Consider the following 55035-nt stretch of genomic DNA (forward strand, 5'->3'; position numbering starts at 1 on the left):
GATCTGGAAGAAGTGGGGCGACGACTACGAGGGCCACACCATCGAGCCCTACCTGGGCCACCACGAGGTCGAGGCCGGCAAGGTCCTGCGCGTGCCGGAGCCGCTGCTCGAGGAGCTCAAGCCGTGAGCAAGATCTGCCCCATCTTCGCTGCCGCGCGCCTGCTTCGACCTGCCACCCCGCCGGGGGTCTGCCTCGGCTCCCACTGCGCCTGGTGGGACGCCTACCCCACGCCCCCGATCGTTCCAGCGCCCCCTCCAACCGGACGCTGCGGCATCACCAAGGGCAACAACTTCCCCGACCCCGCCGCGAGCGGCGACCCCGCACCCGAGGACCCGAGACGATGACCCGCCCCAGCCGCCGAGGCTTCTTCGGCTTCATCGCCGCCCTGTTCGCCACGCCAGCCGTGCGCCAACTCGAAGACCGCCTGCCGCCGGCTCCGGAGCCCACCTCCGCCATCCTCGACCCCAACGCCGAGGTCCTCTACACCAACACGGTGGGAGGGCTCAGCACCGGGACCGAACCCCTCAACATGACCCGGAGCGCGCGCGCCGCGGAGAAGATCTGGGCTGGCGACTTCGTCTCCATGAGCCCCGAGGGGGCCCGTCGGGGCCGGGATGGCACGCCGATGGGTGTCGCCAGAGAGACCGTCGAGAAGGACGAGAAGGTCGTGTGCTTCCCTTGGTGGAACTGATGGGCGCCAACCTGAAGCACGACGCCTACGGTGGCCACATCTGCTCTGGCTGCCGGGAGCCCATCCCCGAGCCCCTCGTGGACGCCCTGTGCCCAGGCAAGGTGCGAGCAGCGCTCGAGGCTGACCGCTACCAGCTCTTCGTCTTCGACACCTACTACCCAAGCGGTGGCGCTGATGACCACGTCGGCAACTTCGCGACCATCCAGGCGGCGAAGGACGCGGCGCACCTCATCTCCGAGAACCACGGGGTCGAGAACGCCCACATCTACGACCGCATCAAGGACCGCGTCGTGGCCTGCGCGGAGGGCAAGCGCAAGGGCTTCGGCGACCGCTACCGGATCGACCAGGACTCCTGGGAAGTGCCCTGTGACGACTGAGCAGCTCCCCTTCACCGAGCCCACCGACGACGAGACCTACTGGGAACCCCCAGCTGAGATCCTCTTCGTCCGCCGTGAGTGGCACCTCAGGCTCCACGAGCTGGTGCCAGGCGCGCGGCTCTACCGCCGGCCCTACCAGGCGTCCGCGACGGAGTCCTGCGGCATCTACAAGGCCGAGCTCCTCGTCGCCGTCTTCCGGCCTCCCGCCCAGCCGCTGGAGGGCTGCTGGCGCGGCGTGGCGGTGCCGGTCCTCTACTCGCTCCTCGGGCTCTTCAGGCCGGTGGCGACACCACTACTTACGGGGACGGAAACTGCCAACTTCACGGTGACGGACTTCTTCGGCACCGCCCCAGACGAGGCCGCCCAGCGCGCCGAGGCCTTCCGGGTCCTGCTCGCGTGGGTCGAGGCGCGCGCTCCCAACACACCGACCGAGGACCCGTGATGCGCGAGTACCACAAGATCCAGAGCGTCTTCAAGCGCGACCAGAAGGGCCGCTTCCTGCTCGGCGAGTTCGCCCGCCCGGAGCTGGAGTACCTGCTCGACTGCGAGTGGGAGTGGACCGAGAAGGTCGATGGCACCAACATCCGCATCGGGTTGGCCTTCGACCCTCCCGACGACTCAGGCAACCTGCCCGCCCTGAGCTACGCCGTCGGCGGTCGTACCGACCGAGCCCAGATCCCCGCCACCCTGCTCGACGCCATCGAGGCGCTCGGTCTGCGGGAGAAGTTGCCCGCGCTCTTCGACGGCCCGGTCACGCTCTACGGCGAGGGCTACGGCGCCAAGATCCAGAAGGGCGGCGGCAACTACCGCCCGGACCAGGGCTTCATCCTCTTCGACGTGAAGGTCGGCGAGTGGTGGCTGGACCGCGAGAACGTCGAGGACGTCGCCGACAAGCTGGGCCTGGAGGTCGTGCCGCTGTGGGTGACATCCAAGTTCAAGACCTGGGGCAACCGGGTGGTGGGCACCCTGCGCGCCGCCATCGCTGACGTAGCGGGTGGCCACCTCCAATCCGTCTGGACTGACGTTGCCCCCGAGGGGCTCGTCGGCAAGCCTGTCGTGCCCCTGTTCAACCGCAAGGGCGAGCGCACCGTGGTCAAGGTCGAGGTCAAGGACTTCGAGCGCCTGCGCCGCGATGGCATCGACCTGGGCGAGTGGGCTCAGACCGCCTCGAGCACCTCGTCCGGCGGCTCTTCCTGAGGAGGCGGGGCCTCGTTCTCCTCGAGGTCCGGGTTCGGAGGGCCACCGCCCTCCATGCCCTTCGCCGCCTCGATGAGCTTCTTGTCCTTCGCCATCTTCTTGATCAGCCCCACGCACTCGGCGAGGCCTCCCGGCGTCTCGAGCTTCTGCAGGTCGTAGGGGTACTTGTCCCCGAACCCGCTGTCCGCGGCGAGCTTGAAGATCGCGAACATCGGCAGGAACACCTCGGGCGGCAGCGGCTGCGCCCAGGTCTTCACGTCGCTCGGCGGAGCCCACTCCAGCGGAGGGAGGCCCACCTCGAGCGCGTCGATGAAGTCGTTCACCGCGTCCACCAGCGCCTTGATCCGGTTGAGCGGGTACGGCTCCTTCGGGTGGGGCGCGGCCTTCGCCACCGCCTCCATCTCAGCCTGGCCGGCGTCCGCTTCCGCGGCAGCCACGTCCTGCGGGGCAGGTGCACCCGGCGGAGGAGCCCCCGGTCCGGGGGGGAGGTTGCCGGCATTCATCGGGGGAGGCGGGCCGCCGCCACCCATGGGGACAGCTTCGGCGGGTACGGGCATCGGGCGAGCCATGGTCAGATTCCTTGTCCATCGAGGGGGTCCGCGAGGAGCTCATCATACGCGCCCTTGTCCCGCATCTCGCGGTACTTGCGGAACTTGGGGTGGTTCTCCAGCTCGTCCTCGTAGTTGGAGATGATGGCCTCGTCGTCGAGGTGGCGCTGCCGCTCGGCTCGAGCGAAGGCCCGCGTGTCGATGTCACCGTCGACCGGGATGAGGCCCTTCGCCTTGCAGACCGCGGCGCGGTGCTTCTTGTCCGTGATCCACTGACCCAGACCGTTGTCGTAGTAGCCGCCGTCCTCGACCTCGCGCCGGAGGAGCTCGTCGCGCGGCACCTTGGGGAACTGCACCAGCGCCTCGCCACCACACTGCGTGCAGGGGCGCGGGTCCGTGGTCTCGCCGGCATCGAAGTCGATGTCGATGATCTCCTCGTGCTCACACGCCTGGCAGCGGAAGGGCTTCAGCGCCATCGAGGGCGGCTTCCCACGCCAGAGCACCTTCCCCTCCTGCTTGGTCTCCGGCTCGGGCGCGGTCCAGGTGGTCGGGCGGTAGTAGGCGTCGCCCTTGCACGTCGGGCAGGGCACCGCCTTGGGACGCAGCGCGGGTCGCTGGAAGAAGCGGTCGACGTCGTGGCCGCCGATGCACGTGAAGGTGTAACTGGGCACGGGGGACCTCCTACATCATCCCGTTGGGGGCCGGCGGCATGCCGCCACCAGCCATCTCAGACTCCGCGGCACCCTGCAGCATCTCGGCGATGGCGCCTACGATGGCCTGGAGCCCCTCCATCTGGGCTTCCGGCGGCATCGCACCCACCTGCTGCAGCATCTGGGCGATCTGCGGGTCGCTCCCGAACGCCTGCATGAGCAGGTTGATCGCGTCCGCCGGCGGAAGCTCGAGCGCCATCTGCAGCACCTGGGCGTGCTGGCCAACGCCGCTCTCCCCCTCGACAGGGGGAGCCTCGGCCGCCTCGAGCGCCTCCGGAGCTGGCTCCTGGGGCTCCTCCTCCTGCATCTCCTCCCACCGCTGGAAGAGGAAGTCGGGGTGCAGCCTGCGCGGCATGTCGTGCAGCTCCGCCACGGTGCGGAGCCACTCCCGCCCGAACACCCGGAGGGGACCAGCCGCCTCGTCGGTGGCCAACTTCCACATCTCGAGCATCTGGGGCTGCAGCGCCACGATGGCGCCCTTGACCTCGGCCTCCTTGGTCGGCGTCCGGCCGCCCTCGGTGATCTCGATGCGGAAGGCTGCGTCCAGGTCGAGGGGGAAGACCTCGACGAGCCGGCGGTCCTCGGTGATGAGGATCAGCGCCTGCTCGGGGAGCACGACCTCCTCGTCCACCATCGGGAGCGGGTCGCCCTCCTTCTCGACCTCGACCCCGGTGCTCGAGGCCTCGAGAAGCAGGACCTCCTCCTCTTCGACCTGTCCCTCGGGCGACATGTCCGCTTCGCCCTCGTCGAGGGGGCGGAGGTCCTGCTCGTCCTCGTCGACGAGCTCGTCTTCCTCGAGCTCCTCTTCGGCGAAGGGGTCCTCCCCGTCGTCCTCGAGAACCATGGCGACCTCAGCCTCGAGGTCCACCTCGGGCTGGTCACCGCTGTCGTCGCTCGCGCCCACCGGGGCGAGGTCTGCCTCGACGTCGTCGAACTGACCGGCCTCCGCCTCGCCTGGGTCCTGCATCGCTGCGATGACCGCCCGCAGGACGAGGTGGTAGGTCTCCTCGAGCCAGGCGTCACGCGCCGCGGCGTACCGACCGAACTCCGTCTCGGAGTAGCGCTCGACGTTCTGCACCTCGTAGGCGGTCGCCTTGCTCACCTCCATCCGACCGCCAGGCGAGAGCACCATCTGGCCCTGCAGCTCCTGCTCCACCTTCTGGGCGTGGTCGATGATGCTCCGGCTCACCTCGCCGTTCCTGATGGGGACGATGGCCTTGTCCATCAACGCCGGCGGGAAGTCGTCGTGCACCACGTGCACCACGCCCTCCTTCCCCTCCTCGAGGTCGGTGAGCGTGTTCTTCTTGAACGCCTTCGGGTGGGCGGCGTACTGGCGGGCGTCCCGCCGCGCGTCGCTCGCGTTCTTCGACCGGAAGACGTTGAGCTCGGTCTGCTGGGGCGCGATCTGGCGAACGTAGGGCAGCCCGCGCAGCGGGTAGGACGCCTTGTGGTCGAACACCAGCGCGTTGATGTGCGGGCGCGGGCTCCCGTCGGCCTTCGCGTAGGGCAGCGGACCCAGCCAGACCGGCTTCCGGTAGACGTCCCCGTTCTGGCCGAAGACGTAGATCTCGAGCCGACCCTTGAAGGTCTGCCCGCTCTCGCTGTCCACGTAGTCGTCGACGAGGTTGATCAGCTCGAGCACCCGGACGAACTTGGTGGCGTCCGACGGAGCCTCCTCGTCCATGCGCTCGTTCTGCTTGTGCGAGGTCTTCGCCCCCGCCGGGTCGTTGCTGCTCAGGAAGTCGCGCTGCTCCTGACCCTTGAGCCCCTTGAGGTCGTACTCCTCCTCGACCTCGTGCACCGGCTTGTCGTAGATGTGCCCGATGAAGCGCTGGTCCTTCCGGTGGTGGACCTTGTCGTCGACCACCAACTCCCACCGCGGGAAGATGCGGAGCTCCACGCGGTCGAGCGCGCTCGCTGTCCCCGGACGGTGGAAGACCTTCGACCCGCACATCCCCCACATGAGGGTCTGCCTCGAGCCATCGCTGATGTCGGCCTTCGACCCGGACGTGTTGATCCACCGCTCGATGACGAGCTGGGCCTTCGACGGGTCGCCGTGGCCAGCTGGGTCAGCGAAGAAGGTCGCCTGCAGGGCGCGCGGGAAGAGCGACGCCAGGTAGGCTGACACCGCCGGCTTCACGCGGTTCACTTCGATGCGGTCGGTGAAGGTCGACGAGAGGGACAACCCACCTTCGGTCGCCCGAGCCGTCTCCGCGCCCTGGATGTGCTCCCAGAACTCGGTGTTGTACATCGCGTCGAAGAGCGCCCAGTTCGCGTGGTGCTCGCGGATGCGGGCATCGTGCGCCACCACCTGCTCGAGCACGTCCTTCGGCGGGAGCTTGTCGTTCTCGAAGTCGTAGGTCGATGGGTCCATCGCGCCCATCGTAACAGCGTCGCGAAGCGCATGATAGGCTGCGCCCATGGCACTGACCCGCTCGAACCCCGATGGCTTCACCACTCGCATCGCGGATCAGACCGCCGCGAGCACCACAGCAGACTCCGACCTCTACGGCGGGGCCGCGAAGCTCTACTCGCTCGACATCAACAACGCTGCCTCCCAGGCCAACTACGCCAAGGTCTACGACGTGACCGAGGCCTCCGCCTCCGACGACCCGGTCCTCATCCTGAAGGTCCCCAACGGGGAGAGGCACGTCGTGACCTGCACCCAGGGCTTCCAGTTCTCCACCGGGGTCACCTGGCGAGCGGTGCAGGAGGCCGGCACCGCCGGCACCACCAGCCCCTCGGGCGGCAACTTCGGCATCACCGGAGTGATGAAGTAGATGGCTTCGACCTCGCGCACCCTGCCCACCCTCATCGGTGACACCGACGTCGCCGACACCGCGCTCGCCGACACCGTCGTCTACGAGACCGGCACCACGTTCTACCTCGTGAAGATCGTCAACGAGGACTCCGCCCAGGTCTACGTCAGGGTCTGGGACGCCACCGCCGCCGTCACCAACGGCACCACCGCCCCCGAGTGGCTCTTCCCCTGCCCGGCCAACTCCACCATCGAGTGGGGCAACAAGGTGGGATGGACCCTGGCCAACGGTCTCGCCATGGCCTGCGTCACCGACAAGGGGACCTCCGGCACCACCGCCCCCACCGGTGCCGTCAGCGTCCTCGTACACCTGACCGCGTAGTCGGGTCGAGCGCAGTGAACGGGCTCGGCCGAGCCCGCCGCTTCCGACGGAACGCCTGCGACCGCTCCTTCCTGGTCGGCAGCATCTGACGCGCCTGCTCCGCCAGCATCAGCGCCATCGGGTGGTCGTCGTGGTAGCCGTCCTGCCCCTCGAGCTTCCCGTCCTCCTCGCGGATGTGCATCATCTGCTCGATGGTCTGCGGGTCCACGAGGGTGAGACCGTCGCCGTTCACCACCTGCCGGAGGTGGGCGTAGCCGTCGTTCTTGTTCCCCTTCCCGGTCGTCCAGTCGCCGGCCGCCCGACCTGTCGCCGGGTCCCAGGTCGAGGCCAGCCGCACGCCCTCCTTCCGGAAGATCTTCAGCACGGTCTTCCCCGCACCACCGGGGTTCCCCTCCGTCAGCGTCAGCGCCTTGTAGCGACGGATCACGGCGGCAGCGACGTAGGCGAAGCGGTCCTCCCCGCCGAAGTTGGTGCTCACCACCGCCACCTGCTCGCCCCACTCGTCCAGGATCTGGCAGACGGCGTCGTCGCCCCCGTTGCACCACGCCGGGTCGACCCCCGCGGCGTAGGCCATGCCCGGCTGTGGCTTCTTGTAGATGCGGACCTCGCCCGTCATCCCAGGGCTCACCTCGGCGAGCACCTCGTTGAGGTAGCTCACGTCGAACCAGGCGCCCTCGTAGACGCTGAACCCGTCCTCCACGGTGAGCGGGAACTCCCGCCGGAAGTTGCTCTCCCCGATGCCCTTCACCCCGTAGATCTTCTCGTGCCTCCACGCGAGCTGGCGAAGGGCTCGAGCACGGATGACCTTCTCGCTGTCCTCGCCAGGGAAGAGCGGCACATGCAGGTGCGTCTCCGCCAGCTTGAGCTCGTCGTCGTCGGGCTCCCACCCCTCCGGCAAGGCGGACTGGTACTTCCGGTGGTCCGCCCAGCGGAAGAAGCGGAACCGCACGCTCGGGTCGCCCGACTGCCACGCCTTCCGGATGGCCATGATCTTCGTCGCGTACAGGTTGCCTGGCCCGTTCGGCGTCGAGATGTACCAAGTCCGGCGGTAGGGGCCGTCGTGCTGGGTCGACTGCAGCGAGGCGTGCACCGCCTCCGGATGCCGCCAGTAGGCGAACTCGTCGAGCATCAGGATCTGGAAGGTGAACGACCGCCCGTGACCCTTGCCGCCCGCGGTCAGGACCCGAATGCCAGCGCCGGTGTCGGCGAAGATGAGCTCGCGACGGTTCGACCGCTCGAGCCTCCGCTGCAGCTGGGGCGGCAGGCCATCGTTGAAGAGCTTGATGCGGCGGAAGATGCTGTCGGTGGCGTCGTCGTCGTTGGCGGCGATGAGCGCCTTCAGCGGGTCCGATGCCGTGTACACCAGCCAGAAGAGCGCCGCCGTGGCCACCGTGGTGTCCCCGATCTGGCGCGGCTTCAGGTGCCCGACCGTCTCCACACCCGGCGAGGTGAAGTCGTCGAGCGCCAGGATCTGCTCGTCGAAGGGCGTGTTGAACGCCCGGAGCCTCCCCTGCTCGTCGGCGATGGGGAGCCTGCAGATGAACTGCCCCGGCACGGCGAGGATGTTGCCGAGCGAGGCAGCGACCACTACAGCCGCTCCTCTCCGATGACCTGGACCTGGAAGTGGTCGAGGCTCGTCAGGTCGTCCTGCACCGTCACCGTGATGCGGTCCGCAGTCGTCTGGGCCCGCTGGTTCCAGGTGAGCACCAACGGCCGGGTCGGCACCCAGCGGAAGACGGCGAGGTCCACGTTGGACGGGTAGCCGTCGACCATGTTGACCACGTCCTCCTCGCAGTAGCGCCAGAGGTCCGACATCCGGGTGACCACCTCGGAGAAGAGGTTGATGTTGTTGTCGCCGATGTCCGCCTGGAAGAGGAGACCGGTGGTCAGGGCAGCGCCCACCGCACCGAAGTTCTGTACCTCCGTGGTCGACAGGTCCATGCCCGTCGACCGGAAGACGAACCGCACCTCGTCGATGGTCACCACCTGCCCGCGGTTCGAGGCCTGTTGGTGGAAGACCACGTCGGTGCTCGAGCCGTCGACGTTCATGTCGACCGACCCGCCCGACACGTTCGCGAGCAGTTTCCGGTAGGTACGAACCTGCGCCACGGTCAGCCCTCGTCGGCGATGAGCACCCCGAGCTCACGCGAGACCGCCGACGCCATGCGGAAGCGGATGGTGTCCTCGCCCGTGGCGACCTTGACGAGGTAGCCCTTCCGGATGAGCGCATCGAGGGTCCGGCCATCGACCTTCACGCCGGCGAGCTTCACGCTCCGAGCCGACAGGTCCTTCGACTGCAGGTAGAAGTCGTAGGCCTGCTTCCGGGCGAGCGCCACGATGGCGCTGCCCTGCGCCTTGCTCAACTCCTCGAGCCCGCCGAAGCCGTTGCTGTAGTCGATGGCCATCCTGCTACTCCTCGGCCCCCGCGGGGCCCTTCAGTTCCTGCACCTTCCGGTGAAGCCTCGCGCCAGCCTGCTGGACGGCGGCGATGACAGCCGCAGGGTCCTCCGCTGCCTGCATCACCACGGTCTCACCGCACGCCGTCGCCTCCACCAGGAGGTAGTCGGGACCGGCGACACCGTAGACGGCGACCGCCTTGTGCACCTTGACCATCAGGCCAGGGTCGATGCTGCGCTGCAACGCCTGCTCCTGCAGGCTGATGCTCTTCAGCGTCTTGCGGCGGAAGACAGGCATCAGCCCTCGTCCTCCGGGGTCGACGGCGCCTTCGTGGTCAGGCTCTTCCGCTTGCTGGGCGGGAGCGCGGCGATGATGTCGTTCATCTTGGCAGCGAGGTCGGCGACCTGGGAGCGCAGCTCCGCGTTCTCCTCGGCGAGCTGGCTGGCCCCGGCGACCGCGTGGTCTGCCGTGGCGGCACGGGTGAGCAGGTCGATGACCTCCTTGGGGAGGGCGGCGCGGTTGGGCTGCGTGCCCACCGGGCGACCGTTCTCGTAGAGCAGGTCCTCGTTGCCCAAGGTGTCGATGATCTCGAAGTGCACCACGAGGAACCGCTCGCGCAGCCGCTTCCGGCGCTTGGGGTGCGAGCGGGCGGTCATCTTCCGGCCGCCGCCGACCCGGACCTCCCACTCGCCTTCGATGCCCGTGGTCTTGTACCGCTCCCGGTCGTTGTAGACCGCGGCGTAGCGGTGGAGCACCCAGTTGCCGTTGGTCTGGACCTTGGAGTGGGCGTCGATGCCGTGCTTCAGGGCGTTGTGCAGCATGAAGTGCACGCCCATCGGGAGCACCTTGCCGAGCAGGTTGGAGAGAGCGGCATCCCAGGAGAAGCGGTAGATGCGGTGCCCGGTCCAGTTGTCGGCCTCGCTGGGGTCGGGCAGTCGACCTGTCATGAACTCGTTGGCGAGCTCGATCAGGTAGTGCTGATCGATGACGAAGTCCTGCTCCTCGGGGTCGATGTCCTGGACAGGGCGCTGTGCCCGGAGCCTCGCCTGAGCCTCCCCCAGGATCTCGTTGGCCAGGTCGCTCGAGCCACCCAGGATGTCGACGTTCTCCATGCTGTTCCTCGCTGTTGGCCCGGAGGGTAGCACCCCGTCGCTACGCTGTCACGACGCTACTCCTTCGCCGTCCATGGGTTCACCCTCTGGGTGAGCCAGTCCTGCAGGGCCCCCGTGGCGCTGTCGAGTTTGCCCATCATCGCCTCGTCGCTCTTCATCTTGGCGTAGGTGCTGAAGGCGTAGCTCTCCCCCATCGCCATGCCTCGGCCGAGCCCGGACCAGAAGAGGTGGTCGAGGCCGGCGACGGCGACCCGGTCGAGCTCCTGCGTCCATGGCGCCTGGGTCTGCCACCAGCCCCAGAAGTCGTCGTCCTCGAGCCAGGCGTTCCACTCCGACATCGTCAGCGGGTCCTCCATCTGCGGGAGGGGATCCTTGTCCTCGAGGTCGGGCTCGTTCCCTGCGCGCAGCACCCAGTCGGCGGGCATCACCCAGCCGCGGCGGTAGCACCATTGCGCCACCAGGGCGAAGTCCATCTGCCTGTCGGAAGGGTCGAACATCAGAGGCCATGGTAGCGCAGCGCAGGACGGCTGGCCCACGGGCGAGTACCATCGCCGGATGGACGACCTCCTCGAGCAGCACCTCGACAGCATCAACCAGGCCCTCGAACAAGGCGACCGCAGCCAGCTGGCGAAGCTCGCCGGCCTGCCCGGCGCCAGCTACGCGCGGAACGTCTCGCTCGAGCGGCTGGCGGCACGTGCACGACGCCGGCCGCCCCGCCGGCCTGCGCCGGCCTACGTCCCGGTCAACGCCCCTCCCCAGCCCAGCCCGAAGTCGGCGACGCACGCGAACCGCGGCATGGAGCTCGAGGAGATGCTTCGGCTGCTCCACCGCCGCTACCGGGAGCAGGGCGCCTGCTACGTGCAGAAGACCAACCCGCGCGTGGTCCGCGGGAAGGACGGCAGGGTCATCTTCGCCGACGAGGCCGAGCCCGACTACCACGGGCTGCTGCGCTCCACGTCCCAGCAGGTGGCGGTGCTCTTCGAGGCCAAGCAGACCTCGGAGGCTCGCTGGCACATCCTCTCCCAGCTCCACGAGCACCAGGCGCGCGCCTTCGACCTGTGGGAGGACATGGGCGGCTACGCCTTCGTCCTGCTCATGCTCGGCGACCGCATCCACCTCGTGACCTGGGGGGACTGGGGCATGGGCAACGGGATGGCGAGGCTCTACCACGAGCTCGCCGCCATCAAGGCGGCCGGCGGGCGGCCGACTCGAGGGACGGCATCGCTCTCGGCGGAGTGGCTCGAGGAGAACGCGGTCGTCGTCGGGCACCGAGCCGTCAGCGTGGACTGGCTCCAGGCGCTGGAGTTCTGACCCCCACCGGGCTGCTGAAGTGCAGGTCGAGTCCCGGCGGAGGTCAGGGGGTGGCGAACAAGGGGCGCCGAGGGAAGGTTCAGGGGAGAGTCCCCTGCGCGAATCAGGCGATAACCCTCAGCTTCGGCTCGCCGTGGGGAGCATAGCCTACTGCTCCCTCGGGGGCGGGCCCTTCCTCTCCCTGACCTCGGCCATCCAGGCCCGCTTGGCCTCGAGGTTCTCGCCCTCGCAGTCGATGGTCCACAGGGACCAGCAGCGGAAGCATAGGCGGAGGCTACCGAAGGGCGACGACTGGCACGCGCCGCACCCCCAGCACCTGAGCGGGTGGGAGCCGAGGGTGCTGTTCAGGTCGATGGCGACGCGCACTACTCCTCCCCCTGCCGCCCCCAGAGCTGGCGGAGCCGCTCGGGCTTGACGTAGCTGTTCCGGTACTGCTCGGGCAGCGCCTCCTCCCCCAGGTGGTCGTGGAGCTTCGGGCTCTTGGTCAGCGGGCGGACGGTGAAGCGCACCTCGAGGTCGCGCTCCTTCTTCAGCGAGGGCATGGTCCGCCGCGGGAGCATCCCCTCGTCCTCGAGGGCGGCTCGAGCTCCACGGTGCCCGGACATCGCCGCGGTCACCACGCGCCCCAGCTCGCCGGCCTGGAGTTGGCTCCTGGGCTTCGCTACCCCCAGCCGGCGCGACACGACTCCCCGTCCATAGGTCGCCTTGGTGCAGTCGAGGCAGCCGAGCTCGCCGGTCCGCTGCAGGTATACGGTCCCCGCAAAGCGTCCGCATGGGCACTGCACCTGGAAGGCGGCCACGGTTCCGCCATGGGGTAGGTGGCACTCAACGAGGTGTCGCCTGTAGCCGAGGGTGGTCCATCCCAGTCCGGGTAGGTCGAGGGACAGCAGGTTCCGCTCGAGGTCCATCCGCACTCTCATCTTCAGGCCGAGCTCCACGACGTCGATGGTGGCCGTGACCTTGGCGCGGTTGGTTCCCGCCGCGAGCCTCCCAAGCTGGGCCACCTGCAGGGGCAGCATCTCTTCCACGAGCGGTCGCACGATCACCCCTCTCCGAACCCTGTCCGTTGGAGCCATGTCTACAGGTTCTGGTGGCTCTACGGTAGTCCCTGCCTATCGATCGGGCGAGGAAGCACCCCCTCAGCCTATGGGGACAGGCCCTGATCCAGGTGGATCACTAGTGGATCAGGGTGTGGATCACCTCTCCTTTCCCTCGTAGAGCCTATCTAAGTAGGGGGTGATCCACTGATCCACTAGAAGAGGGTTCTATACGCGACCCAACAACTTGCATATAGCCACGTCTACACTGTGGATAAGTCCTCTCGAGCTGCAGCTGGAGGGGATTCGCGGGTGGTTCTGGGCTGTGGATAACCACCCAGTAGCCACGGCTATATGCAACTTCTTCCGAGCCCCTCTGGGGAGGTGGGTCGGCTGGATCAGTGGATCAGGCCCCCCGGAAACGCCCTGCTGGTGGGGCATAGAGGGGTGATCCAGTGGTGATCCAGGGGTGATCCATGTGGATCAGAGGGGAAACCCCGTCACGGCTGAGAACTGCTTCCGGAGGGATTTCGTACCCTTAGGGTAACACGCGGGGTGGATCAGGCGACGTGCTTCCAGGTCCTGCCTCGCAGGATGGCGCGGATGGCAGCGCCGGAGACTGGGTAGTCCTGGGCGATGGCGTTCGGTGTCTCCCCTTCCCTGACCCGCTGTCGGATGGTGCGGACGTCGTCGGGGTTGAGCCTGGCCATGCGTGTGGCGCCGTGCTTGGGTCCTGGGGTCTTGCCGCAGCCGGCCTCTCGAGCGGAGAAGTTGTAGTGCTTGTAGAGGAGCATGTAGAGCTGCCTCCAGGTCTTGTCGTAGCTGCTGGCGACGGTGTCCTGGTCTTCGCCAGCTCGCAGTCGCCGCATGGCTTCTCGCATCTGGGCGTAGGTCACGTCCCTAGCTTCCGGCTCGGGCCCCAGACGATGGTTGCCACGAGGGCGAGGGGCTCCCCGGCGTGGTTCCTGACGGGGACCTCGCAGGAGTGCTTGCCGTCGTGACCGGCGGGTCGGGTGCAGATGGTGGGCGCCTTGATGTAGTCGCGGAGGATGTAGCCCCCGCCGTCGTGGCCGCAGGTCCTCACGGTGCTGCCTCCAGCGCCGCAGCCAGGCGGCAGTCGTCGGCGTGGTGTGGGGGCGGCTCTTCACAGAATGGGCACCACCCACCGCCCAGCCCATCGGAGCACCACTCCGTCTCGCGCAGCAGCCCCTCAAGCGTGGCGATGCGCTCGGCCTGCTCCAGCACGAGACGAGCGAGGTTGGCGATCGTGGAGTCACGCTCGGCCACGAGGCGGCCAGGGTTCGTGTTCAGGGCGTATGGGCAGCGCCCATCGTGGTTGAGCCCACAGACGGAGCACTCCACATCACCGGCATGGGTAAGCTCGCGCACCCGCTCGATCGTCAGCTTCTCACTCATGGCTGAGTCCTTCATCGACCTCGTCGTCGATGTCTTCGGGGCAGTCGGGCTCGGGCCAGCCGACCCGGTCGTAGTGGGCGATGAGCGCCCATGCGAGGAGGAGGCTCATGTGGTCGCCATCCAGTGCAGGAGGTCGGCCGCGCGAAGCATCATCAGCCCGCGCTCCCACCGGCAGGCGACCTTGCCGCCGTCCATCGCGCGGCAGCGCAGCACGCGCCCGCTGTTGTGGATGAAGTCCCTGCGGTCAGGGCTGGCGGCCGGTGCCTCGCTCCAGCCTTCCGGGGGGTTGATGTCGTGTAGGTTCATGGCTTCTCCTTGTCGAGGGCGGCGAGCTCCCGGCGCAGCCGCTCGACCTCGGCGCGGGCTTCGTCGCGCTCCTTCGTGCGAAGTCCGGCTTCGGTGAGGTAGGTGTCGGAGATCCCCTTGTAGGCGTTCCGCTCCCGCTCGACGGCGGCGAGGCGCTCGAGGAGCCACAGTCCGTCCTGGTTGTCCCAGATGATGCAGTGGTCGCGGATCTGCTCGATGCGTTCGGCGTCGGTCACGGGGTCACCTCGACGGCAGGCATCCACAGGTCGCAGCCCTGCACCACGTCCACCACCTCGGAGACGGTGTCGAGCCATGCGCGGATCTTGTGCTGGCTCCGCAGCATCGGACGCCACCAGCCGCTAGGGCCGGCAGAATCGAAGCGGAGCCACGTCGAGCAGCTCGCCGGGGCCATGCCCTGGCGGTCGGGAGGTAAGCCCGTCCCGCACTGGTGGATGCTGATCGAGACGCCGTGAAGCGGTCCCGGTCGATCGATGGTGATGGTTCTCACGGGGTCACCTCGATGCCGGCCTTACGCGCGGCGGCTTCGCACGCCTGGCACAGCGGCAGGGTGCTCGGGGTTGGGCTGGCGATGGAGAGCCAGCAGTAGGTTGTCTTCCCGCGAGGGCGCAGGAGGTGCGCGCGGGACTGCTCGTGCTTGAGCTGGGAGGCGGGGACGTAGCGGTCAGCCATCGGTGTCGCCCTTCAGCCACGACTCCACGTCCTTCGCGGCCACCTCCGGCGGGTCCAGCAGGAGGCCGATCCACATCGCCGCCGACTCCAGCCCGTGGATGAAGCCCTCGGACTCAGCGAGGTCCTCTCCCACCTGCCCGTCGAGCCCGTGCTTGTAGCGCTTGGCTGCGTCGGTGCAGACCTTCTTCGACTCCTCCAGCCCCGCGCGCCGCCCTTCCTCGCGGGCAGCGTCGAGCGCCTGCTGGACGCGGGCGGGGCACACGGGGGCGGAGAGCAGCGACCAGTGGTTGCAGTGGATGCAGAAGCGGTCGCCGTCGATGATCGAGTCGAAGACGTGGACGAGCACGTCGAGGTCAGCCATCGGCCACCACCTCGGCCACCACCTGGAACCGCCACCATGCGCGTGGCAGCCCCGCCAAGAAGACCCACCGGGGGTGCCCGGCCATGTAGGCGGCGCTTGCCCGGAAGAAGCCAGGCCAGGGGGCCAAGGGCCTCGGCGGGAGCGGCTCGCGCAACCACACCACGGCAGCGGGGATCGTGAAGAAGAGAAAGCAGAACAGCCCGAAGAGGCAGAAGAGGTCATGGTCGTGCATCAGTCCATCCTGTCGGTGGGGAGGAGGGCGACGAGCGTCGCGATCAAGTCGTACTCGACCTCGACTACGGTCCCATCCCCTGCTCGGGTGGCGTTGATGACTGCACGCTTCGCGGCGAAGCGGAGGTCTTGCAGCTTGTCGAAGGTCTGCACCCGGCGCTTCGTCTCGCGGGCCACCTGGGCCTGGAGCCGCAGGTTCCGCTCCTCCAGCTGCTCGTAGCGACGGCGGCTCGGGCGGGTGATGTGGTCGAGGGTTCCCCAGATGAGTCGGCGCATCATCGCTGGTTGCTCCGGCAGGAGTTGCAGGTTCCGCAGGGCTTGCCGTCGACGGGCGCGTAGCACCACCAGCAGGCCTCGAGGTCAACGTCGAGCTGGTCAGCGCGCTCGAGGATCTGGGTCTTCGTCATGGTGATGAGCGGCGCCCGGATGACGATGCCGATCTGCTGGCTGACGACGAGGCCGAACTCCTGGACGAAGTACGGGCGACAGTCGAGGTAGTCCTTGTGGTCGTCGAGGTTGGCCCCGAACCAGACCTCCTTGGCTCCGATGCCTGCGGCGTAGTTGGCGGCGAGCGCGAGCATGCAGAGGTTGCGGAGGGGGACGACCCGCGGCCCGACCGCGCCTGGCTCGGCGTGCATGTCCTCGAGCCCCCAGAGGGTGATGCTCCGGGTCATCAACTTGACGCCGTGCTTGTGGCACCAGCGGATGGCCGCTTCCGCTTCCTGCCCGCCTGCTGGCTGGAGGTAGCGGAAGTGGAGGCAGACGAGCTCCAGGTCTCGCTCGAGGGCGAGGTGTGCGAGGACGGTGGAGTCGACGCCACCGGAGAAGAGGAGGACGACCTTGTGGCTCATGCGGGGATGCCTCGGAAGAGGGGTTGCTGCTGAAGCTCACGGGAGAGCCGTTCAGCTTCGACAGCGAAGCGGGACGGGCCGGACCCGTCGAAGGAGTCGGCACCAGCGTCGTGGCACCTGCGGATGAAGCGCGCGGAGTTGATCCGTCCGACGTGGAAGTAGGCACCGCAGGCTCGAGCGGTGTCGCCCCATGCGCGCATGGTGTTGTGCTTCCAGTCGGTGGAGCCGCCGAGGAAGACGCCGACCCGCGGTCCCAGGTAGGGCATGACCTGGCCAGCGGTGAGCCCGTCCTGCACAGCGATGAGCACGAGCTCGGTGCGCTCGAGGCACCAGGCCAGCCAACTCACGGACTTGGCGAGAGAGGCGACCCCGCCGGCGACGATGTCGGGTGCGACGACGAAGTCGGCGTTGGCTCCGAGGAGGTCGACCGCCTTGACGAAGGCCTTCTCGTCGAAGGGTTCTCCCTTCTGGAAGGCGGTCCAGGCTCCGTTGTCGAGGGAGTAGGGGAAGCCCTCGTTCCTGAGCACGCCTCGAGCGGAGACCATCAGCCGCCACCCGTTGTCCCTGAGGACCTTGAGGTTGCGTCGGGTGCCAGTCCTCGAGGCGTAGGGGATCATCGGTCGTCCCCTGAGAGAAGGCAGGCGAGAATGAGCATCGCCACGACGCATCCGAGGATGATGCCGGGGGTGGTCTCCATCAGCGCCGACCGAAGGCGCGGAGGAGGGAGCGAGCTCGTGCGTTCTCGGCGGCGGCGGCGTAGGCCTTCGCCCGCCAGGGTTCACCCCGGCTCGTCGCCATCTCCGCTGCGGAGTCGAACAGGTGCGCGGCGTCCTGGTGCTTCTCCGCCCGGACGGCGAGAACCGCCTGTTCCCCGAGGTGCTGGGGCTCGAGCCCCACCTTCTTCTGCTGCTGTGCCATCACTACCTCCTTGAAGGATGGACTGTTCAGTAGGTGCCCACGTCCGCTCCCTCCGCGCGATGTTGGCGCGGATGACGCTGAACGGGGCGTATGGGCAGGTGCCGACGAGACGCTCGCAGCGTCCCTTCTCGACACAGCCGTGGGGCAGGTTGCACTTCATGCGACCGCCACGTTGTCGCAGGCAGCGAGCCATCCCCACCAGATGCACAGGACGATGTCCTGCTCGACAAGCCAGTCGCGGAGATCGGTGCGTGGGTCGTACATCAGCGGGATCATAGGGCCTCGTCCCCACAGGTGTGCGGTGCAAGGCCCTGATCGCCGGCCGCCGGGTCGTCGGTCTTCTCGAGGAGCAGCAGCGCGCCGCCCTCGCCGATGTCGTAGAGCACCTGCGAGCCGCAGCGCAGGCAACGTCCGAACACCGGCTCAGGTTCGGGCCAGTGCGGAAGCTCGAGCTTCGACGCCTCGTGCCAGGGGCAGTCTGGTCGAGCCCGGCGCCGGGCCGCGCCCTTCTTGAGCAGGTACGCGCAGAACTGCGCCTCGTCCTTCACGGCGGCTTCCTGCTGCCACTTGAGGTAGGGCTCGAGCGAGCCCCAGAGCTGGCTTGGGCTCGGCACTTCGGTGAGGTGCTTGGCGGTCTCGCGCATCACGGGCTCGAGGAGCAGGGCGGTGCCCATCGCATCGCCGACCGCACCGTGCGGCGGGAAGGTGATGCCGCGCCGCTGGCAGGCGGAGACCAGGCTGTGGCTCTCGTAGCGACCGACGACCTTGACCATCACCAGCGGGTCGACCCAGTCTGCGAAGTCCGGCACCGAGTCGGGGTCGCCCGACTGCCTCTTGAGCAGGGCGTGGTCGAAGGGGGCGTTGTAGGCGACGAGGTTCCTCTCCCCGACGGCCTCCCAGAAGCCCGTCTCCACCTCGTCCCAGGTTGGCGCCTCGGCGAGGTGTGAGTCGGTGATGCCGGTGATCTTGCTCGCCCCCTCCGACATCGGGACGCTGGGCTTGACGCGGGAGTAGAAGGCCACGCGCGGGAAGGCCTTGTAGCCGAGCTCCACGTGGATGACTGCCACCTCGATGATCTGGTCGTGGTCCTCGAGACCGGTCGCCTCGAAGTCGATCACGGCTAGCTCGAGCCCTGCAAGGGACATGCGCGCTACCTCCTGATGCGAACGTACTGCGGGAGAGTGGACGTGTCCACTACACCCAGGTGGCGAAGGCGATGATGCAGGCGCCGAAGATGGCGCCGAAGATGGTGATGGCTCGGCGGGTCTGCAGGGTCACGGCGTCTCCGTGTTGGTGAGAGGTTCGACGCCAGTGTCGCAGAGGCCCCATCGGAGGCAGCCGCGTTCGTTCTCGCCGGCGGCGAAGAGCTCGAACTGCCGGCCTCCCCAGGCGGTGATGCTCCACTGGATGACCCGGTCGATGGGCCAGCAGCTACCGTCGTGCTTCGTCACCTTCTGCACGGGGGAGCGGGTGACACCGCACGGGTCGAGGGGGTCGTCGACGATGTCAGGGCAGGTGTGCGTGCCGATGCCGGCGCTGCTCTGCGGTCCCCAGGTCTCGCCGCAGGTGATGCATTCCCAGCCGAGGTCGCGGCGAGCTGGCGTGGGGTTCTGGAACCAGGTGGGTCGAGTCCACGTGTCGCGCCTCTCTCCCTTCTTCGCCCATCTGGCCTCAGCGAGGTCACCGACGACCTCCTCGAGGTCTCGCAGGATGGCGACCCTGTCGGGGTCGAACTCGGAGAGCCACTTGAGCTCCGCCTTCCGGGCGAACACGCAGGGCCAGCAGCCGACCCTCGAGGCCTTCTCGAGGTAGAGCGGGTTGGGGCGCACGCCGTGGGCGGTGTGGATGTCGATGACGTCCTTCTCGCTGAACCGTAGGAGCGGTCGCCAGATCTCGCACTCGAGGTCGGACTCTTCCCACTCCGGGTACTTGGCTCTCGAGGCGGACTCCGCGGCGCGGATGCCCACGACAGAGATGGGTTCATCCTCGAGCGTGGCGAAGTAGTCCCGGCTCGGGAAGACCTTGAGCTGCTGCGTGCAGAAGCGTCGCCGTCGCGAGGCGAACATGCCCTTCTTGAGCAGGAGCCTGACCATGGCGGAGTGGAACCCCAGGCGCTCCTCGAAGCCCTGGGCGATGCGCTCGAGGTCGTTGGGTAGGTCGAACTCCGCGCGGAGCACCTTGAGCTCGCCGACCAGCGGGACGACGGTGGTGCGGAGGTACTCGACGGTGGCCTTGTGCTCCCACCCCGTGTCCATGTGGATGCAGGCGTGCACGTCGAGCCCCAGCTCTCGGAGGAAGAGCCACGTCGCCGTGGAGTCCTTGCCGCCAGAGATGGAGACGATGAGGGGTCGACCGTCGATGTGCTCGCGAAGCTCAGCTACGAGCCCATCGCAGTGGTGCTGGTAGGTGAGCTCGGCGGTTTCGCTGTCGCAGTGGGTGCAGGACATCAATCCCTCCGCAGGGTGAGGTCTCTTGTTCACGGGACCTCCTCGTCAACGTGTACCAGTTCCATGCGGCTGCCGCCTACGGGGAGCAGGCAGCCAGCCTCGTGCATCCGACGCCGCAGGTGGAGGACGGAGAGGCCCATCCCCCACGCGACGGACTCCCACGACTCGCCGTTGAGCAGGCGCTGTTCTGCCCGCTCGAGCCGGTCGACAGCGACGGGAGGAGCGACTACCCTCGTAGGCGTTGGGCGTCGCCGGTCCTCCCAGCTACCTCCTACCCAGATCGGCAGCGCCGCCCTTCTCCCGAGGGGCGGCGCTTCACGTTGGCGGCTCATGGCAGCTCAACGAGGGTGATGTCCTCGCCGACCAGCTCCCGCTGGATGATGTTGGCGATGATGGGCCAGTCGCCGCCAGCGAGGCCGGCGCCGATGCGGGGGACGCCGATGCGCTCGCCCGCGAACTGCTGAGCGACCCACTCGAAGCAGGACTCGATGGCGTCGTAGTCCACGACGGTACGCCCATAGGCGAATCCGAACTGGGTGTAGGCGTTGACGACGACGACGGAGCCGGAGCTGGTCGGACAGACCGCGTAACTGCAGGTGCCGAGTTTGCCGGCGTCGCCCTTCTCGGTGGCGAGGTCAGCGTCGTAGGCGGCAGGGAAGCGCTCGCGGATCTGCTTGGCGATGCCTGCGCCGAAGATGCAGAAGCAGTTGCAGCCATGGACGATCACGTCGAACTCGCCGTTGTCGGCGAGCTCGAGCAGGTCCCCTTGGATGGTGTCGAGGTAGATCAGGACGGCTCCCCGAAGTGGATGGGGACGAAGGGGAAGAGCGTTGCCTTCCCGTGGTGGACGATGAGTTCGGGGTGCTGGGCCCGGATGTGGTCGTAGACCTCCACCTGCGAGAAGGACTCCGCGTCCTTCAAGTCGTGGAGGTCGATGCGCGTCTCGCACGATGGGCAGACGGAGTGCGGGACGGTGGCGCCGGTGAAGCGGATCAGGGCCTCGCTCAGGTAGGGGCGGAGTTCGCCGACGGTGAAGGGTTCGGTGCGCCCCTTCGCCAGGTCAGCGCACCCGACGCGCAGGGCGAGGTCGTTCGCCTTCGCCTTCGTGGGCGAGGATGCGGCGCGCAGCGCGTAGGAGCGCTCCACCGGGTGGTCGTCGCACTCGAGGATCACCTGGAAGAACTCCGCGTCGAGGAAGCCCGACTCAGGGATGCTGTCGGCGTCGCCGACGAGCAGTGCGTAGGTGATGTTGCCGATGGCCGCCTCGTGGGCGTAGTCGTCGTCCACGCCAGCGTCGTGGGCGTTCTCGTAGGCGTGCGACAGGGCAGCGAGCAGGAAGTCGATGGGGGTCAGAGCACACCTCCGGTGTGGAGCCCGAGCCAGAAGCCGAGGGCGATGCAGAGCAGGGCGTCGCCCGCCGCGGCCAGCAGGAGCGGCCAGACGGGGAGGACGAGGTGGGTGGGCAGGCGGTAGATGGTCAGGACGCACCTCCGATGGCGCGCTCGATGAGCGCAGTGACAGTGTCGAGCTCGTGCTCGATGAGGTTCCGGAGCAGGTTGCCGAGCCGCGTGATCTGGTCACGGGCCAGGCCGCGGGCGGAGCAGAGGGCCCATCCCGCGCGCCCGCCGTTGCAGACGAGGGCGAGGCGAGTCCCAGCGTCGTCGAGCACCCAGTAGTACTCGATGCCGCCGAGGTAGTGGTCGTAGGTGAGAGTCAGGACGCACCTCCCAGGGTGACGCTCAGGTCGTCGTGGACGGTGCCGACAGCCTTCGACCACGGGTTGGGGTCGAGGGCGAAGGTCCACTCGCCGCAGTCCGTGTCCCAGACGTGCACATCGTCGGGGCCGACGTCGACACCAGCGTGGGCGAGCGCGGCGCACGCGGCACCCACCACGGTGCGCGGGAGCGGGTCTTCGATCGGCTCGCCGACCTCGACCTCGGTGTGCAGCCGGAGGCGGTTCCGGAGCCACCGGAGGCGCTCGTTGAAGCGCTCCACGGACTCAGGGGAGCACGCGCAGGGTCGGTCCGACCCGGCGTTCCCGCACGGGCAGCAGTTCGCCGCAGCGATGACGAAGGCGGGCTTCGCGGGCAGCGAGACGAAGGGGACGTTCGCCCGGATGATGTTGACCTCCGCGTTGTCGAGGGCAGCGCCCAGCACGTCGATGGCCGACCGGGAGAACTCCGGTGCCTCGTCGAGGAAGAGCACGCCGTGGTGCGCGAGGGTGACCTCGCCGGGACGGAGGGTGGAGGCGTTGCCGGTCAGACCAGCGACGCTCACGGTGTGGTGCGGCGCCCGGAAGGGGCGCGAGACGGTGAGCTCGCCGCTGACCACTCCGGTCTGGACGAGGAGCCCTGCGGCGTCACGGATGACCGCGACCTCGCGGGCCTGCTCTTCGTCGAGGGTGCCGAGGAGCGCCTTCACGCGGCTGGCGATGCGGGTCTTGCCCGACGCCGCCGCACCGGTGAGCAGCACGCCGCGCGCACCGCGGTCGATGGCCGCCTTGATCTGGGCGATGGCCGCCCAGTCGTTGGGCTGCAGGGTCTCCGGGCCGAAGAGGGGCTCGTCGGCCACGAGGGTGCGGCTCAGGGGCTTCTGGCCACCGATGCTCTCGCCACCGAACAGGTCCACCGCCTCGCCGAGGCTGATGGCCCCGCAGACGGTAGCCTTCCCCCAGTGTGCGACGAGGCGCTCGCAGGCATCGGGGAGGGCGAGGACGCGCCCGTCGGCCGCGGCCGCCTCGGCGAAGGCGAGCAGCCCGGACACCGAGCGGAGCTGCCCGGTGAGGCTCAACTCGCCAACCCACGCCCACTCGCGGGTGGTGTCGGCGGGCTCGACCTGCCCGCTCGCCCACAGGATGGCGAGGGCGATGGCGAGGTCGAGCCCGGTGCTCGCCTTGGGGAGGGCGGGCTCGACGGTCACGTGGATGCGCTGCTTCGGGAAGTCGAAGCCGCTCGCGCGGATGGCGAAGCGGGCACGCTCAGCGGTCTCACGCTGCGCGACGGCGGGGAGGCCAGCCACGATGGTGGCCGGGAGTCGCCGGACGAGCTCCGCGGTGACGGTGACGGGGATGGCGGTGGTGCCAACGAGGACGAAGGAGTGGATGGTGGCGGTCAGGACGCACCTCGCGAGGCCGCACGGCGGCGACCGTTGGGGTCGAAGTTGAGGGAACAGCTGGAGCAGACGTGGAGTTCGCTGCTGCCGTCGAAGTCGAAGCAGACCTCTGCGGTGTACTGGTCGATGCGGCCCGACGGGTCGATGTGCCGGTCGCAGCCGGGGTAGTCGCAGGGCTTGGTCTCGCCCGCAGCCTGGAGGGCCTTGAAGGCCTGCTCGTTCACGGCTTCGGCGTGGTAGTCGACGATGCAGGCGGCGGTGCCGATGACATCGTCCCGGCTCGGGAGACTCACCGCCTCCACCGCCTCGAGGACGAGGTCGGCGCTACCGTTGGTAGGGGTGGCGGTGAAGTGGTCGAGGGCCTGCAGGGCCGCCGCGGCGTCTTCCAGAAGGGTCTGGAGGGTGCTGCGGAGGTCTTCGACCTTGCGGACGGTGTGGTTGTCGATGGGGGTCAGGACGCACCTCCTTCGCGGGCGATGTTGTGGTCGATGGTGGGGACGACCGGGAAGGTCAGTTCGGCTGCGCCCTTCTGGCCGAAGAGCACGCCGGCGCTGTTCCCTTCGTCGTCGGACGACGGGAAGAGGATGGTGTTGTCGTCGAGGACGATGACGAGGCTGGCGCGATGCCAGCCGAGGTCTTCGGCCTCAGCCTTGGTCAGGTAGCGGACACCGACGATGGTTCGCCCGAGCAGGTGCTTCGCGGCGTAGTCGGTCCAGTTGGTGACGATGTTGACGTTGTAGTTGGCTGCGTTGGGGAAGTCGCACCTCCTGTAGACATGTCTACTGCACGCGAGTAGCCATGTCCACAAGAAAGTTCAGACCCTGATCACCCCTCCGGAGTCACCGTGCTGATGTCCAGCGCGCTGTCGATGGCCTCGCGGGTGAGCCGGTAGCAGTCCATCCGGCTCTTCCCGACCATGGCCAGGCCCTTCTTCCTCGAGCCCCGTCCCGACAGCCACCCGCGCTCGTGCCAGACGGTGATGACCGCCGTGGGCGAGTACCCGGCGCGCACCAGCTCGTGCTCGAGCACCTTCGGGATGAAGGCGAGGTGCTTCCAGGTGGAGCCGAGGTCGTCCTCCCTCCATGCGCCGAGGAGCCCCCCGTTCATCGAGGTCTTCTCAGCGGGGGTCCGTCCCCAGAACCGGGCCTGGTGCTGCGTCGCCCAGCCGTAGGCGAAGAGCAGCGCTTCGGTGGCGGCGTCGATGTGCGAGCCCTTGGAGATGTTCAGCGCGAGCCCCAGCGCTTCGATGGTCGCCCACTGGCAGCCAAGCTCGTCCCGCAGGATCTCCTGCGCGAGGCCGAGGCAGGCCAGCCACGTTGCCTGCCGGGCCTCCATGTCGTTCGACGCCTTCGCCACGATCTGGCGCTCCAACTCCTTGTGCCGCGCGCGGAGCCCCTCGTGCCGCTCCGGGTTGTCGACGAGGAAGCGCACCAGCCGGGGACCGGCGTGACCGTGGTTCTCGCGGAGGCCGGCGCTCAGGCTGTCGACCAGCACCTTCGACCCAGCAGGGAAGGGCGGTCCGTTCACGGTGATGACCCGGACCTTCACGCCCTCGTCGTTGGTGAACTGCGTGATGGGGGCCTCGCCCGTGGAGATCAGGACGGTCCGCCACCGGGCAGTGGGGCGGAGCCCGATGCCCCTCGAGTTCCCCACCGACCCGCGCGAGATGCCCACGCCGTTGGTGATGGCGTAGAGCAGGGAGGAGACATCCTCGCGCTGGGAGGGGGAGATCCGGGTGCTCTCGTCGAGGATGAGCGGGAGGTCGCAGAGCATCGTAGCTGAGGCCTCGATGCCAGCTACCCGCCCACCCCACGACTGCCGCATCTCCTTGGGGTGTCCCCAGACCGACGCGGCGAGCTCAGCGGTGGTGGTCTTCCCCGTTCCGCTCCTCGCCGCCCAGTCGAGGCCGAAGGGCGGGATGTCGAGGAGACGGAGCAGGGGGGCAGCGAGCGCGGCGTAGACCGCGAGCAGGGCTCGAGGGTGGGTGGCTGCCTTGGCGACCGTCTCGTTCCAGGCCTCCCAGGTCCCGCTCGAGCGGACCGCGCCGGCGAGCTGGCGCTGCCCGTCGTCGATGCCGTCCAACTTCACGATGTGCTCGCCGGTCTGAACAACGTTCTCGCCGGCGACGAAGACCCTGCAGCCCCGCCCCGCCCAGCCGAGGCGGGAGGCGATGTACCCGCTTGGGGCGACGTGGTCCCAGAAGGACTCAGCCGCGGCGAGCCACTCGACGAGCTCGCGAGCGTTCCCGCTGCTCACCGGGGCACCCAGCCGGGCGAGGTCGATGACGATGCGCGAGTTCATGGCGTGGTCGCGCAGGACGATGCTGCTCACCCATCGCTGCTGGAAGCGCCACGTGAGTTCGATGTAGACGATGCGCGAGTCGTCGGTGTCGATGTAGCGGCGGATGGGGACGATGGGCTGGTGGGAGATCTTGAGCGCGAAGGGCTCGCCGTTCTTCTCCACGTAGCGGTACATCCCGTCGTGTTGGAAGGTGTAGGGAGGCGGGCACCGCCGGCCGCGGATGGACGCGAGCCCGAGGGTGACCCCCAGGTCGATGGCCTCCTCCTCGGAGGCGACCCTGATGGCACGGCGTCGGAGGTTCACCGACGCCTTCTTCACCCCGCCCAACCAGTTCTTCGTCCGTCCGCCGAGCCCGTGGTGAACGCCGACGCCCTCGAGGGCTGCGGTGACCTCGTCGGGGGCGTGCCCGTAGGCGGCAGGCGCCGCCCGGACTGCGCTGTCCTCGCTGAGCCACGCCACCCAGGCGACGAGCCGCTCCTGGTTCGACATGCCCTCCATGCGTGCGGCAAGCGCGCGAAGGCTCGCCACCACCACCTGGACCGCCTTGTTGCCGTCGTGCTGCAGCTCAGCACCTACAAGAGCTTCCGCTCCTTCCTGCACGAGGACATCGTCCCCCTGCCAGCCACCGTCGTTGGCCATCTACTTCCCCAGCATCTGCGTGGGCTGCGCCCACCTGTCAACGTTCACGTCTCGCCCCTCGAGCGTCGCCCGCACCAGCGCCGCGTAGCCCTCGCCCGCCTTGTCGAGGTCGGTGGCGATGAGCACCTGGCATCCGTCGGGGACGCGGTCGGCGAAGTCCTGGGTCCACGACCCGGAGGTGATCCCGACGACGGCGACGGAGCCGGTGGAGGCCACCGACCACGCGAGCCACTGCGGCTCTCCCTCGGTGACCACGATGCGCTGCGGGGTCCCGCGCGCCCTCAGCCACGCGAGGGCGGCAGGGTTCGCGAGCACGGTGCCGCCGGCCTTGTGGTCGCGTGGCGGGATGCACTTCACCTTCGCGGCTGCGCGGACCACCTGCCGGGCCCGGATGGACCGGAGTTGGCCTTGGTGGTTCCACACCGGGAAGAGCGCACGGAAGCCGCCCTGCGCCCACGACCGTTCGTTGTGGTCGCGCCCCACCCGCGCCCAGTCCGGGCACCGGGCGTTCTTGGGGAGCGAGAGCACCAGCCAGCCGGTCCGCTCCGCCAGGTCGCCCAGACGGTAGTGCAGCCATCGCCCCACGTCGGGCTCGTAGAGCCCTGGCCCGCACTGGCCCAAGAGGCAGCGCAGGTCATCCTCGGGGACGTAGCCGGGCTCAGGAGGAGGGGGAGGCAACTCGACGAGCTCAGACCGCCCGCCGCCGGCGCGGCGCTCGCACCAGCCTCGTTCTGCGTACCAGTTGCGGAGGTCGCCGCTGATGACGTAGCGGGCGAGGTCGATGCCGTCCCCGCGGCCATCGCAGGAGGCGTGCCAGCACTTCCACTTCGGCGTGCCGTCCTTGGCTCGGTAGATCCGGCAGGCGCTGTCGCGACCCCGGCGGCCACAGGCTGGGCACGGTGAGATGGTGCGACGGGAGACGCTGAGGCCGAGGGCTACGGCGAGTTGCTCGAGGGGGACGCGGCGAGCGTCAGCGAACCACGAGTACCCGGTCATCCTCGCGTCCTCGCCTTCAAGAAGGCCTTCACCTCGGTGTGGTCTGGGATGCCGACGTCGACACCGACGTAGGGCCACTGGACGAACCAGGGCTCGAGCCCCTGTCGCTTCGCCTCTGAGCGACACCAGTTGGCACCCCCGATGAGGATGTCGATCAGGTCGGAGCACTGACCGCTGGTCAGGGCGTGCGGATGCTTCACGAGCACCTTGAGCGTCTCGCGGTGCTGGCGGGGGACGTGGCGGGTCAAGCGCGAGAGTTTCGTCAGGGTGGCCACCTGCCTCTCCGAGGCCTGGCGGAGGCGCCAAGCGTAGCCGGTGACCAGCGCGGGCTCGAGGATGCCGTGCGTCTCGAGCTCCACCCGGAGGATGCGGATGTACTTCACGAGGTGGTTGAGCGCGACCGCGTGCATCTCGCGCTCCTCCTCCTCGGAGAGCTGGGGCTCGTTGGCCTCGCGCGTCTCCTTGTCGGCGGCCTCCTCGAGGGCATCGCCGATGGCCTCAGCGTGGGTGAGCCCGTGCAGCCCCAGCAGGTCGTGCGGGTCGAGCACCACGCCTTCGGTCTTGCCGGGGGTGACGCGGAGCACCCGTCCGAGTTCCTGCAGGAAGCGAACGCGGGCCTGGACGGGACGGCGGAGCGCGAGCCACCGGAGCCACGGCATGTCGACCCCCTCCGCGAGGAGGCTGACGTGCACGAGGCAGCGAAGTTCGCCGGCCTGCAGCATCTCGAGGAGACGCACGCGCTCCTGCCGGCGGAGCCGCGAGTGGATGGCGGCTGCGGGGACGCCACCCGCAGACAGGAAGTCGGCGTAGGCGACGGCGTCAGAGATGTCGCGGGCGGAGACGATGCCGGGACCGTGCCCGTGCTGCTTCACCATCTCGAGCACCACGTCGTCAACAAGGCTCGACCCCTCTCCGTCCCAGGTCACGCGCCGCATCGGGACGAGGACACCGTCCTTCAACGCATCCGCGAGAGTGTAGCGGTAGACGACCTCGTCCCACATGGAGAGGGACTCGGATGGGATGGAGCGGTAGGGCGTGGCGGTGAGCCCCGCCATGGAGGTCGGGGCGATGGCGGGGATGATGGCCTTGATCGTGTCCGCCTCCGACTTGTGGAGCTCGTCCACGAGAAGGAAGGAGACGCGCTTGCCCAGCTCTACGAGGTCCGCATGGAGCGGGAGGAGCGAGGGGTAGCAGCAGATCACGATGGGGCGCTTGGGCTCCTTCGCGTTCGCGTAGTAGCGACCGACCCTGTGCTCACCGAGCACCTCGCGGAAGGTGGAGGCTGTCTGCTCCACGAGCGCCTGGGTGGGGACCGCCACGATGATGGTGCGGTCGCCGCTCTTCTGGGCGGCCATCCCGACGAGGGCTGCGGAGAAGCGTGTCTTCCCAGCCCCCATGATGGCGCTGACGACAGCGCGCTTCCGTTCACGGAGCGCCTGGATGACCAGCGGGAGGGCTTCCCCCTGCCAGCGTCGCGGTTCGAGTCCACCCCAAAGCTCAGGGGCATGCGGGTCCAGGGTCTGCACCTGGGTGGCGCCGACAGCCATACTCACCTCTCTCTATGTCCGATCTTCCTCTCCCTGTCCGACCCAGCGGGGAGCTACCGCCGCTGGGGGCCCAAAGGCCACTCGGACTGAGAGGTGCCAGGTTGCCCCGACCTCCTCTAGATACGAGAGGATCGTAGCCGTGTCAACTCGACTTCCCGCATGACGCTGAGTCGCCAGCTGCTGCTCCCGACCCCTCAGTAGACGTGTCCACACGTTCTTGTTGACACGGCTACAGCAGGGACCTATTGTGGGGACCGTAAATAGGAGGTGCGTCCTGACTACCCAGACCCGAACCTGCCCCGTATGCGGCAGCGAGTTCCAGAACGAGTACAAGCGCCGCGGTCGCCCGCGGGACTACTGCGGTGACGAGTGCCGCGAGTTGAACAAACTCCTCTCCCGCGTGGAGAGCTACATCGAGAAGGTCATCGACGACCGCCTCGAGCGCGATGACGACGGCGTCGTGACCGAGGGCAGCCTCGCCGCGGCGTCCCGCTTGAAGTCCCGGCTGTGGGCTGCGGGCAACCAGTTCAACCGCGCTGGCCGGACCACCCGAGCCTACCGGCGCCGGCGTTGACGATCGGCTTTATGGACTTTCTTGAGAAAGATGTGGACATGGCTACTCTCAGCCAGTAGACATGTCTACAGGAGGTGCGACTTCCCCACCAACGACAACGAGTTCAGCAACTACGCAGCCCACGCCCGCCTCGTCGACAGCGACGAGGAAGCCGAACTTCGGCGCCTCGCCCACGAGGAGAGCCTCGAGTTCTGGGGCGACGAGGACACCGACGAGGACGTTCGCGCTCTCATCGAGGACCTCGACAAGGCCAACAAGGCGTTCTTCGACGCCATCGCCGACGGCGCCAAGCCCCTGCCCGTGCTCGACGGCGAGCTCGCATTCAACGAAACCGACGTTCCCTTCTAGGAGGTGCATCCTGACCCCCACCGACAACAACACCGCCACCTTCCCCAACGGCTCCAAGGTCGTCTGGGTTGGCCCGGTGGTCCCTACCTTCCCCGGACTCCCCCCCACCCGACGCCCCGGCGACCGGGGCACCGTGCTGCACACCCTGCGGCACGGCGAGTTCGACGGCTGGGTCGCAGTCTCCTTCTGCGAGGGTGGCGCCCGCCGCTACGCCTGCGACCCGAAGAACCTCGCCCTCGCGGGTGACGGAGGTGCATCCTGACTACCCACTCGATCTTCATCACCGAAGACGGCTACCTCTTCCACCAGCTCCTGGTGGACGGGGTCGTCGTCTGGCGCGACACCATCGACGACGACTACGACCAGACCTACGACGCGCAGCCGTCGACCGGTCACCCCATCGGGACCGACGAACCGCTCGTCGGCACCCTCTGGGAGGCGTCCCTCAACCTCGACGACGGCGTCGTCATCACCCGCGCCCGGCGGGTGGAGACCTACGCCAGCGGCGTCCTCGGCAACGGCGCCATCTGGAAGCCGGCTGTCGTCGTCGTCGACGAAGGCCACTTCTGCGGCGTCCTCATCCATGACTGCGAGAAGACCCCGGAGCGCGTCCTGAAAGCGCTGGAGCAGGGTCTCGGAGGTGCATCGTGACCGATCCCCGTACCCAGTTCGACCGCGACGTCGTGAAGGCCGCGGACCAGCAGGCCCATGTGGTCCGCACCCGCCGGGTCGTCGAGGCTCTCCAAGAGTTGGGCGACTTCCTCTCGCTCGACGTCGGCGGCGTCGAGGTCGTCCTGCCCGACTGGGCATGGAAGGGCCTCCGCGACCGCCTCGTGCTGCCCGACGGCACCGAGCCCCACGTCTTCACCGACGACATCGGCGACGAGTACATCTCGCTGGCCGTCGACGGCCCCCGCTTCACCCCCAAGTCCGAGTAGGAGGACACCATCACCACCATCACCACCTTCGACCGCAAGACCGTCCGTTCCATCGCAGAGGAGGCCGAGGCCGCCCTTCGCGAAGTCGCTGAGCGACACGGGCTCACCCTCACCAAGGGGGGCGGGCGCTTCGACTCCATCGCTGGCACCTTCACCCCGAAGTTCACCTTCGGCATCGTGCAGGCGAACGGCGTCCCGGCCGACTTCGCGCGCCACGCCGTGGTCTTCGGTCTGACCGAGAGCGACTACGGCGCGGAGTTCGTCGGGCAGAACGGGGACTTCTACACGGTGGCGGGCTTCGCGCCTCGCAGCCGAAAGTACCCGGTGCTCGCCACCCGCTGCCGCGACGGCAAGACCTTCAAGTTCCCCGCTCGGTTCGTCGTGAACGCCCTCGCCATCGCTGCCGCGTAGATGGCCATCACCCTGACCCTCGCCCCCGAGCGCGGCATGTCCTTCCGGCACGCCGTCTTCGGGGGCGTTCGCGTTGTGAAGGTCACCAAGCGGGTCGTCTGGCTCAAGACGGAGAACGGCGCCCTCGTGGGGCTTGCCCTTGCCGACTGGCACGTTCTCGACCAAGGTCGCGTCGATGACCGCTGACGACCTCTGGGTAGGGCGAGAGTCCTACACCGACGCTGCGAAGCGGTGGCTCCAAGCCACCGACCACTACCTCGGCAAGGCCCCTCCGGGCGCGCTCTACACGATCGTGGTGCGCCCGCAGGGGCTCCAACTGCTTCCAGGCGTGGAGCGCCCCGACGGGCCGCGGCTCGGCATGTGCGTCATCGGCCGCCCCGTGGCCCCGAAACTGCCCCAGGACGGCTCGTGGGGCGAGGTCATCCGGATGTGGCTCGCTCCCGGTCTGCCCCATGGCACGGCGTCGCGAGTGCTCCGCGTAGCTGCCAGCTACGCGCGAGCTCGCGACATGGAGTGCCTCATCGCCTACCACGACCGCACCCGGCACACGGGCTGCATCTACAAGAAGGCCGGCTTCCGGAAGGACGGCACGTCCCTCTACACCGGACAACTCGGCTGGGGCTCCCGCGAGGGTCGCCAGTCCGCCACCAACCCCGCCACGCCGAAGCGGCGCTGGCGCCTGGACCTCCAGGGGACCGCATGAAGATCCTCGAGCTCTTCGCCGGTGCCGGAGGGGCCGCCACCGGCCTCCACCGCGCCGGCTTCACGCCTTCGCTCCTCGTCGAGTGGGACCATGACGCCTGCGCGACCCTCCGAGCCGCCGGCCACCAGCCGGTCTACGAGGGCGACGTCCGGAACCTCGACGCCATCGCTGGCCATCTCGAGGGCGAGCTGGACGCGCTCTGGTCGTCCTTCCCGTGCCAGGCGTTCTCGAGCGCGGGGAAGCGGGAAGGCGCCATGGACGACCGCAACGGCTGGCCATGGACGGTCGCGGCCATCGACAGGTTCCGCCCGCGCTGGTTCATGGGCGAGAACGTCACCGGGTTGACGACGCACGCGGGGACGGACTGGTGCCTCGCGAAGGGGCCGCCGTCGACCACGCCGCTGGTGTTGACCGAGCACTGGGTCGGGCTCGAGCGCGCCGACAGGACGCTCATCCTGCCCCCCGTGGAGGTCCGTGCCCAGATGGAGGTCGTGGCCACGCAGCGCGAGGCCTGCGCCGTCCTGGCGTGCCCCGGCTGCTACCTGCGGCGCGTCATCATCCCCCAGCTCGAGGAGCGCTTCGACGTGGTCGAGTGGCGCGTGCTCGACGCTGCCGCCTACGGGGTGCCCCAGCACCGTCGGCGCATCTTCATCGTCGCCGGGCCTCGGGCCATCCGGTGGCCGGAGCCGACCCACGGTCCGCCGACGGCGCAGGCCTCGCTGTTCGGACCTGGGTTGAAGCCCTACGTCACGGTGCGGGACGCCCTGGACCTCGAGGGCACCCTCGAGGCGAGCCGCTGCACAGACAACAACCCCCACCAGGAGCGGCCTTCCGACGCTTCCGTGGAAGCCAGTCCGACCATCGGCATCAAGGGGAACCTCTACATCAACCCGAAGTTGGGGGTAGCGCAGGGGCGGAGCGAGCCGGGTGACCCGAAGCATCCGGTGGTGCCCATCGACCAGCCGATGCAGACGATGGGGACACGGGCGAACACGTACCTCGTGGGCGAGGTCCGCGTCCTGGGCGGCGGCACCAACCCGCGCGCGCCCGGTCGCGAGCAGGACCGCACCCTGCACGACATCACCGACCGACCCTCGACCACCATCGCGGCCCAGCCGGGCGGCGGGGCGGGGAACGCGGGGCCGTTCGTGGAGACGCGAGCGGCCACCGAGCCGTCGCGGCTCGACAAGCCGGCCCCCACGGTCACCACCACCGAAGCGAAGGGCACGCGCGGCGACAACATGAACCGCCAGCTCGCCAATGGCACCATCACCGGCGGGCCCGACCGCGCCAGCGACGCGCTCTGGCTCGCCACCGGCCGCCGCCGCCTGACCGTCGAGGAGTGCGCCGCGCTGTGCGACTTCCCTCCCGGCTACCCGTTCCAGGGAACGAAGACCTCGCAGTACAAGCAGGTCGGGAACTGCGTCGTGCCCACCCACGCGGAGGTGTTCGGCCGCGCCGTGCTCGAGGCCGACAAGAAAAGTTGAGCTCGCACTGTCCGCCCTTCGCGGTGCGCGCGTCTCTCCTCTCGTAGGAGGAAGTCGTGAAGGTCTTCATCAGCGCCCACGGCGGGCTCGGCGACTACTGCCCCGACCGCACCGTCACCATCCCGCGCCGGGCCATCCAGCGGGACACCATCAAGAAGTGGGACTCGGCCAGCCGGTCCTACGTCTCCGCGCCCTTCATCTACGTGGAGTGCCCGAACTGCGGGCAGAACACCTCGTTCAAGAAGATCAAGAACTGACTGTCCGCTTTCGACGCGCCGAGCGTCTCTCTCAGTGCAACCACATGGCTAAGTAGGAGGCCACCATCACCATCATCATCGACCAGACCGACCTGACCCCTGTCATCGACCTTCTTCGGAAGCGCGCCGAGGAGCTCTCCAACGAGGGCGGCCACGGCGCCGACGCCTTCGGCCTCGCGGCGACTCACCTCGAGCTTGGCGAGTTCGTCGACGCTGTCGAGGCCATCGACGCGCTCCCCGAAGGGTGGGGCCACATCGGGTGGGGCCACATCCCCTTCGACGCCGACGGGAAGGACGTCTACTACGACGCCATCACCGAAGCCGCGGAGGCGGCAGCCTAAACGCCCGCGACCCCGCGGGTCCATGCCCCCAGAAGGCGCTCATCCCCAACGTAGGGGGTGGGCGCCTTCGCCTTTGTGCCCTCGAGGTAGCCGTCGGCCTGCCCGCGCTCGTAGGCGAGCGTGTAGCTGTCGAAGCGACTCGCCGTTCGCGGCCCGGTCCAGTCGCAGCCGCTCGAGGGGTCGCCGTGACCGTCGTTCGCCGGCATGGACTTCACCCGACAGACCCGGACGCCGGGCTTGTCGGTGCCAAAGGTCTCCGCGCCGCACTTCGGGCAGTAGATCACCGGACCCTCCCAGAGGTCGCCTGCACCAGGGCTGCACGCGCCTGCTGCTTCGTCATCCAGATGCCGCTCTCGCGCCAGTGGATGAGCCGGAGGTTGCGCCACAGGCGACCCATGAACTGGGCGTCCTGCGCCTTGCGCCTCCGCTTGGAGGCCTTCTTCTGCTTCCGCGCCAGTGCGTGTCGGTTCCTTGCTGGGGCTGCCACGTCTACTCCTCTGCTGCTTGTTGGTCCCACGCCAGCATGATGACGTCGGAGGGCTCGGAGGCCACTGCGCGCACCACGTTCGCGGGGGTGAGTTGGTTGGGGTCCAGGTGACCGTCGGGGCCCCACTGCGACCAGCTGGCGCTCCGAATCGGCCACTCCTGCCAGGCTCGAGCGAAGTCCCCACAGACAGCCATCACGCCGTCAGGGTCGTCGAGACCAGCTCGCTCGAGGGCGAGTTGGAGCAGGGTCTGTCGTGGGCTCACGCCGAGCTCGATGGGGCCGAGTAGCTGAGCTACCCGACCCACGCTGTCGTCCCGGTCCCGTTGAGTGCGGAGCCACGCTGTGAAGGTCACGTGTGCTCCACACCGGCGATGCCGGCCTCGCTGGCGAAGTCCTGGTGGGGACGGAAGACGGTCACCGTGCTGCCGAAGTGGTCGCGCCATCGGCGCACGATCTCCCGCCCGAAGGGCGTGTGGCGGTCGACCTTCTCAGCGAGCTCGCGCCCGATCTCTGCGTTGGTCTCGCCAGAGGCGAAGGCCTCGAGGAGCCAGCGGAAGTGCACCCGCCCGTACCTCTCGATGAAGTTCTCGGCGAGCTTGTGGCGGTCGTACTCGGTGGGCATGCGGCTCCTCTACGGGGTGCGGCCGACCCACGCGCGACGCCGCCAGTCCCATGCGAGGAGCGGCGGCAGGCGTAGGTCGTGGGGGGTAAAGACGTGGATGGCGTGCTGGTGCCGGTCAGGATGACCAGCCTCGACCCCTGGGGGTGGGCTGTGGGACACCCGGCCCACCATCGTGATGCGGCAGTCGGTGTAGCCGTCGAGCGCGGCCACCTCGTAGTCGGCGTAGCCCGGCAGGTAGAGGCAGACGATGAGCTGCTCCTTCCTCGAGGCGGACACCGCCTTGTCGATCCAGCGACTCTTTCCCCCGCCGTACTTGGAGAAGGGAGGGTTCAGCCAGACCAGCGGGTGGAGCACCTTCCGGGCGTAGGGGCGCCAGTCCACTGCCAGCGCGTTGGTCTCAGCGCCGATGTAGTAGGGGGACCAGGCACGCAAAGGCTCGGCCGCGGCGTCCAGGTCGAAGGTGTCCGCTCGGAAGAGCTGGAGGGGCGCGGCGATGACGCCCTCGGGTGTTCCCCAGCGGTCACGCAGGTCGACCCCTGGGATGGCCCCCGCCGGCTGGGGGAGGAACGAGGTCTGCATCACGCCGGCCAGGGCAGGGGTCCGACAGCGTCGAACTCATCCCAGGCCAGGGAGAGCACATCGTCGGTCCCGTCGACCCTCGCCGACACGCCCCAACTGTGGACCTCGGTGACGATGGCGAGCCGGCCGGAGAAGGTCGCCCGAACCCCGACCTGGATGACCCAACCGACCTCGAGCATGACCTTGGCGACACCAGGATGGCGCCGCAACACGCGCACCACCGTGTCGTAGACGTCGCTGCCGGCCATGCGGACATGAGCGCAGTCGGAGACGGTTGCGCGGGTGCAGTTGTTGCGGGTGTCGAGGAGGTGGACCTCCTCCTCGAGCAACCGCCAGAAACTCGCGTCGCTCGCGTCGCGTTGACGCTGAAGTTCCTCGACGGCCATGGGGGCTACCTCCTGCTGATAGAGATACTTCTACGCAGTAGCCACGTCAACCTTTCAGTGTTGACACGACTACAGAACCTGAGTAATCCTCCCTGCAGGAGGTAGCGTTGAAGGGCTCAAGGTCCGATCTCGAGGTCAACACACAGGCGTGGCTCGACGCCCGCCGGTCACGGCTCGGCGCATCGCCGGGCGAGGTCTCCTGCGCTCTCCGCATCCCAGGCGGCTTCGGCTCACCGGACGAGCTGTGGGGCGAGAAGGTCCTCGGCCGTCGCCGGATGAACATCGACCCGATGATGGCGGCCATCGGCCACGCCGTCGAGGCCATCATCCCCGAGTTCGTCCACAAGCGCCTGGGGGACCTCGAGCGCGGCGGCTGGTGGACCGACAACGACACCTGCATCGCCTCGTCCATGGACTGGCGACAGGCAGCGCAGGAGCGCCGCCCCATCGAGTGCAAGTCAGCGTGGTGGGGGCTCGGCGGCAAGCACTACACCGACGACGAGTGCAACCCCGCCGTGACGCTGCAGGCCCTCCTGCAAGCTCGCCTCTGCGGAGCCCCCGCCGCCCACGTCGTCGCCATCGTTCTCGGCGGCTACGGCCCTGAGCTTCGGATCTACGACCTCGAGATGACCAGCGCCCGCGAACGCCTCATCGACAACGTCCGCGAGGCAGCAAACTCGTGGTGGGACAGGCACGTCGTGGCCCAACTCCCGCCGCCAGGCTCCCCGCCGGTCCTGTGGGCGGCCTCCGCCGGCCTCCGCGGCGAGACCGACTCTATCGACGCCACGGACGAGCACCGCGCGCTCGCCGAGGAGCTCGTCGCGCTCGCCGATCAGGTGAAGCCGTTGGTCGCGCGCGAGAAGTCCCTCCGCACCCGTCTCGCCGAGGCCGCCCAGGGGGTGGCCATCGAAGGCGAGGACTGGGCGTTCCGACCCGACACCCGATTCAAGTACCGGCTCTCTGGCCGGAAGAACCTGCGTCCTGGAGACCCAGATGAGTAGCACCGCCCTCGCCCGTCAGACCGAACAGTTCGAGGGCCTCATCGCCCAGAACTTCAAGAAGATCACGAGCGTCATCCCCAAGCACCTCACGCCCGAGCGGCTCGCCCGCATCGTCGTGATCGAGGGGACGAAGAACCCGCGCCTCCTGCAGTGCACCTCGGAGTCCGTGGTCCGGTCCGTCATGCTCGCCGCCCAGCTGGGGCTCGAGCCGGGCGGCGCCTTCGGCCACCTCTACCTCATCCCCTACGGCAAGGACTGCACTCCGCTCATCGGCTACAAGGGCCTGCTCGAGCTCGCCCGGCGAAGCGGACAGATCCGCCGTCTGGATGCGGTCTGCGTCTACGAAGGCGAGACCTTCGAGGTGAAGCGCGGCCTCTTCCCCAACCTGGAGCACGACCAGGACTTCAACATCGACCGGTCGGACCAGAAGATGATCGCCGCCTACGCGGTGGCGGTGCTCACCAGCGGCGACCCGGTCTTCGAGGTGCTCACCCGTGACGAGATCGAGAGCCGCCGGCGCCGGAGCCGGGCGGGCTCCTCGGGACCGTGGAAGACCGACTACGCGCGCATGGCCCGGAAGAGCGCCATCCGTGCCCTGCTCAACGGTGGGCTCGTGCCCCTCTCCGCTGAGATGGTGCAAGCCCTGGGTGAGGACGCGGACCACATCGAGACGGAGCCGCAGCAGGTGGTGACCATCTCCTCCGACGAAGCCTTCGAGGCCGCGGTCGAGCGAGAGCGTCTGGCCATCGATGTCGACGACGAGGCTCCCGAGCCCGCTGCCGAGACCCCGTGAGCTGGCGGCTACGGGCGTCCTGACGTGGTAGCCTGCCCTCCCACAGGAGGAGGGCAGCATGTTCGACAAGTTCCTCGAGGGCCTCGAGGTCCTCAACCCTGATGTCTGGGCCGAGCACATCGAGCAGGCCCTCTCGCAGGAGGGCATCGACGCCGAAGAGGTGGGCCGGGAGGCCGCCCAGAAGCTCGACGACGCCATCGACTTCACGCTGCTGCTGCCAGCCCCCGCCGGCCAGATCGTGGAGATGTTCGACGACAAGATCTTCGAGGCCATCATCGTCCGCGCGCTCGAGGACGTCGAGTCCCCCGAAGAGCGCGAAGCCGTCTTGAAGGGGCTCCGCGAGCGGCTCGCGGCCGGGAGCGAGAAGCGTCAGGAGCGCCGCCGGGCTCGCCGGAAGCCGCACAAGGTGAGCTCGATGACGCCGGGCCACACCGACTGATGGCGTGGATTCTCACTGGCGGGCGCATCCTCGACCCCCTCATCCGCAAGGGGTTGGAGGCGTGGTTGTCGGGCAGGCCGATCGGCGGCATCGGCCCGCTGGAAGAGGCCCTCTACTCCGACTACCTCGTGGGTGGCCTCAGTATCGGCAAGGGGTCCAGCGCTCCCACCCTGAAGACCTTCCGGAACGGCATCGAGATGAACGCTTTCGCCGGCACAGGGCCTACGGAGGAGGGCTTCTTCGCCATCCACGTCATGCACGACATCAAGGCGGGGACGACGCCGACGTTCCACGTCCACTGGTCCCACATCGTGGCTTCGCCGTCCGGCGACGTGAAGTGGCAAGTCGAACTGACCGCAGCCCAGGGCTACGAGTCGGAAGCGTTCCCCGCCACGTCCACGCTGAGTTCGACGCATACGGCAGGAACGCAGTACGCGCACCACATCACCGACGACGACGACATGGCGATGCCGGCAGGGCTCGCCTCCAGCATCGAGCCCGACATGTTCATCCTCGGCCGCATCTTCCGCGACTCCAGCGATGCAGCCGACACGTTCGCCAACGACGCATTCCTGATCGGTATCGACATGCACTACCAGAAGGGCCAGATCGGCACGACCGAGCGCAACCGCCCCTTCACCAGCGGCAGTTTCTGACATGGACCGCGCGCACCTCCCCCAGGCCCTGAAACTCTTCAACGCCCCAGCGGGCACGCTGACCGGCTTCAAGGCCGCGGCCGGCGAGCACGACCTCCTGGAGGAGGCCCACTTCGGTGGCGAGGTCTGGTTCCGCCTGCGCCACGGCTGGATCGCCGCAGTGTCCGGCGGTGTCTGGGCAACGAACCTGGGCCCGGCGTCCGCCCCTCTCTCCGGGGCCATCGCCCCCTCGCGCCTGTGGGCGGCTGCTGACCTCTTCAAGGGGTGGGGCTACGACCTGCACAGCCCGAGTTTCCCGAGGGCTCCCAAGGGGGTCTCAGGGCTCAAGACGAGCGGCCGGAAGAGCAACTGCTGTGCCTTCGTCGGCGCCGTGGTGCCCTACGCCTTCGAGGACGCGCTCGGGGACGACTTCGAGTGGGGCCTGGCCCGGCACAACGAGGTGATGATCACCGACGCGAGCCGGCTGTCCTCCCCCACCGAGGCCTTCGTCACCGCGGGCGTGGCCGAGAAGGTCAACGCAGACACCAGCCACGTCCCCGCCTGGTCGGTCGTGCAGCTGTGGCGGGACGCCTCCAGGGTGAAGGGCGGGCACACCATCATCGTGGTGGCGCACGACCAGGGCACCGACTCGGTGCTCACCCTGGAGTGCAACAAGGCCTACCGGCAGAGCGGCCCCGGCCACCGGGGCATCGGGAACTACGGCGTGAGCCTCGACTCGTGGCAGATCCAGCCCGACATCTGGACCTGGTCCCGCTTCAAGTCGGAGTACCCGGATCGGTCGGTGTGTGCGCTGGCGGTGGAGCGCTGACCACCATCGAGCAGCATGATGAAGGGGTCGGACAGCTCGCCGCCCTGGACCTCCGTCCAGATGGCTGTGCCGACCACACCCAAGGCCATGAGGGCGCGCACCCACTGCAAGAAGACGGTCTGGCCCTCGCGTTCGAGGACCTTGGCGACCTGCTCACGCAGGCTGCGGCTCGACCACTGCGAGGCCTTCCCGCATGCTGGCGCGTAGTCCTGCCCGGCCCCTGGACCTGGCCAACTCCGCCCGCCCTTCGTTCACCAACTGTTGGATGCGAGCGGCGCACGCCCTCAGCTCGTCGGTGTGGACCTTCACTTCGTCGACGATCGACTTTGCTTCCTGCTCAGCCACTGGGGACCTCCTTCTTCGCGAGTGTGTCCCCGATGAAGTAGAGCATGTCCGCCGCGCCGTCCCGCCCGACCACCAGCCACACCAGCAGGATGATGGTTGCCGTGAGGAACAGCCGCATCGTCCAGTTGTCGGACTGCATCCAGGCGGGGGCGTTGACCTTCTTCGCGACGGGGGCGATGACCCCGGAGATGAAGCCCTTGGGCTGGTTCTCAGCGAAGACGACGAAGCGCTCCTCGAGCCGCTCGAGCCGGTAGCTCTGGTCGAGGAACCGCTCGGAGAGCTTGTCACTGGACGTCGCCACCGCGAGCATCGCCCCTACACCCTGCTCTTGGATGTCGAAGACGCGCTCCATGAGCTGGCCGTTCACCGACTTCAGCTCCTCATCCCCTTCCGGGGGGTTCGATGTCTCGTGCGTCATCGCGGGTCGTCCAGATCAGCCAGGCCCCGCGGACGGTCGCTGCCGCCATCGGGAAGCACAGGAGCGTCAAGGTAGCCGGGTCCCTCTCCTCCAGCCACGGTGCAACCGCAATCGCTGCCGCAGCGATAGCCCACGCCAGCCCGACGAGGGCGAGGTCCACCCACACGGACTCCTCGGTCCTGAACCAGCTGTTCACCAGACCGGCCGCCAGGAGCGCCATCCCGAACGCTCCGATCGTCCACTCCGCTGCGAACAGGAGCGCCCACACTTCTCGATCCATCGCGTCCCCAGAGGGCGTTCCAGCCATCGGTGTTCCAGCCGGCGAACATCAGGGTTGCCCTGCAACGAGCGCCGCGAGCTTGGAGCCCTGGATGCCCGCTGCGGTGAGGTCAGCGCGGCACTGAAGCAGCTCCGTGTCCTGCCTGGCGTGGATGCCCGTGAGGGTGATGTCCACGGTCTTGTCCGACGCTGCGACGATGCTCACGGCCCAGATGACCAGCCCGCCGAGCCCCAGCACGCCGAACACAGCGATGCCCAGAGTCGCCGGCTGGGAGACCAGCTTCGTCAGGACCTTGATGAGTCCTTCCACCGCTCAGCCGTCCAGCCACTCGGCGAGAGCGGCAGGGATATCGCCATGCTTGCCGCTGACCTTGCCGTCGCTGCCGATGCGGCGCGTGCGGGTCTTGCCGTTGAGCAGTTTGATGCCGACGTACACGCCGTCGTCACCCTTGGCGCAACCGGCCTCCACGATCTCGGATACGTCGATCTCGGACGCGATGACCGCGGCGATGACAGCGCTTTCGCCGTCTTCGATGGTCCGGACGAGGTTGTCGCCAGGGATGATGCACCACATGGCTACTCCAGCACGTTCCAGACCTTGACCCAGAGCTTGAGCGCATTGACCGTAGTGTTTGCGTTGCCGCGCACGCCGATGACGACGCCCAGGTTGGCGGCGGTCATCCAGTCCGTCTGGTTGGTCGGGCTGTTGTTCATGGTCACGAGCACGTTGCCCTGCTTCGCAGAGGCCCAAGACCCGCCGGAGAAGGCGGTCTTGTAGTCGGCGGCGTCCGTCGAGTAGTAGAGCTCGACCGCCTCCCCCTTGTGGACGCGGAGGCCGAGCACGTGGGCGTGTGACGCGGGAGCCACGCCGCTGGTGTCGGCCAGCGAGGTCCCGCCCTGCCAGCGCACCAGTTCGATCTCGAAGGCGCTGCCGATGTAGCTGGACAGGATGCCAAAGCCGGAGCCGCCAGACTCAGCCATCGGGCTGTCGTTGGCCTCGACCCCGAACAGCACGCCCATCTTGGAGGTGCTCCAGGTGTCGTCCTTCACCAGGAGCTGTAGGTCGACGGTCTGCCTGACGTCGGTGAACTGCGACACGAGGTCGCTGATCAGCGCCCCGATGCCGCAGCGCTTGATCGTGCCCGTCCAGTTGATGGTCGTGGTGGTTCGGGGTGCCATCTGCAACCCGGTGCCGTTCACGATCTGGAAGTCGTCCGTGTTGTCGGGCGACACCATCCCGCCAGCGATCCACGTCTTGGAGTCGACGGTGACGTTCCCATCGCCCTGGGCGTGGATGTCGTAGTTCGCGTGAGTAGCGAAGTCCAGCTCGTACTCGTTGGACGTCCACGAGTCGCCGCCGCCGCCGGCAGCGGGCTCCTCCCCGATGTTGATCGTCATGCCGCGGGGCATGTCAGCGTCCCAGGTGCTCAGCCCAGTGCAGCCGAGCCGATTCGAGGGTGGCTGTGCCTGAGTCGAGGACCAGCCAGAGGTAGATCTGCCCGGCAGACGTCGCCAGCGCTGGGGTCCGATAGAACTGGTCGATGCCGATCGCCGCGCCCTTCTCGTCGGAGGTCTGGAGGGCGTGGAGCGTTGTGGCTGCGCTCTGGCCGCTCGCCGGCTCGTCGCCCGCCAGTTCCCAGGTCAGGTGGGCCTGGACGGTGGTCGGCGTGGCGGCCGAGGTGAAGTGCAGCTCGACGTGCGAGAGGTAGCCCGAGCTCGGCATCGCCTCCGAGTTGGCGTCCTGGTCCGAGTCGGCATGCAGCAGCACGACAGCCGTCGTGCTGAGGTCTGCCGTGATCGCGGAGTTGTTCACGTCGCTGACGACGAAGCCTACTCGTGCCATGGTGCCCTCCTAGTTCAGGGTCGAGGGGTCGATCAACCCACGACGCGGCTGATGGCCTGGCCGAAGACAACGACCGACTTCGCTGCGGTGGCGCCGGCCTCGACCCCGATCATCGGGGTGTGGTCGTCCGTGGTCAGTGCGGCGGTCTCGTAGATGAGGTCGTCGTTGATGTAGCACCTCGCTCGCTGGTCCGAGTCCACCTCGATCTTCAGGTGGTAGGCGGTCGAGACCGCGACCGTGACGGTGCTGTTGGTCGTGGTGTCGGTCCCACCGATCGACGAGATCACCTGCCAGACACCGCTGCCGACACCGTCCTCGTACCGGAAGAAGACCTGATCGGCGTCGGTGGCTACGACGTTGTCGTTGGTGAGCTTCAGCCCCGCCCAGATGATCACATCTGAGATGTTCGCCGCGGTCCCGATGCGAGCCTCCCAGGCGACCTCCTTGTCGGTTCCCCAGGTCACCTGCTCCCAGGGCGACTGGTTGCCGTCCTCGTGGGGGACCAGGATGGCCTGGTCCTCGTCGGCGCCAGCCGTGGTCAGGGTGATGCCGCCCTCAGCGTAGTAGGTACACAGCGCCGACGTCATGTTGGTGCCCTGCACCTCGAAGTCCGGGTCCGCGATCATGCGGATGGCTTCGATGGCGTTCAGGATGTCGGTGTTGATGCCCGGCTTGCCACGCTGGCCAGCGACCCACGACAGCTCGAAGCGGCTGGAAAGTCCGTTGCTGCCAATGACAGCCCCCTCGAAGGTGACGTCCTTCTCGAAGGTGGCGGAGTGGGAGAGCTTGTTGCCGCCCATCAGGGCCGGGATCTGCGACATGGGAGGTACTCCTCGTGGGGTGTTGCAGATGGTCTACCCCATGTCGGCAGGGCGGCCGTATGGTCACGGCGGGCAGGGTATGCTCGCCGCATGAACATCTACTTCGACCCAACCCTCGAGGATGAGCTCCGGCAAGAGGCGCGGGCAAGGGGCTCGAGCGTCTCGAGCGTCGTTCAAGAAGCCGTCCTACGAGGACTGCCTGACCTTCAGGGCACTGAGCCACACCGAGCCGCCGCGCCCACCCCCTGGCTGGTGCCGCTCGTCGTTCAGCATGACCCAGACGGCCGCACCGTCGTGCTCGACAGCGCGCACCAGCGAGTGGTGCTCATCCCAGACGCCTGCTGCGGCCCAGTTCGCTTCCTTCCCATCGGGTTGGCGTTCGTCGCCGTCGGGAACGTCATGACCGAAGTCGCGACGCGGGTTCACCCTCCACGTCTCCGCAGCCTCCACATCGGTGGGGAGCAGTACCTGCACGACGAGCTCCTCCACCATGGGGAGCCGCTCACCTTCTCCCGCGCCCCCATCTGCGACCGGGGGATGCAGATCCGCGCCATCCTCGAGTGGAACCACGCAGCCACCAGCACGACCATGATGCGGCTCGCCCTCGTCGTCGTCGATGCCCGCGACGCCTGGCGGGCTCGAGCTACTGGATTTCCATCTCCATCGTCTGCCGGATGATGTCCGCCTCCTGCATGCCCATCTCGCGGAGCCCAGCCTCGGTGGGGTCGTCGAGAAGGACCGGCTTGACCGCGCCGGTGAAGCCCCAGGTCTCCTCGCCCCTCGAGATGCCGGGCCGCGGGCGCCACATCCGGAGAGCCTTGGTGATGGTGTCCTGCGACCGGCCGCCGGCGACCGGCAGCGGCGTCATGCTCGTGAAGAGCCACCAGGCCCGTCCACCGAACTCGTGCTCGCCCTGGGCGCCCGCCACGTAGCGGTAGGGGAGGCCGCGGTAGTGTCGCCGGAGCGGGTCGTCCTCGTAGGCGACGCCGACGTCGAAGACGTAGTGCAGGTGACCGCCGCCCATGGTGTCGAGCTCCATCAGCCACCACGGGATGTTGTCGGCGCTCTCGAGGTCACGCATCCGGAAGATGTCGACGCCACCGATCATGGTGATGGGCATCTGCGCCCACGGCGTCAGCCGGCTCCCGGTCATCTTCATCGCGTCCTCGTCGAGGTAGACGACGGAGTCGTGGAGGTCGGCAGCCGTCGAGACCCAGTCGGCGATGGGGACGGGCGGCCACGCCCAGCCGACACGCCACTTCCGGGTCCACTCCTCCGCGTCCCTCGAGCCCCACCAGCCGCGGTCCTCGTAGATCGCCGGCGCAGCAAGTTGCTCGTCCTCTGGCTCCATGGCCCACTTCGCCGTGCCGTGCAGGAGCCGCAGCTGGCCGAGCGCGCGCGAGGGGTTCGTCAGCAACACGTCCCACCACAGGGCGTGGTTCCGGCGCATGTAGCTGTAGAACATGACGAGCTGGCGGACGTACTTCCGCTCGAACTCGGTGAGCTGGCCGTAGTCGTAGAGCGCGAGACGCGCGCCCTCCGCTGCCTCCGCCGGGCTCTTCCCCTGCAGCAGCCCGTCCACGTAGACCGAGACGCGGAAGTAGTTGTCGATGGCGGTGGCGCTCTCGACGAGCGTCTTCTGCCACAACTGCGGGTGGTGCATGAGGTAGCGCCACCCCTCCGGGTACTGGTCGCGGATCTCGCGAGCGATGCCGCGGATGGTCTCGTTCTTGACGAAGGACGAGTTCAAGCCGTAGCGCAGGGCGTCGGCGGCGATCATGTCCGCCGTGTACATCCGCCCGTCGGGGGTCACGAGGACGCCGCTACCGGTCGCCCGCCACTGGCCCTCGCCCCACATCCTGGTGGTCACCGCCCGGACGATGCCGTGGTGGTGCCGGACCCGCTGGAGTTTCTCGAGCGGGGTGCCGCCGTAGCCCGCGAGGCTGAGCGCACCGAAGCCGCTCCCACCGTAGGTCTGCAGGATGGCGCCGAAGGTGTTGTTCACCCAGTAGCCGGGGTTGGGCAGCAGCAGGCCGGTCGTGATGCCCATCCGGATGGCAGCCGAGGGCGAGTAGCCGTTCAGGAAGAGCTGCTGGACGATGTCGCCTGCGCCGGAGGTCTCCTCCCAGACGTCACGCAGCGGCTTGTGCGCCTTGGGCGCGTAGGCCTTGCCCAGCGCCGCCTGGAGGTCCGTCGCCTCGTCGATCTGCTTGATGACCATGTCGGGGAGCAGGGCCTTCGATCCGTCGGGGAACTCGTGGTCGACCCACTTCCCCTTGCCGTACTTGAAGCCAGCCGACTCGAGGATGCGCCAGGCCTCCCGGTAGGCGAGCATGTCGTGCACGTTCCTGAGCTCGTCGCGCGGCCACCCCGCGTCCGACGCCGCCTGAGCCTCCGCCTCGGGGAAGGGCTTCCCAGCCGTCTGAGGGGCGTCGGGGAGGTAGGTCGCGCGCTTGGTTCCACGGGCGAACTGGGGCTTGTCTTCCCACTGGATGATCTGGTTGATGTAGAACAGCGTCCGCTCGCGGAAGGCCTCGCGGTCCTGGGTCCCCAGCGGGGCGCGCTCGCTGCCCGGCACTCGGCGCTCGCCGACCGCGGTGTCGCGGGCATGCCCGACGACGTCGAGCCCGTGCTCAGCCAGGGCGCGGGAGAGCTCGCCGAGCTGCTCGTTGACCATCATCCGGAGCACCATCTCCGTGGCCGCCTGCCCCTTGTCGAAGCGGCGGTGGGCGTGCCGGCCTCGAGCCTGGTTCACCCGGTCCCAGATGTGCTCCCACTGGCCACGGTAGAAGAGCTCGTAGCGCTCCACCGCAGCGGAACCGCTCAGGTCGATGTCGGGGTCGGAGACCTGACCGCCGGCGGCGATGGTGATCTCCTGCGCGCGGCGCTTCACGGTCGACCACCGGCGCTCGATGCCGTCGGAGATGTTCGCGATGGACTCGCCGATCTGGACCGCCTCGTCCGCAGTGATGGGACGGTTCGGCCCGCGCATGGAGTCGAGGTAGGCCAGCGACCGGCTCTCGAGCGGGGTCATCCCGTGGCCCTGCATGAGCAGCCGACGCAGCGCGGCGATGGTGCCCGTGTCGAGCATCGCCCAGGCGGACATCGTCTCGGTGCCCCGGAACCACTGGCGGTAGGCGAGCAGCACGCCGGCGAGGCTGGGGTCGACGGGCGGGCTCAGCTGGCCCACCACGTAGGTCATCCCCGCCCGGAGGCTGGCGTGGCCGTTCTCCCGCGCGTCCCGCAGCAGACGGAGCAGGCGGTAGTGGCTCTCCTCGAGTCCGCGGAGGTGCGTGTCGACGAGCTCGCGCAAGCCGGGGTCGAGGTAGCCGGCGGTCTCGTCGGTGACGATGAAGCGGCTCTCGAGGGCCGCCTTGGCCTCCAGCACCGCTCCCGCCAGGGGCGCGGCCACCTCGTCGAGCAGGCCCTCGCCGTCACCCTGGGCAGCCAGTCGCTCCGCCGCCTGGTTCAGGGTCCGCATGAACGCCCGCATCACCGTGTGCGGAACAGCCTCGCCACGGCGCGACCGGTGCCCGCCGACGCCGGCCGCCACGTCGATGGCCGCCTCCTGCAAGGCGTTGATCTCGTCGAGGCGGACGTAGGTCAGGTCCTCGGTGGGGTCCAGCAGCCTGTCCGGCACCGGGTTGCCCATCGGCTCGCGGGCGACCTCGTGGGCGAGGTTCCGGAGCAGCCCCTGCTCGAGGGGGTTGAGGCGCACGTCTCCAAGCTGGGCGTCAGCGCGAGCAGCGAGCTCCGACGGCGAGAGCCCGATGTGGGCCTGGAAGGAACCCACCACCTCGTCGTGGATGGCGCGCACGCGCGACTTCGGGACCACCGTGCGGGTGGTCAGGCGCTGCGTCTCCTCGCCGCCCCAGACCTCGCGGAACTTCTGGACCGCCGCGTTGGCCATCACCTCGCGGAGGAGCTCCGTGGCACCGATCTGGTCACCCGCCTGCAGCCCGAGCTCCTGCATCAGGACCTCAGGACGGTACTCGGCTCGAGCAGCCTCCTGACGTACACCGGCCGACCGCGGGCGACCCTCCTCGATCCGGACCGCACGGCTCGGCGAGACGGTCACACCCTGCATCCTGCCCCGGACCTCCGGGTCCCCCGAGACGGTCACGACCGCCTCCTGGTACGCCGCGAGGTCAGGACGTAGGAGCCTGTCCCAGTAGAGAGTCATTTCGGGGGACAGAAGGGGCTTCGGCACCTCTTCCGGCTTGGTGGCGGCATCGACGGGCCCGACGGCCGGCCTACCGCTCTCCGCAGGGTCCATCCGGCTCCACGAGGGGGGCTGCTGACGGAGCATCGGAGCCACGCCACGCCGGACGCGCATCCATGCCTGCTGCAGACCCACCAGGGTCCGGTCGAAGACCCGCTGCAGACGCCCGTCGGGGGCCGTCTTCAGCCGCAAGTACCAGCGCAGGGACTCCGCAGCCTGCTCGCGCCCACGGGTGGTCAGGACCGCCCCAGTGCCGCCGCGAGAGCGCCGCACGCGCACTGAGTCCACGTCGTTGATGCCGTTCGCCGGGTCGTGCTGCAGCCCGTGCCGCTGGGCGGCCGTCGCGTCGTCCACGCCGGACTGGACATCCGCCCAGACCGCGTCGGCCTCGCGGGCGCTGATGTGCTCGAAGTTCCGGACGAGCTCCTGGTAGTGCTGGGGTCCCAGCAGGTACTCGAGGAGATGGCCCGCCTCGTGGAAGAGGGTGTCGAGGTTCCCCTCGCGGAAGAGCGTGATGACGAGCTGGGCCGCCTGCTCGATGTGGAAGGTGCCCTCGACCTCGCCGGCAGGACTGGTCGCGTAGAGGCCCTGCGGCTCCGCCGCTTCGTCCACGGTCTCGATGTAGGGGCGCTGGCCAGGGCGCTTGGTGTGCCGAGGCTCGGCGTAGGCACCAGCCTCCTTGAGCTCCGCGTCGACCCTCTCCATGCGCGCGCGCGTGCTCGGCATGAGGAAGGTGCCAGGTGCCACCACAGGCTCCGGCTCGTGCACCTTGCGGGTCTCGTCCCACCGCAGCCACATGGTCGCGCCTTCACCGAGGCGCCCGCTCTTCACCGCGGGGTCGCGCTTGATGGCCGCGATGACCTCGAGGTAGCCGTTGGTGGGGACCTGCAGGATGTACTTGCCGTTCGGCTTCGTCGGGAGCACCGACCCGAGGTCCACGTCGGGGTGCTGCTTCCGCCAGATGTCCACGTACTGCTGGGCGAGCCGCTGGCGCTCGAGCCGATGAACCTTCTGCATCGCCGAGATGGCGCTCTTCGGGGTCTCCGCCTGACGGAGCTTCCGTCGCGCACTCGCGATCTGCTTCAGGGTGACCTGGAGCCGTCCCTCGGAGGGGAGCGTGACCGCCTTCGGGGTGACCATGTCGCGGAGGTGCTCCGTCCAGTCGACGACGCCCTCCGACTTCAGGTAGCGGCGGTAGGAGATCTTGGACCGGCGCTGGAGCTCCTCTTCCCAGGTCCTGTCCGCGCCGCGGCCGTTCTTCTGGTTGTAGTCCCACCCCTTCTTGTTGCCGCCGGACTGCCGGTGCCCTTCGCCAGCCTGCCACTTCGCGTACCAGATCTTCTGGAGGGCGCTGAGGGCCTGCTTGGAGCCGGCGACCTTGTGGCCGTACTCGCGAAGCATGTAGATGTCGACGGGGATCCAGGTCGCGCGCTCGAGGTCCACGCCGAGGCCAGCGAAGGCCGCAATCTTCGGGGCCATGCCGCGGAGGTTCGAGGTGAGCCGCGTCATGTAGGAGCCCCACGGCTCGTCCGGGTGGGGCTCGAAGAAGAGCCGCTCGCGCTTGCCGTCCTCGAAGGCGCGAAGGTCCTCGTCGACCTTCACGAGCATCTCGATGACGAAGCCGGGGTCGCCCATGCCCTGCAAGGCGAAGCCTTCCTCCATCTGCGGGGCCGGGACGGTGTTCAGGGACTGCTCGACCCGGTCCACCTCCGCCCAGGCTTCCAGCTTGGCGTCGCCGGCTTCCTTCACGTCTGCAGCGGACGCGCCCTCGGGCAGGTCCTCGACCACCTTGTCGGCGGCGTAGGCCGCCTTCTGGGCCTTGGCGAGGTCCTTCTCGTACTGGGCGCGGTTGATGGCGCGGAGGTCATCCCAGGTGAGGCCGGTGATCCGCTCCGCCTGCGCCCGCGGCCAGCGTCCGCCCTTCTTCGGGAGGCTCTCGCCGGAGATCCGGGCAGCCTGCGGGAGGGTGACGGCGAAGCCGAGCATCGCCGCCGACTGCTGCGAGAAGCGCTGCCAGGCCTTGCGCTTCGCGGTGGCCAACGGCTTGCCCTCGAGCTCACCACTGAGCCGATCGAACTCCCGCTCCAACTCCTTGAGCAGCGGGCGGGCCTTGTCGGTCAGTGCGCTCAACTCCGCCCGACTCCGGACAGCCGCGATGGACCCGACCACCTGATTCTTCACGATGTTCAGCTGCGGCGACAGCATCGCGAAGAGGTACTGGCTGGCCAGCTCGATGGCGTGGAGCCCCATCCGTTCGGCGTACTCCGCAGTGGGAAGCCCGTCGGGGGTATGGGCGGGCTCGGGGCGATGCCTGCTCAGCCCCATCGAGCGCTCGTGCTTCTGGAAGAGGCTGATGCGGAGATCTTCCTGGGCCTCGCGGACGGCAGCGAAGGCCTCCTTCACCTTGGCGGGCACGTCCTTCCCGTCCGCCTTGAGCGCACCGTCGATGGCCTCCTTCGGGACGCCGGCCTCGCTCCAGATGCGACGCAGCGCAGCGTCGCGGTCCTTGAAGTCGAGGAGCCCCTGGTGCAGCCCCTCGAGCCGCTCACCGGTCGGCGACTTGCTCGCCGGCACCCACTTCCGGTGCGGGAGGTTCTCCGGGTCGAGGGGGAGGTCGAACCAGATCGGGCGGCGCTGGTTGTAGTCGAAGTCCGGGTAGGACCAGTCGCCGTCGAACCCGCCGGGGATGAGCGCCTTGTAGCCGTCGGTCCGGACGAGGCTGACCGCCGCGTCGCCGAACGGCGTGCTCACCGTGAAGGTCTCCTCGACCAGGGCGCTCGAGTCGTCCAGCCGGAGCCGCTTCATCGCCTCGTCGAAGGCCACGGGGGACATCGACCCAGCCTTGCGCGCCTCCACGAGCTCGGCCTTCATCTTCTTCGCCGCGACAGCCTGCGGGCGCGCGCCCGGACGGTCCACGTGCCGACCCATCCCGAAGGGGGTCGCGCCAGCGGGGAGGGGCTCACCCTTCTGCCAGCGGTCACGGACGGAGGCGCGGTTGCCGCCCTCCCAGCGCATCATCACAACGTCGGGACGCCTGAACTTGTCGTAGTTCCATCCAGCCGGCGCGTACTGGTCGTCCCAGGTGAGCCGCTCCGTCTCGACGAACCCGAAGGACTTGTAGTAGCCGGGCAGGAAGCCGTCGAAGCAGTCCAGGCTCGCGGCACCCATCTCGATGGCGCTGAAGAGCGCCTCGACGCCGCCGCCAGTGCGACCGCTGAAGACGTTCTGAAGGTCGTTCTCCGCGTCGAGGACGAAGCCCACCTGGCCGTCGTCGGACAGGTAGGCGCGGCGGCCGGCGAGGTCGCCCTCCTCGAGCGGCGAGAGCATGGCGAGATGCTCGTCGCGGGTGTGCTCAGCGCGTGCGGCGAGGAACTCCGCAGGCTCCGCAGAACGGAACCCGCGGGGGACCTCTACTTCACCAGTTCCCACTGGGCGTCGAGAAGCCCCGAGTGCTCCTCCACCCACTGGTCCCCGTGCTGCTGCCGGAGCTCCTCCGTCCACTTCGCCCGGAGCTCCTCGTCGGAGATCTCCGGCCGCTTCCGGCCCGGCGCCACCGTCACGAAGCTCCGCCCCAGGACCTCGTCCTTCGGGATCCTCGGCAGGTGCGACAGGTCGAACGGGTTCGGGTCCTGCTCCATCTCCTCGACCAGCCCCAACTCCTTCGCGAGGTCGTAGACCGGGTCGCCAGGCTTCCACCAACTCGTAGTACGCAGGGACACGATGCCCTCCCGTGGTTCGGGCTTCAGGTTCAGCCACAGTGATGGACTCTCGTGTCCATACTGTAGCCACGTCTACACCGTACTGCTTCTTGACGACCTTCGCCACCATATGGGCGACGACGTTGGCCTTCTCGATGAAGACGTCCGCAGCCGGCGCCCCCCACTCCGGGGTGTGCGCGATGCTGATCGTCCCCTTCTCGACGTCGATCGTCCAGCCGAGCCCGCTCTTCGCCATGGTCTTCGCGAGCTTGTCGACGAGGCTCTTCGTGACCTCCTGCCCCAGGTTGAGGTTCATCGTCGGCGCGCGGCCACTCGCGTCAGGGGTCGGCTGCTCGAGCACGTCGCCGACGTGGCGGAAGAGCATCCCGCCCTGGTTGAAGCCCTGGCCGAAGGACGCGAGCATGCCCTCGACCTCCGTCTGGCTGGCTCCACGGAACTCGACGAAGACGCCGAGCTCGAGCGGGTCGTCCATCCACCCACCGACGGACTGGCGGACGGTCGCCTCGACGCCGGCGCGCTTGAGGGCCTCGCGGAGCTGGGGCTCCCACAGGTCGTAGTACCGACGCTTCGCGGCCTCCGCGGCCTCGGTGTCGCCCTTCTTGATCGCGGCCTTGTAGTCCTCGTTGTACCGGACCAGATCCGGGTACTCGCCGCGGTAGGCGGTCATCCCGACGCGGGCGGTGACGGGGGAGTAGAGGCTATCGGCGCCCTGCTCGAAGATGTTCCGGCCCGACCACGTCCCAACGTTGTCGACCGACTTGAACTGGTTCGGGTTGAACACGCCGATGTTGATGGGGGTGCCCGCGCTTTCCCGCACGTAGATGGCGTCGTAGCCCCGGTCCCTGATGAGGTCGATGACGTACTTCATCTCGAGGACCTGGTAGGTGCCCTCCTCGATCCCTGCCTGGATGTCTCGTGCCTGGTAGGCGTACTTGTCGCCGTAACTGCGCGTCTCAGCATTGTAGGCCGCCACCGCCTCAGGCGTGCTCATCTCACGGATGAGCCACTCCCGGTCCGTTGCGTTGCGGAAGTCGAAGGGCTTCTCTGCATGCACGTAGACCTGTTGGATGGCACGAGGGCGGACATCAACCCCAGGAGGGGCACCGCTCGCCCCAGGCGAAGCCCACCCCTCTCCGTTGATGGAGGCGAAGTTCTCGGCGACATCCCTCGAGGAAGAGGCGAACGTGAGTTCGACACCATCGACGCCCACATGGGGCACCTCACCGATCATGGCCTTCCAGTAGACCGCCGGCTCGCCCTCCTCGTCCACAACCTTGGACTCGCCGAACCAGCGCCGGAACGCGCCACGTTCCCTCCCAGGGCTGACCATCGCCCGCAGCGCACGCTCGAGCGTCTCCGGGGCGTCGAGCCCCGACCGGTTGTAGGAGGCCTCCACGTCCGCCGGCGAGAGGTCCGCGATGTCGACGCCCAGCTGGGCGGCCACCGACTGCAGGACCTCGCTCAGGCCGTAGGGCTTGTCGCCGCCGCTCTCGAGCATCGAGAAGTCGAGCTCGTCGACAGGTTCGTCCACGGCACCGTAGGGCCGAGTGCCCGGCGCGTCGCCGACACCCTCGTGCCGCGGTGCCCGCCGGCGCTGCAGGTCGTAGATGGCGTCCTTGAGGAGCAGGCTCTCGCTCCGGCGCTCGCCGGTCTTCCCCGCCAGTCGCTGGAGTTCGCGTCCAGCCTGGTCGATCTTCGCCATGTCGCGGGCGTTGGCGAGCACCTGGAAGAGCTCGTCCGCGCGCGCCTTGCTTGCGGCGTCGGGCCAACCCGCCTCGTCGAGCAGGCTGCGAAGCTGGCGCTTCTGCTCCGCGAGCGGGCGGTAGGCCCGGCCGCCGGCCTCGAGGATGGCGTCGTCGGTGCGGGAGTAGGTCCCCTTGTTCCCGATGGCGCTCTTCACCTGATTCTGGGACCAGACCACCACGTGGTCGGCACCACGGTCGTGCCGGGCGACGAAGATGCCGTCGTAGTCGTTGTCGATGCCAGCCTTGTAGAGGGCGTCGTGGACGACAACGCGAGGCGCCGACATGCCTTGGCTGCTGGGGTCGTAGTGCCGGTCCCTGTACTGGAAGGCCTGCGAGACCCAGTTCTCCCCGCGCTCGACCATCTCGGGGATGCTCTCGAGCACCTCGGTGGTGTAGTCGACCGCCTTCTTGAGCTCCTCGTGGGTCCACTTCCGTGTCTTGTCACGACCGCGTCGCTGCAAGACTTCATCGACCCCGTCCGGGTACTCCTCAAGGAGCGCCTGCACGTTCTTGATGGCGTCAGCGACGAACCCCCCGCTCGGCACCCGGTAGGAGTGCAACGGGTTCTCGAGCCGCGCGTAGAGAGGCATGACGTTCGGGGCGGCTGGCCGCGCCGTCGCCCACGGGTCCTCCCCGTCTCCGTCCACGAGCGTGTCACGTGTCGCGCGCTTGCCGTCCGACCGGGCGTAGTGCGAGGCGTCGGTCGGGTTCGTGCTCAGGTACGTGCCCGGCCCGAAGAAGCCTCTGGTCGAGGGCTTGAAGACGTCCACGTCCATCGCCGTGCCGTGGAACAGCACGATGAGGCTGCCGTCGTCCTTCCGGAGGATGGTGTCGCCAGACCAGGAGTCGAGCGCCATGAGCTCGTGGCTCCCCAGCACACGCGCCGGGTCCATGTTCGCATCGACCCAGGCGACCGCGTCCTCGAGCGGCAAGGCGCCCCACTCCCGGCCGCCACCCTTGAGGAAGATGACGTTCTCAGGGAGCGGCTCTACTTCTTCGGGACGTACCGCGGGATCCGGTCGTCCAGCAGCACCCCGTCCTTCGGCCGCAGGAGCTCGTTCCGGTCCCTGAAGTCCTCGTCCCTGTACGTCGTAGACGACGGCGCCGGGGGCGCGCTCCTCGAGCCATTCGTTGAGGTTCTTGATGGCGGCGTCGCGCTGGAAGCGGACCCAGGTGTCGTGGTCGTAGCCATGGGGGTATCCATCCGGGGGTTCAGGGGCGTCAGGGGGCGGGCTCGCCACGCGGGCATCCATCCGATCTGTGGCGCCGTCGAGGATGCTGTCGAAGAGCACCTCGAGCTCAGCGTCGAGCCGCATGTTCGGACGACGGATGTCCTTGGTGACCCACGCGAGCGGCCAACCATCCGGCGGGGCGATGAGTCGCCAGTGGCCACCACCAGGCATCGTCGCGCGCATCTCGCTGAGCCCGTAGGTGATGGCCGTCAGGGTGTCAGGGTACGACGGGCCCGACTCCCGCGGGTGGTTGTGCGTGAGCAGGGCCTTGATCTCCTGCAAGGCGTTGTGCAAGGCCTCGGAGAAGGGCACGTTGCTTCGGGTGCCCTGGACCCGACCCACCTGTCCACCAGCTGGGTCGTAGGCGACGAGCACCTCGTTGGTCTGGCTGCGGATGGCATCCTCGGCCTCGGCGAGCCCCATGCTGAAGTGCACGCCACCCACGGTGTCGGGGCTCTCATCGATCGGCGCCTTCGTCTCACGCCCTGGCAGGGACGGCTCGGGCGGAGGCCCCTTGCGGGTCGGCACCCACGACGGCTCCGTCTCCGTCAGCCGGACGCGCACCTTGCCGCTACTGAGGTAGTCGACCTCCACGTTCGGGTAGGTCCGCCGGATGAAGGCCTCGAGGGGACGCGCGCGGTCGCCGAGTCCCGAGCCCTCCATGCCGATGGTGAAGCCGTCGTCTGCTCGCGAGATGGCGTAGCCACCGAAGCGGTCCGAACCCTCGCGCCGCAACTCGTCCGACTTCCTGCTCCAGGCGTCCCACTGGCGGAAGAACTTCTCCAGCGGTGCCGGGAGATCCAGCTCGCCCTCGTCGTGGCGACGGACCATCTCCGCAGGGGTGGTGCTCGCGTGACGACCCTCCTCCTCGCGGATGCGGGCGCGCGCGTCGAAGCCGGTCTCCTCGATGAGTCGCGCCTCTTCGCGCAACCACCCAGGCTGCCCCAGGTACTCTGGCGGCAGGCCCGGAGCGCTCCGATGGGCCGCGCCACGCGCGAGATGCTGCCTGTACTCCGGGGCGTCGGCGTCGTAGTAACTCGAGCCCTCCTGCTTCAGCCAGCGCTGGGCTTCACCCCGCACCGTCTCGACCGTCCCGACCTCTGCCGGGCGGTAGCGCGCCATGGTCTCCCGCAGCTCCATCAGCGGCTGGGTCAGGCTGGACCGGAACCAGGCGTCGTTCAGCATCATCCAGTCGAGCTGGAGGTCCCACGCCGCCTCGTGGGAGAGCCCGTCGATGTCGACGCCG

Annotated in this window: 71 protein-coding genes (1 of these 71 only partly in view); 23 read left to right on the top strand and 48 right to left on the bottom strand. The window is 68.4% G+C overall.

What is annotated here, in order from left to right; all coding sequences use genetic code 11:
- The first annotated feature begins 123 nt into the window (after window positions 1-123).
- The 5 genes from GY812_16365 to GY812_16385 are packed head-to-tail and all read left to right on the top strand — an operon-like array spanning window position 124 to window position 2266.
- Entirely contained in the window at window positions 124-345 is a 222-nt protein-coding gene (locus GY812_16365) for a hypothetical protein (GenBank protein MCP4437057.1), read from the top strand.
- Window positions 342-692: a hypothetical protein gene (locus GY812_16370; GenBank protein MCP4437058.1), complete on the top strand. Its 351-nt coding sequence runs from the start codon at window positions 342-344 to the stop codon at window positions 690-692. Before GY812_16365 ends, GY812_16370 begins: the two co-directional genes overlap by 4 nt.
- Window positions 692-1069, top strand: a complete 378-nt coding sequence (locus tag GY812_16375; protein MCP4437059.1) for a hypothetical protein — start codon at window positions 692-694, stop codon at window positions 1067-1069. The genes GY812_16370 and GY812_16375 overlap by 1 nt, the downstream gene beginning before the upstream one ends.
- Window positions 1059-1511 (top strand): hypothetical protein, encoded by a 453-nt coding sequence (locus tag GY812_16380; protein ID MCP4437060.1) that lies wholly within the window; start codon window positions 1059-1061, stop codon window positions 1509-1511. Before GY812_16375 ends, GY812_16380 begins: the two co-directional genes overlap by 11 nt.
- Window positions 1511-2266 (top strand): hypothetical protein, encoded by a 756-nt coding sequence (locus GY812_16385; protein ID MCP4437061.1) that lies wholly within the window; start codon window positions 1511-1513, stop codon window positions 2264-2266. The genes GY812_16380 and GY812_16385 overlap by 1 nt, the downstream gene beginning before the upstream one ends.
- Here GY812_16385 and GY812_16390 read toward each other — a convergent pair.
- The 3 genes from GY812_16390 to GY812_16400 are packed head-to-tail and all read right to left on the bottom strand — an operon-like array spanning window position 2227 to window position 5898.
- A complete protein-coding gene (locus tag GY812_16390; GenBank protein ID MCP4437062.1) occupies window positions 2227-2835 on the bottom strand; it encodes a hypothetical protein in 609 nt (202 codons plus the stop codon). The genes GY812_16385 and GY812_16390 overlap by 40 nt on opposite strands.
- A 2-nt stretch (window positions 2836-2837) precedes the next feature.
- Complete coding sequence (locus GY812_16395) at window positions 2838-3485, bottom strand: hypothetical protein (protein MCP4437063.1); 648 nt, start codon at window positions 3483-3485, stop codon at window positions 2838-2840.
- Between the two features lie 10 nt (window positions 3486-3495).
- Window positions 3496-5898, bottom strand: a complete 2403-nt coding sequence (locus GY812_16400) for a hypothetical protein (GenBank protein ID MCP4437064.1) — start codon at window positions 5896-5898, stop codon at window positions 3496-3498.
- A gap of 46 nt (window positions 5899-5944) precedes the next feature.
- On the opposite strand from GY812_16400, the gene GY812_16405 reads away from it, so the two are divergent.
- Together GY812_16405 and GY812_16410 are read left to right on the top strand one after the other, a co-directional pair.
- Window positions 5945-6304: a hypothetical protein gene (locus GY812_16405; GenBank protein ID MCP4437065.1), complete on the top strand. Its 360-nt coding sequence runs from the start codon at window positions 5945-5947 to the stop codon at window positions 6302-6304.
- Window positions 6305-6664, top strand: a complete 360-nt coding sequence (locus tag GY812_16410) for a hypothetical protein (protein MCP4437066.1) — start codon at window positions 6305-6307, stop codon at window positions 6662-6664.
- On the opposite strand, the gene GY812_16415 is transcribed toward GY812_16410, so the two are convergent.
- The 6 genes from GY812_16415 to GY812_16440 are packed head-to-tail and all read right to left on the bottom strand — an operon-like array spanning window position 6636 to window position 10670.
- Entirely contained in the window at window positions 6636-8252 is a 1617-nt protein-coding gene (locus GY812_16415; GenBank protein ID MCP4437067.1) for a hypothetical protein, read from the bottom strand. The genes GY812_16410 and GY812_16415 overlap by 29 nt on opposite strands.
- Window positions 8252-8773, bottom strand: a complete 522-nt coding sequence (locus GY812_16420) for a hypothetical protein (GenBank protein MCP4437068.1) — start codon at window positions 8771-8773, stop codon at window positions 8252-8254. The genes GY812_16415 and GY812_16420 overlap by 1 nt, the downstream gene beginning before the upstream one ends.
- A 2-nt stretch (window positions 8774-8775) precedes the next feature.
- Entirely contained in the window at window positions 8776-9069 is a 294-nt protein-coding gene (locus GY812_16425; GenBank protein ID MCP4437069.1) for a hypothetical protein, read from the bottom strand.
- Between the two features lie 4 nt (window positions 9070-9073).
- On the bottom strand, window positions 9074-9358 hold the full coding sequence (locus GY812_16430) for a hypothetical protein (GenBank protein MCP4437070.1): 285 nt from the start codon (window positions 9356-9358) through the stop codon (window positions 9074-9076).
- The gene (locus GY812_16435; protein MCP4437071.1) at window positions 9358-10173 is read right to left on the bottom strand and encodes a hypothetical protein; all 816 of its coding nucleotides are present in this window, start codon (window positions 10171-10173) and stop codon (window positions 9358-9360) included. Before GY812_16435 ends, GY812_16430 begins: the two co-directional genes overlap by 1 nt.
- 56 nt (window positions 10174-10229) lie before the next feature.
- Entirely contained in the window at window positions 10230-10670 is a 441-nt protein-coding gene (locus tag GY812_16440) for a hypothetical protein (GenBank protein MCP4437072.1), read from the bottom strand.
- A gap of 58 nt (window positions 10671-10728) precedes the next feature.
- Between GY812_16440 and GY812_16445 the strand changes: the two genes are divergently transcribed.
- On the top strand, window positions 10729-11484 hold the full coding sequence (locus tag GY812_16445; GenBank protein MCP4437073.1) for a hypothetical protein: 756 nt from the start codon (window positions 10729-10731) through the stop codon (window positions 11482-11484).
- A gap of 365 nt (window positions 11485-11849) precedes the next feature.
- Here GY812_16445 and GY812_16450 read toward each other — a convergent pair whose 3' ends face one another.
- From GY812_16450 to GY812_16555, 22 genes are all read right to left on the bottom strand, one after another.
- Window positions 11850-12560 carry a hypothetical protein gene (locus GY812_16450; protein ID MCP4437074.1) on the bottom strand — a complete coding sequence of 237 codons (711 nt, stop codon included), beginning with the start codon at window positions 12558-12560 and terminating at the stop codon, window positions 11850-11852.
- A gap of 521 nt (window positions 12561-13081) precedes the next feature.
- Complete coding sequence (locus tag GY812_16455) at window positions 13082-13417, bottom strand: hypothetical protein (GenBank protein ID MCP4437075.1); 336 nt, start codon at window positions 13415-13417, stop codon at window positions 13082-13084.
- Window positions 13418-13601: 184 nt separating this feature from the next.
- Window positions 13602-13937, bottom strand: a complete 336-nt coding sequence (locus GY812_16460) for a hypothetical protein (GenBank protein ID MCP4437076.1) — start codon at window positions 13935-13937, stop codon at window positions 13602-13604.
- A 105-nt stretch (window positions 13938-14042) separates the two neighbouring features.
- Window positions 14043-14243 carry a hypothetical protein gene (locus GY812_16465; GenBank protein MCP4437077.1) on the bottom strand — a complete coding sequence of 67 codons (201 nt, stop codon included), beginning with the start codon at window positions 14241-14243 and terminating at the stop codon, window positions 14043-14045.
- Window positions 14240-14479, bottom strand: coding sequence for a hypothetical protein (locus GY812_16470; protein ID MCP4437078.1), 240 nt, complete (start codon window positions 14477-14479; stop codon window positions 14240-14242). Before GY812_16470 ends, GY812_16465 begins: the two co-directional genes overlap by 4 nt.
- A 446-nt stretch (window positions 14480-14925) precedes the next feature.
- Window positions 14926-15294, bottom strand: coding sequence for a hypothetical protein (locus tag GY812_16475; GenBank protein MCP4437079.1), 369 nt, complete (start codon window positions 15292-15294; stop codon window positions 14926-14928).
- A complete protein-coding gene (locus GY812_16480; GenBank protein ID MCP4437080.1) occupies window positions 15287-15526 on the bottom strand; it encodes a hypothetical protein in 240 nt (79 codons plus the stop codon). The genes GY812_16475 and GY812_16480 overlap by 8 nt, the downstream gene beginning before the upstream one ends.
- Window positions 15526-15804 (bottom strand): hypothetical protein, encoded by a 279-nt coding sequence (locus GY812_16485; protein MCP4437081.1) that lies wholly within the window; start codon window positions 15802-15804, stop codon window positions 15526-15528. The genes GY812_16480 and GY812_16485 overlap by 1 nt, the downstream gene beginning before the upstream one ends.
- Window positions 15801-16376 (bottom strand): hypothetical protein, encoded by a 576-nt coding sequence (locus tag GY812_16490; protein MCP4437082.1) that lies wholly within the window; start codon window positions 16374-16376, stop codon window positions 15801-15803. The genes GY812_16485 and GY812_16490 overlap by 4 nt, the downstream gene beginning before the upstream one ends.
- Window positions 16373-16993 (bottom strand): hypothetical protein, encoded by a 621-nt coding sequence (locus GY812_16495; protein MCP4437083.1) that lies wholly within the window; start codon window positions 16991-16993, stop codon window positions 16373-16375. Before GY812_16495 ends, GY812_16490 begins: the two co-directional genes overlap by 4 nt.
- A 79-nt stretch (window positions 16994-17072) precedes the next feature.
- Complete coding sequence (locus GY812_16500) at window positions 17073-17294, bottom strand: hypothetical protein (GenBank protein ID MCP4437084.1); 222 nt, start codon at window positions 17292-17294, stop codon at window positions 17073-17075.
- Between the two features lie 272 nt (window positions 17295-17566).
- Window positions 17567-18439, bottom strand: coding sequence for a 3'-5' exonuclease (locus GY812_16505; protein ID MCP4437085.1), 873 nt, complete (start codon window positions 18437-18439; stop codon window positions 17567-17569).
- Between the two features lie 129 nt (window positions 18440-18568).
- Window positions 18569-19774, bottom strand: a complete 1206-nt coding sequence (locus GY812_16510) for a phosphoadenosine phosphosulfate reductase family protein (protein ID MCP4437086.1) — start codon at window positions 19772-19774, stop codon at window positions 18569-18571.
- Between the two features lie 295 nt (window positions 19775-20069).
- On the bottom strand, window positions 20070-20528 hold the full coding sequence (locus GY812_16515; protein ID MCP4437087.1) for a phosphatase: 459 nt from the start codon (window positions 20526-20528) through the stop codon (window positions 20070-20072).
- Window positions 20528-21028 (bottom strand): hypothetical protein, encoded by a 501-nt coding sequence (locus GY812_16520; protein MCP4437088.1) that lies wholly within the window; start codon window positions 21026-21028, stop codon window positions 20528-20530. Before GY812_16520 ends, GY812_16515 begins: the two co-directional genes overlap by 1 nt.
- A 190-nt stretch (window positions 21029-21218) precedes the next feature.
- On the bottom strand, window positions 21219-21410 hold the full coding sequence (locus GY812_16525) for a hypothetical protein (GenBank protein ID MCP4437089.1): 192 nt from the start codon (window positions 21408-21410) through the stop codon (window positions 21219-21221).
- 44 nt (window positions 21411-21454) lie between these two features.
- Window positions 21455-22759, bottom strand: a complete 1305-nt coding sequence (locus GY812_16530) for an ATP-binding protein (GenBank protein ID MCP4437090.1) — start codon at window positions 22757-22759, stop codon at window positions 21455-21457.
- 92 nt (window positions 22760-22851) lie between these two features.
- Window positions 22852-23145: a hypothetical protein gene (locus GY812_16535; protein MCP4437091.1), complete on the bottom strand. Its 294-nt coding sequence runs from the start codon at window positions 23143-23145 to the stop codon at window positions 22852-22854.
- Between the two features lie 158 nt (window positions 23146-23303).
- Entirely contained in the window at window positions 23304-23660 is a 357-nt protein-coding gene (locus GY812_16540) for a hypothetical protein (GenBank protein MCP4437092.1), read from the bottom strand.
- Between the two features lie 17 nt (window positions 23661-23677).
- On the bottom strand, window positions 23678-25792 hold the full coding sequence (locus GY812_16545; protein MCP4437093.1) for a DUF927 domain-containing protein: 2115 nt from the start codon (window positions 25790-25792) through the stop codon (window positions 23678-23680).
- Window positions 25793-26788, bottom strand: coding sequence for a hypothetical protein (locus GY812_16550; GenBank protein MCP4437094.1), 996 nt, complete (start codon window positions 26786-26788; stop codon window positions 25793-25795).
- Window positions 26785-28341, bottom strand: coding sequence for a DEAD/DEAH box helicase family protein (locus GY812_16555; protein ID MCP4437095.1), 1557 nt, complete (start codon window positions 28339-28341; stop codon window positions 26785-26787). The genes GY812_16550 and GY812_16555 overlap by 4 nt, the downstream gene beginning before the upstream one ends.
- Before the next feature lie 241 nt (window positions 28342-28582).
- On the opposite strand from GY812_16555, the gene GY812_16560 reads away from it, so the two are divergent.
- The 10 genes from GY812_16560 (at window position 28583) to GY812_16605 (ending at window position 33053) form a co-directional block, all read left to right on the top strand.
- On the top strand, window positions 28583-28909 hold the full coding sequence (locus GY812_16560) for a hypothetical protein (GenBank protein ID MCP4437096.1): 327 nt from the start codon (window positions 28583-28585) through the stop codon (window positions 28907-28909).
- A gap of 30 nt (window positions 28910-28939) precedes the next feature.
- Window positions 28940-29257 carry a hypothetical protein gene (locus GY812_16565; GenBank protein ID MCP4437097.1) on the top strand — a complete coding sequence of 106 codons (318 nt, stop codon included), beginning with the start codon at window positions 28940-28942 and terminating at the stop codon, window positions 29255-29257.
- Between the two features lie 76 nt (window positions 29258-29333).
- The gene (locus GY812_16570) at window positions 29334-29519 is read left to right on the top strand and encodes a hypothetical protein (protein ID MCP4437098.1); all 186 of its coding nucleotides are present in this window, start codon (window positions 29334-29336) and stop codon (window positions 29517-29519) included.
- A gap of 53 nt (window positions 29520-29572) precedes the next feature.
- A complete protein-coding gene (locus tag GY812_16575) occupies window positions 29573-29908 on the top strand; it encodes a hypothetical protein (protein ID MCP4437099.1) in 336 nt (111 codons plus the stop codon).
- Window positions 29905-30195, top strand: coding sequence for a hypothetical protein (locus tag GY812_16580; GenBank protein ID MCP4437100.1), 291 nt, complete (start codon window positions 29905-29907; stop codon window positions 30193-30195). Before GY812_16575 ends, GY812_16580 begins: the two co-directional genes overlap by 4 nt.
- Window positions 30196-30372: 177 nt before the next feature.
- Window positions 30373-30606 carry a hypothetical protein gene (locus GY812_16585; protein MCP4437101.1) on the top strand — a complete coding sequence of 78 codons (234 nt, stop codon included), beginning with the start codon at window positions 30373-30375 and terminating at the stop codon, window positions 30604-30606.
- Entirely contained in the window at window positions 30607-30792 is a 186-nt protein-coding gene (locus tag GY812_16590; protein MCP4437102.1) for a hypothetical protein, read from the top strand.
- The gene (locus GY812_16595) at window positions 30782-31309 is read left to right on the top strand and encodes a hypothetical protein (protein MCP4437103.1); all 528 of its coding nucleotides are present in this window, start codon (window positions 30782-30784) and stop codon (window positions 31307-31309) included. The genes GY812_16590 and GY812_16595 overlap by 11 nt, the downstream gene beginning before the upstream one ends.
- Window positions 31306-32796 carry a DNA cytosine methyltransferase gene (locus GY812_16600; GenBank protein ID MCP4437104.1) on the top strand — a complete coding sequence of 497 codons (1491 nt, stop codon included), beginning with the start codon at window positions 31306-31308 and terminating at the stop codon, window positions 32794-32796. The genes GY812_16595 and GY812_16600 overlap by 4 nt, the downstream gene beginning before the upstream one ends.
- A gap of 56 nt (window positions 32797-32852) precedes the next feature.
- A complete protein-coding gene (locus GY812_16605; GenBank protein MCP4437105.1) occupies window positions 32853-33053 on the top strand; it encodes a hypothetical protein in 201 nt (66 codons plus the stop codon).
- Here GY812_16605 and GY812_16610 read toward each other — a convergent pair.
- The 7 genes from GY812_16610 to GY812_16640 form a co-directional block, all read right to left on the bottom strand.
- Window positions 32996-33322, bottom strand: coding sequence for a hypothetical protein (locus GY812_16610; GenBank protein MCP4437106.1), 327 nt, complete (start codon window positions 33320-33322; stop codon window positions 32996-32998). The genes GY812_16605 and GY812_16610 overlap by 58 nt on opposite strands.
- Window positions 33323-33390: 68 nt before the next feature.
- On the bottom strand, window positions 33391-33600 hold the full coding sequence (locus tag GY812_16615) for a hypothetical protein (GenBank protein ID MCP4437107.1): 210 nt from the start codon (window positions 33598-33600) through the stop codon (window positions 33391-33393).
- A gap of 74 nt (window positions 33601-33674) precedes the next feature.
- Window positions 33675-33881 carry a hypothetical protein gene (locus GY812_16620; protein ID MCP4437108.1) on the bottom strand — a complete coding sequence of 69 codons (207 nt, stop codon included), beginning with the start codon at window positions 33879-33881 and terminating at the stop codon, window positions 33675-33677.
- Between the two features lie 2 nt (window positions 33882-33883).
- Window positions 33884-34144, bottom strand: coding sequence for a hypothetical protein (locus GY812_16625; GenBank protein ID MCP4437109.1), 261 nt, complete (start codon window positions 34142-34144; stop codon window positions 33884-33886).
- Window positions 34145-34230: 86 nt separating this feature from the next.
- Window positions 34231-34503, bottom strand: a complete 273-nt coding sequence (locus GY812_16630; protein ID MCP4437110.1) for a hypothetical protein — start codon at window positions 34501-34503, stop codon at window positions 34231-34233.
- Window positions 34504-34512: 9 nt separating this feature from the next.
- Entirely contained in the window at window positions 34513-35085 is a 573-nt protein-coding gene (locus tag GY812_16635) for a hypothetical protein (GenBank protein MCP4437111.1), read from the bottom strand.
- A complete protein-coding gene (locus tag GY812_16640; protein ID MCP4437112.1) occupies window positions 35082-35468 on the bottom strand; it encodes a hypothetical protein in 387 nt (128 codons plus the stop codon). The genes GY812_16635 and GY812_16640 overlap by 4 nt, the downstream gene beginning before the upstream one ends.
- A 107-nt stretch (window positions 35469-35575) precedes the next feature.
- On the opposite strand from GY812_16640, the gene GY812_16645 reads away from it, so the two are divergent.
- Genes GY812_16645 through GY812_16665 form a run of 5 tightly spaced genes read left to right on the top strand, consistent with a single transcriptional unit; the run spans window position 35576 to window position 39165 of the window.
- On the top strand, window positions 35576-36469 hold the full coding sequence (locus GY812_16645) for a hypothetical protein (protein ID MCP4437113.1): 894 nt from the start codon (window positions 35576-35578) through the stop codon (window positions 36467-36469).
- A complete protein-coding gene (locus GY812_16650) occupies window positions 36462-37262 on the top strand; it encodes a hypothetical protein (GenBank protein ID MCP4437114.1) in 801 nt (266 codons plus the stop codon). The genes GY812_16645 and GY812_16650 overlap by 8 nt, the downstream gene beginning before the upstream one ends.
- Before the next feature lie 58 nt (window positions 37263-37320).
- Window positions 37321-37701, top strand: a complete 381-nt coding sequence (locus GY812_16655) for a hypothetical protein (GenBank protein ID MCP4437115.1) — start codon at window positions 37321-37323, stop codon at window positions 37699-37701.
- Entirely contained in the window at window positions 37701-38357 is a 657-nt protein-coding gene (locus GY812_16660) for a hypothetical protein (protein MCP4437116.1), read from the top strand. The genes GY812_16655 and GY812_16660 overlap by 1 nt, the downstream gene beginning before the upstream one ends.
- Window position 38358: 1 nt before the next feature.
- Window positions 38359-39165, top strand: a complete 807-nt coding sequence (locus GY812_16665; protein MCP4437117.1) for a hypothetical protein — start codon at window positions 38359-38361, stop codon at window positions 39163-39165.
- A 153-nt stretch (window positions 39166-39318) separates the two neighbouring features.
- Here the strand turns inward: GY812_16665 and GY812_16670 are convergent, their stop codons facing one another.
- From GY812_16670 to GY812_16715, 10 genes are all read right to left on the bottom strand, one after another.
- Entirely contained in the window at window positions 39319-39510 is a 192-nt protein-coding gene (locus GY812_16670; GenBank protein MCP4437118.1) for a hypothetical protein, read from the bottom strand.
- Window positions 39503-39877 (bottom strand): hypothetical protein, encoded by a 375-nt coding sequence (locus GY812_16675; protein MCP4437119.1) that lies wholly within the window; start codon window positions 39875-39877, stop codon window positions 39503-39505. The genes GY812_16670 and GY812_16675 overlap by 8 nt, the downstream gene beginning before the upstream one ends.
- 13 nt (window positions 39878-39890) lie before the next feature.
- Window positions 39891-40208, bottom strand: a complete 318-nt coding sequence (locus GY812_16680) for a hypothetical protein (protein ID MCP4437120.1) — start codon at window positions 40206-40208, stop codon at window positions 39891-39893.
- A gap of 48 nt (window positions 40209-40256) precedes the next feature.
- Window positions 40257-40517, bottom strand: coding sequence for a hypothetical protein (locus GY812_16685; protein ID MCP4437121.1), 261 nt, complete (start codon window positions 40515-40517; stop codon window positions 40257-40259).
- Between the two features lie 3 nt (window positions 40518-40520).
- Window positions 40521-40781 carry a hypothetical protein gene (locus tag GY812_16690; protein ID MCP4437122.1) on the bottom strand — a complete coding sequence of 87 codons (261 nt, stop codon included), beginning with the start codon at window positions 40779-40781 and terminating at the stop codon, window positions 40521-40523.
- 2 nt (window positions 40782-40783) lie between these two features.
- On the bottom strand, window positions 40784-41605 hold the full coding sequence (locus GY812_16695; protein ID MCP4437123.1) for a hypothetical protein: 822 nt from the start codon (window positions 41603-41605) through the stop codon (window positions 40784-40786).
- A 13-nt stretch (window positions 41606-41618) separates the two neighbouring features.
- Window positions 41619-42050 (bottom strand): hypothetical protein, encoded by a 432-nt coding sequence (locus GY812_16700; GenBank protein ID MCP4437124.1) that lies wholly within the window; start codon window positions 42048-42050, stop codon window positions 41619-41621.
- Between the two features lie 32 nt (window positions 42051-42082).
- Entirely contained in the window at window positions 42083-42871 is a 789-nt protein-coding gene (locus tag GY812_16705; GenBank protein ID MCP4437125.1) for a hypothetical protein, read from the bottom strand.
- Window positions 42872-43057: 186 nt separating this feature from the next.
- Window positions 43058-43441 (bottom strand): hypothetical protein, encoded by a 384-nt coding sequence (locus GY812_16710; GenBank protein MCP4437126.1) that lies wholly within the window; start codon window positions 43439-43441, stop codon window positions 43058-43060.
- Window positions 43442-43514: 73 nt separating this feature from the next.
- Window positions 43515-55035 carry the 3' portion of a hypothetical protein gene (locus GY812_16715; protein ID MCP4437127.1) on the bottom strand. The gene runs 11465 nt beyond the window's last position, so the window shows 11521 of its 22986 coding nt (coding positions 11466-22986); the start codon falls outside the window, past its right edge; it ends in the stop codon at window positions 43515-43517.

The sequence above is a fragment of the Actinomycetes bacterium genome (genome assembly GCA_024222295.1).
GTDB lineage: Bacteria > Actinomycetota > Acidimicrobiia > Acidimicrobiales > Microtrichaceae > JAAEPF01.

Excerpts from the sequence above, each read along its gene's own strand:
- GY812_16600 (MCP4437104.1), top strand. The coding sequence starts at position 31,306 with ATGAAGATCCTCGAGCTCTTCGCCGGTGCCGGAGGGGCCGCCACCGGC.
- GY812_16640 (MCP4437112.1), bottom strand. The coding sequence starts at position 35,468 with ATGGCCGTCGAGGAACTTCAGCGTCAACGCGACGCGAGCGACGCGAGT.
- GY812_16495 (MCP4437083.1), bottom strand. The coding sequence starts at position 16,993 with ATGATCCCCTACGCCTCGAGGACTGGCACCCGACGCAACCTCAAGGTC.
- GY812_16705 (MCP4437125.1), bottom strand. The coding sequence starts at position 42,871 with ATGTCGCAGATCCCGGCCCTGATGGGCGGCAACAAGCTCTCCCACTCC.
- GY812_16375 (MCP4437059.1), top strand. The coding sequence starts at position 692 with ATGGGCGCCAACCTGAAGCACGACGCCTACGGTGGCCACATCTGCTCT.
- GY812_16485 (MCP4437081.1), bottom strand. The coding sequence starts at position 15,804 with ATGATGCGCCGACTCATCTGGGGAACCCTCGACCACATCACCCGCCCG.
- GY812_16630 (MCP4437110.1), bottom strand. The coding sequence starts at position 34,503 with ATGCCCACCGAGTACGACCGCCACAAGCTCGCCGAGAACTTCATCGAG.
- GY812_16700 (MCP4437124.1), bottom strand. The coding sequence starts at position 42,050 with ATGGCACGAGTAGGCTTCGTCGTCAGCGACGTGAACAACTCCGCGATC.
- GY812_16695 (MCP4437123.1), bottom strand. The coding sequence starts at position 41,605 with ATGACGATCAACATCGGGGAGGAGCCCGCTGCCGGCGGCGGCGGCGAC.
- GY812_16660 (MCP4437116.1), top strand. The coding sequence starts at position 37,701 with ATGGCGTGGATTCTCACTGGCGGGCGCATCCTCGACCCCCTCATCCGC.
- GY812_16385 (MCP4437061.1), top strand. The coding sequence starts at position 1,511 with ATGCGCGAGTACCACAAGATCCAGAGCGTCTTCAAGCGCGACCAGAAG.
- GY812_16425 (MCP4437069.1), bottom strand. The coding sequence starts at position 9,069 with ATGGCCATCGACTACAGCAACGGCTTCGGCGGGCTCGAGGAGTTGAGC.
- GY812_16445 (MCP4437073.1), top strand. The coding sequence starts at position 10,729 with ATGGACGACCTCCTCGAGCAGCACCTCGACAGCATCAACCAGGCCCTC.
- GY812_16665 (MCP4437117.1), top strand. The coding sequence starts at position 38,359 with ATGGACCGCGCGCACCTCCCCCAGGCCCTGAAACTCTTCAACGCCCCA.
- GY812_16430 (MCP4437070.1), bottom strand. The coding sequence starts at position 9,358 with ATGCCTGTCTTCCGCCGCAAGACGCTGAAGAGCATCAGCCTGCAGGAG.
- GY812_16545 (MCP4437093.1), bottom strand. The coding sequence starts at position 25,792 with ATGGCCAACGACGGTGGCTGGCAGGGGGACGATGTCCTCGTGCAGGAA.
- GY812_16490 (MCP4437082.1), bottom strand. The coding sequence starts at position 16,376 with ATGAGCCACAAGGTCGTCCTCCTCTTCTCCGGTGGCGTCGACTCCACC.
- GY812_16550 (MCP4437094.1), bottom strand. The coding sequence starts at position 26,788 with ATGACCGGGTACTCGTGGTTCGCTGACGCTCGCCGCGTCCCCCTCGAG.
- GY812_16410 (MCP4437066.1), top strand. The coding sequence starts at position 6,305 with ATGGCTTCGACCTCGCGCACCCTGCCCACCCTCATCGGTGACACCGAC.
- GY812_16460 (MCP4437076.1), bottom strand. The coding sequence starts at position 13,937 with ATGAGTGAGAAGCTGACGATCGAGCGGGTGCGCGAGCTTACCCATGCC.
- GY812_16615 (MCP4437107.1), bottom strand. The coding sequence starts at position 33,600 with ATGCCGGCGAACGACGGTCACGGCGACCCCTCGAGCGGCTGCGACTGG.
- GY812_16505 (MCP4437085.1), bottom strand. The coding sequence starts at position 18,439 with ATGTCCCTTGCAGGGCTCGAGCTAGCCGTGATCGACTTCGAGGCGACC.
- GY812_16680 (MCP4437120.1), bottom strand. The coding sequence starts at position 40,208 with ATGGATCGAGAAGTGTGGGCGCTCCTGTTCGCAGCGGAGTGGACGATC.
- GY812_16500 (MCP4437084.1), bottom strand. The coding sequence starts at position 17,294 with ATGGCACAGCAGCAGAAGAAGGTGGGGCTCGAGCCCCAGCACCTCGGG.
- GY812_16595 (MCP4437103.1), top strand. The coding sequence starts at position 30,782 with ATGACCGCTGACGACCTCTGGGTAGGGCGAGAGTCCTACACCGACGCT.
- GY812_16405 (MCP4437065.1), top strand. The coding sequence starts at position 5,945 with ATGGCACTGACCCGCTCGAACCCCGATGGCTTCACCACTCGCATCGCG.
- GY812_16450 (MCP4437074.1), bottom strand. The coding sequence starts at position 12,560 with ATGGCTCCAACGGACAGGGTTCGGAGAGGGGTGATCGTGCGACCGCTC.
- GY812_16590 (MCP4437102.1), top strand. The coding sequence starts at position 30,607 with ATGGCCATCACCCTGACCCTCGCCCCCGAGCGCGGCATGTCCTTCCGG.
- GY812_16690 (MCP4437122.1), bottom strand. The coding sequence starts at position 40,781 with ATGTGGTGCATCATCCCTGGCGACAACCTCGTCCGGACCATCGAAGAC.
- GY812_16465 (MCP4437077.1), bottom strand. The coding sequence starts at position 14,243 with ATGAACCTACACGACATCAACCCCCCGGAAGGCTGGAGCGAGGCACCG.
- GY812_16440 (MCP4437072.1), bottom strand. The coding sequence starts at position 10,670 with ATGTTCGACCCTTCCGACAGGCAGATGGACTTCGCCCTGGTGGCGCAA.
- GY812_16400 (MCP4437064.1), bottom strand. The coding sequence starts at position 5,898 with ATGGACCCATCGACCTACGACTTCGAGAACGACAAGCTCCCGCCGAAG.
- GY812_16475 (MCP4437079.1), bottom strand. The coding sequence starts at position 15,294 with ATGGCTGACCTCGACGTGCTCGTCCACGTCTTCGACTCGATCATCGAC.
- GY812_16480 (MCP4437080.1), bottom strand. The coding sequence starts at position 15,526 with ATGCACGACCATGACCTCTTCTGCCTCTTCGGGCTGTTCTGCTTTCTC.
- GY812_16655 (MCP4437115.1), top strand. The coding sequence starts at position 37,321 with ATGTTCGACAAGTTCCTCGAGGGCCTCGAGGTCCTCAACCCTGATGTC.
- GY812_16390 (MCP4437062.1), bottom strand. The coding sequence starts at position 2,835 with ATGGCTCGCCCGATGCCCGTACCCGCCGAAGCTGTCCCCATGGGTGGC.
- GY812_16650 (MCP4437114.1), top strand. The coding sequence starts at position 36,462 with ATGAGTAGCACCGCCCTCGCCCGTCAGACCGAACAGTTCGAGGGCCTC.
- GY812_16565 (MCP4437097.1), top strand. The coding sequence starts at position 28,940 with ATGTGGACATGGCTACTCTCAGCCAGTAGACATGTCTACAGGAGGTGC.
- GY812_16435 (MCP4437071.1), bottom strand. The coding sequence starts at position 10,173 with ATGGAGAACGTCGACATCCTGGGTGGCTCGAGCGACCTGGCCAACGAG.
- GY812_16370 (MCP4437058.1), top strand. The coding sequence starts at position 342 with ATGACCCGCCCCAGCCGCCGAGGCTTCTTCGGCTTCATCGCCGCCCTG.